Raw genomic sequence first — 57,671 nt, forward strand, 5'->3', positions numbered from 1 at the left:
TTTATGAGATTGATTCAGTTGTGAGATTGGAAATCCATCAGTTAGCTCGACAGGAACAGTTATTTAGAACATAAAAATAGACAGCCGATCACTGGCTGTCAGTACATAGAATATTGTATTGTAATCAACAAGGTTCTTCAATTATAACATATCTTGGAGTGATTTGTAATGATTAAAGAAGCTGACATCAAACAAACCAAAGAAAATGCAAGAGCCATTTTAAGACAGTATCGAAGTTTACAAAGAAAAGCAGATAGAAGCCCAATAGATATTCGTTCTCCGTTTATCGATGACATGCCTAAAGCGCCAAGCAAAGGGAACTTATTAGAAGATGCGATCATCCAGAATATGGAATCAAAAGAAAAAATAAAGTCTATTGAATATGCTTTAAGCAGACTAGGATTAATCAGCAGACAGACGCTGTATTATACGTATTGTGTGAGAGACGCTATGACGAATGATGAAATAGCAGACAATTTAGGTGTAGCCACTCGAACGCTGAATCGAATGAAGTCGGAAGCTTTACTCGAGTTTGCCGATGTATTTGGAGTAGTTGCCTACCGATAATTTTTGGCGTAAATGGCGTTTTTGGCGCAAATTTGGCCTTTTTGGCGTAGATTTGGCGCAAATTATACGATTTAACGTGATATTATGATAGTGTCGAAAGATTAGGAAACAGGATCGACAAAATAAAATGTAAGGGAGGAAATCTCCCTCATCGTTTTAAACTTCTTTTTAGATAGGCAGCAACTAAACAAAAAATAAACGAAAAGGATGTGTAAAAGCTCCTATGAATTGTTCAACGTTTTTCTTTCGATTGGTTGCTGTCTATTATTATGTCGCTGTGGCGGAAGTAGAGAGACGCAAAGGTGAAGGTAGGTTGCGTACGACGCACTACTGGGACCTTGTACAAAACTAGAGAGGAATAGTACATGAGTGGTGCAATCCCACTCCAGCGACTTAAGGAACCTACGGAAACAATCAATCTTATCGGATGCCGATTGGTTGGCTGAATTAACCAGCGTGCCTGGAAATCAGTTAATAGGCATAAAATACTAGCGCAGACGTGCGCCACTCTCAGGTGTAGGTTAGGAGGGAAACATTAAGTTGGATTTGCTAGGAACACGGCAAGTTGCCTGCGTGAGGCTTTGTATCATTGCGTAGGTCTTGGCTAGAGACAGTATTCTAGTCCAGTGTTCACATAGGGTTATAACTGCATCTTATTGCTGAGGTGTAGTTTTTACATAAAAACAAGGCTAGCAAACTCGCTACCCTTGTTTTATAATATTCGTTGTAGAAAAGTGAAAAGATGGTGGCAATCCATTCTAGGAGGTGATGCTTATGTGTGTAAGTATCAAATCTAGAGAAAGGAGAGCCTGAGTTGTCAGTATTTGAGGCGCTACAGCTAATGATTGCTTTTGCGATGTTAGTTCTAGCTATCAAAGACGGCAATAATAAAAAATAAACCATCTTTCGCTTTGGCCAGCAAGATGGTTTAAGTAAAAACTATTAACTGCCACCGTCTTTTTAACGGTTCTACATAGGACGTGTTTACAGCACGTCCTTTTTCTATATCTATTATAGCATGTGAAAATAGAAAATCAATTACGATCACTCGCTGAGTGGTCTTTTTATTACTCACAAAAAGACCCATGAAGTAATAGTGGGTAACTTCATGGGCTGGGTAATGTGAAAATATGATTGTGTATATCCTACTAAACACTATAGATAGTGTTGCTGTAAAAATCGCCTGCTTATCATTTTTTATTCATCATTCTAAAAGGAAGACAACATTACCCAATTGAGAGTGTAACAGAATTATTTTTGTAGATTGTCCAGATTTTTTTATTTTTTAGATAAAAAGTAAAGTTAGTATCTATCGAATATTGAGAGGTATATCAAATGAACGATAACTACGATTACATTAAATTAATTGAGAAGATAAGAGCAGAGAAAGATATGGATGAACTAGCTAACTTGTTCATGAACATCATTAGTTTGGTGGGGTTAAAGATGGATGAAGTAGCAGCACTAAATTATTTCATCGCTGAGCAAACTATTAAAGCTGAACACAATGCTAAGTTCTTGAAAGAGCGGCTAGACCTGGATGTAAAAGAATTAGGTGTTGAAGGGATATTCAAAGTGCAAGAAGCTTTAGTGAATGTTTATGTCGGAAAGATGCAATAGCATTAGCAAGTAATTATTGGTTGTTTTCAGGAGGGAAACTATGAAATTAAAAGATTATATCAGGGAAGGGTATAACATTGTAACTACACCAAATCTAGCTTATAAAATCCAAGAAGATTATCCCGATGCTTTAGTGTTTACTGATAGAGCTTTAGATGCCATTCCTATAGGGAAGTTATTAGTTGATTGTTATTATAGCAATAATCCAGCTGTTCTTAGTGCTAAGCCACTTCAAAACGCTTATGCTATTGAACGCTTTACTTGCGAGTTTACTGGTTATGAGATGGTATTGCCAATGACAGGCGAGACAGGAAAAAAAGTAATGCAACAGATCAAAAAGAAGATTGATGAATTGACGTTAGATGATGGAAGTAACACGAACCTTCTAGAGATCAAACTAAAAGATACTGACTCAGTACCAGAAGTTTATTATAAAGGTCAACGAATGGATGAAATGCCGATAGGTCTTGTCGATATTACTTATCATTGGCATACGGAAGAAGATGAATTCCAAGTACCAAGAGGAGCTAACGACATCACTATTGAATATTATGATTCACCTAATAACAAGTACTTAGATAGAAAAATCATTGGGCACAAGAGAGATATGTAAATGAAAGAAGCTAGACCTAGAGACGAGATAGACAAACTCTATAAGACGAACAAGTGGAGGAAGCTTAGAGAACTAGTTATAGCAAGAGACTTTGGTGTATGCCAAGAGTGTCAACGTCGAGGGATAGTCACAAGAGGGATAGTTGTTCATCACATAATTGAAGCAAGAGAAGATATAACTAAGTTCTGGGACATTAATAACCTAGAGCTTGTTTGTCTTGCATGCCATAACAAAGAACATCCTGAGAGATCAGGAGGAGAAAAGAAAGTTAAGACGAAGAGAAAGGTAGTGAAGTTCTATGCCACAAGAGAGTAATGCAACAAATAAACAGATCGAGTCTTTAGATTGTCTCATTAAAGAAATTAATAAATTAAAATCGGATATTTTGGATGGAACTGTAGTTATAGAATCAACTTATGGATCTCGTGAGACTAATTGTGAAGTGCTAACGTCACCTAGATTAGCATACGAGAGTTTAAGATTGGGAATCGAACTTAGAAGAAGCAAAGATAAGGAGCCCCCCTACTTAGAAAAGTAGCGACAGGAGGTCGCCAAGACCGGTGAGCTCCCTCCTTTACACAAATACCGCTTTTCAAGTTTTTTAGATCTGGCAGGACCACAAAACAGAAAGAAGGTGATAAGATGCCACAACCAGCTAAAAGTGCTAAATTGCAATTGTTGCAAAAGAATCCTAATAAAAAAAATACTAAAGAATTAAAGAAACGTGCGGACGCAGAGGAACGCTTACAAATGAAAAGCGATAACATCAGAGCTCCTGAGTGGTTGAATGAAACTGCAACGAAAGCATTTGATTTCTTGAAAGAAGAATTGCTTGAGATAGATTTAATTACGAACGGTGATGTTTATCCACTGGCTATGTATTGCTATTGGTACTCAGAACATTTAAAACTGCAAAATCAAGCAGCTAGAGTGCAAAGAGATTATCCAGAAGATATTGGCAATCCGCTGATCAAACAATTGGATACTTGTTCAAAAAACATGCGGTCTTTTGGAAGTGATTTGGGGTTATCGCCTTCAGCTAGAGCTAAATTAGCTATAAAAATGGCTCAAAGCGAGGATGATGATGAATGGACTTGATGTCATTATCATATTCAGAACTTGAAAGATGGTGGGCTGATTACAAAGAAGAACAAGCTTCATGGGGAGGAATCTTATTAGAACCATATCCTGAACTGTTGACTACTTGGTACGCTGAACGATTGATGGATGGATCTATACCAGCGAGTAAAGAAAACATCCTGGCTGCTAAACGTCATGTATTAGATTTAGAACGGCAAGGAACAGAAGAATTTCCGTGGATTTTCGATGAAGAAATTGGACATCGTCCCATTCGTTTTATTGAAGATAATTGCCGCCCGACTGAAGGTGACTTTGAGCGATTTATTTTGCAACCATGGCAACATTTTATCATCGGTTCGATGTTCGGATGGATTCATAAAGACACAGGAATTCGACGTTTTCGTGAAGCTTTGACATTCGTTGGTCGTAAAAATGGAAAGACATCTCTTATCAGTGGGCTATCTGCTTACATGCTTGGATATGATCATGAACAAGGTGCCAATGTCTATGTGTTGGCCAATGCAAAAGATCAAGCCTCTATTTTGTTCGATAAAACCAAAGAAATGGTGAAACAATCGCCACGTTTGGATAAAAAATATAAGCCACAAAGATCCTTAATTAAAGATGAGGCTACTTTCTCTAAAATGGAAGCTCGAGCATCTGATAGTAAAAAGTTGGATGGCTTAAACACTCATTTTGCGATTTTTGATGAAATTCATGAATTCATTAATTTCAAATTGATCAATGTCATAAAAAAATCTCGTGGTACACGAAGACAACCGCTGATCGTATATATAACTACAGCTGGATATGTTCTTGATGGACCGCTTATGCAATATTATGACAATGCACTCGATTGTTTAGAACATCTCGAAGATGGACTAGATGAACGAGTTTTTTATTTTGTAGCAAAGCTAGATGATGTTTCTGAAGCGGATGATCCAAGAAATTGGATCAAAGCTAATCCAAATATCGGATTGATGTCATTTGTTGATTTGGTAACCGATTGGAAAACAGAACGTAATAGTCCCCAAGAACGAGCGGACTGGATCACTAAGCAATTCAATCTATTTTCTGACATAGACGAACTATCGTTTCTGGATATGCAGACAATCAATAAGAATAACAAAATGATTGATTGGGAAATCATGGAAGGTGAAGAATGTGTTGGGGGATACGACTTATCAGAGACACAAGACTTTACATCAGCTAATTTGGAATTTCCCATTTATGAAACTGGAGAAATAGCAATTTTAGAACATAGTTGGATTTCACAGGAACGCTATAACAACGATAATAATAAGCAAAGGCTAGATGCTTGGATTAAGTCAGGTGATTTGACTGTAACACCAGGTAATTATGTTGATTATCAATTTGTTTTTGATTGGTTTGTTGAACAATCTAAAAAATTTAAGATATTAAAAATAAGGTATGACCGAAGAAATAGCTTGATTTTAAACCAACAAATGATCAATTTTGGATTTGTAATGGAAGAAGCCATTCAGGGATTCGCTACTCTTGGTGGACCGATGAAAGATTTAAAAGAACGATTTTTAGATGGCAAAGTTATTTATAATCAGCAAAAAATTTTTAGATGGTATTTATCAAATGTAAAACTAGTTCAAGATAGAAATAATAATTGGATGCCTACGAAACAATCAAAAAATAGAAAAATTGATGGTTTTGCATCAGTGTTAAATAGTCATGTAAGTATAGTAGAAATGTTTGCTAAAAAATCAAAACAAACAGGAACTGTTGGATTTATAAGTATAAGAGAAATGATGAAAGGAGGTTAATAAATGAATAAATTCCAAAGGACTATTAATAAAATAACTCCTAAATTCATCAAACAATCAATTATTAAAGGATATGCTGAAAATCAAAATTTTAAATCATGGATTGGAAAGACTTTTTTTGGATTAGAAAATTCAACTCTTGAAACTAACGAAAATATATTTTCAGTTATTTCTCGTTTAAGTAATACATTATCCAGTCTACCATTCAAAAAATATCTGAATTATGATCAGCAATTCGATGAGTCTATGGATCGATTAATATATTTTCCTAATAAAAATCAAACTTTAGACCAAATAATTAATGTACTTGAAGTTAGTAGAAATACAAATGGGAATGGGTATGCTTTAATTATTCGAGATATTAGGGGGCAATTAGAATCTTTGGTACCTTTCAATCCAAATTATGTTGAACCAGTAATTGAACAGGATAGTAAAGAATTATGGTATCAAGTGAATAATGATGGCAAAACATTCTATTTTCATAATACTGATGTTATTCATGTACGACATATTGCGGGAAATGGAAATTGGAAGGGAATAAGTCCAATCCAAGTATTAAAAAATTCAAATGATTTTGATAAAGCGGTTCGTGAATTTTCTTTAAAAGAAATGCAATCCTTACGAGATTCATTCATTTTAACTTATGCCACTAGCGTTGATGAAGAAAAAAGAAAAGCCGTAGTGGAAGATTTTAGACGTTTCTATGAAGAAAACGGTGGCGTGCTCTTTCAAGAGCCAGGTGTGACTATTGAAGAAATGAAACGGAACTTTGTAGCAACTGATATGAAGATCACTGAAGAAATTACTCGAGACCGTATTGCTAATGTCTATAACGTCCCTAGTATTTTCTTGAACTCTGACAGTAGCAGCTTCTCATCAAATGAACAGTTGATGCAACTATTCGTTAATATGACACTCACTCCGATCGTAAAGCAATATGAAAGAGAGTTTAATAAGAAAATACTTCAAAAAAACGAAAGAATAAAAGGATATTACTTCAAATTTAACATGATGGGATTGCTTCGCGGAGACAGTGATGCACGCCAAAAATTTTATCATGGTGGAATACGCGATGGTTGGATGTCTCCTGACGAGGCAAGAATGTTAGAAGAAATGCCTCCACGAGGTGGAAAAGCTGCTGATCTATGGATTTCAGGTGATATGTATCCGCAAGAAATGGATCCAACATTAAGAAAATCGAATAAAACTAGTGAAACAGACGTAACTAAAAATAGTTAGGTCTTTTTTATTTTGCCTTGAAAGGAGGGTTGAAATGAAAAAGTTTTGGGAATGTAAACAGTCTGCTAATCAAAATGAAGCAGATGTTTTTATATTTGGAGAAATTGTCTCCTTCAAATGGGACGACACAGACACTACTGCAGCAAGTTTTCAAAAAGATTTGAAGGAGCTTGGAGAAGTTAGCCAGATTAATCTTCACATAAATTCACCAGGTGGTTCTGTCTTTGAAGGAATTGCAATTGGAAATATGTTGCGACAGCACAAAGCACGTGTTGTAGCTCATGTGGATGCTTTAGCGGCATCAATTGCCAGTGTGATTGTAGCAAGCTGTGATGAAGTCATTATGCCTGAGAACAGCATGTTAATGATCCACAATCCTTGGACAATTTCAATGGGAAATGCCAAAGAGCTACGTAAACAAGCAGATGATTTGGACAAAATAGCTGAATCTTCTGTAGTTACGTATTTAGCAAAAGCTGGTGAAAAGTTAACAGAAGAAAAAATAAAACAAATTATGGACGAAGAAACTTGGATGTCTGCTCAAGAAGCATACAATTACGGTCTTTGCGATGTGGTTGAGTCAGCTAATCAAGTTGCAGCTTCAATCAGTCAAAAACTGTTTGAAACGTATCAAAAAGTTCCAGAAAAACTTTTGGACTCTAGACAAGAAAACTCGAGAGACCAAGAAAAAATAGAAAAAATCGTTGAACATGCAAAACAAAACAAAGCCTTGATAGGCACAATTCTAGGAGGATTATAAATGAAAACACTGTATGAATTAAAACAAGATTTAGCTACATTAGGACAGCAAATTCAAAAACAAAACGATACGATTATGCAAAAAGCAACAGATCCAGGAACGAGCGCCGAAGAGTTAGTTCAAATGCAAAAATCAAAAGATGATTTACAGCAACGTTTCGATATTATCAAAACTCAACACGACCAAATGGAAGCAGAACAAAAGGCTAATTTGTCAAAAGGACAATTTACTACTTCTGAAAATCCTAAACAAAAAGTAATTGATGCAAAAGCAGAATTGATTCGCAAAACCATTGCAAAAGAAGCTGTTCCATCAGATGTTTTACAAGTATTAGGCGATGATGATGCATCAAAAGGTGGGAAATTCTTACCTAAAACAGTAGCTACCGACATTATCTCTGAACCGATTGTAAAAAATCCATTAAGAGATGTTTCAGCTATCACAAATATTCCTAATCTAGAAATTCCAAAAGTTTCTTTCACATTGGATGATGATGATTTTATTGCTGATATGGAGACAGCAAAAGAACTGAAAGCAAAAGGGGATACAGTAGCTTTTGGACGTCATAAGTTTAAAGTTTTTACTGGTATTTCTGAAACTATCTTAGCTGGAACAAATACGAATTTAGTTTCAACTGTAGAGCGTAATTTACAGTCTGGTGTAGCTGCAAAAGAGCGTAAAGTTGCGTTTGCTACAACTCCTAAAACTGGCGAAGAACATATGAGTTTTTATGACGAAACGGAAGTAAATATTAAAAAAGTCGAAGGTGAAGATTTATACAAAGCAATTAAAGCTGCTATTGCTGATCTACACGAAGACTATCGTGAAAATGCAAAAATCATGATGAAATATGCCGATTATTTAAATATCATCGAAACCCTAGCTAACGGAAGTGCAACTCTGTATACAGCACAACCTGAACAAATTTTAGGTAAACCAGTAATCTTTACTGATGCTGCTGTTACCCCTGTTATCGGAGATTTTTCATACTCACACTTTAACTACGATATCGGTGCGACGTACGAACAAGATAAAGACGTGAAAACAGGTGTTAATTTGTTTGTTGTCACAGCATGGTTCGATCATCAAATCAAACTAGCGTCAGCATTCCGTCTAGCTACGATAAAAAAAGTGTAGCCCCGGCAGTCGTCGGGAAAGTGACCCCGACTGCAGATGGGGCAACTATCGAACTTAGTTAGGCGGTGTATTCATGATTCTAGATCCTAAAAAAGAACAAGATTTAGAAGAAATCAAAGAGGCGATTCGTGAAGATTTTTCTGACGATAATACCGGTATTAAACGATCTGCGGCAGCTGCTATTGCATACATCAAAGGAGCTATCGGACAAGATAAGCCTTCTTTTTATGAAACAGACAACGATTACACAGATCTTTTAAACCTTTCTATCTTGATGCTGACGGATCATTACTATCATGCACGCTCAGCTACCATTGAAACAGCGAATGCAACTGGGGGTTTAAGAGAGTATGACCTAGGGTTCAACTCTCTTATTCTTCAACTCAAAGCGAGTTATAAAGTATTCAAAGAAGGTGAGTCCACTGAAAAGGTCTAGTACAAGAAAATTAAATACAAAAGTTTTCTTTTATCAATATAAACCTTCAAATGGGCCTGAACCCGGTAATGATGAGGAAAAAATATTGTATAAAACAAGAGCTGAAATATACGATCCATCAATGAAGGACCTTGAAGTTTTGAATGGATTAGATAGTAAGTTGGCCGTCACTCTGGTGATGCGTGATCCGAGAAAAAAGTATACTCCGGACAATAAAGATTTCGCAGAAATAATTGATTATCGATATTCCGGACTCAGATGGAATATCGTGGAAGTACGACATGATTTAGCCTCAAATGAGTTTGTCACACTTTTATTAGCGGTGATAAACGATGAGTAACGTAAAGTTTGAAGGCGTTCAAGAAACAATCCAAGCTTTAGAGAAAAAGTTTGGAGAAAAGAAAACTAAGACATTAACAAAAAAAGCAATCAATGTTGGCGCTGAAAAAGTAGAAAAACAGTTGCAAACGGACATGACCGTTTTTAAAGACAAAGGTTATACGATCGATGAGGTTGTTCGCAAGAACGCTACGTATAGAGATTACAAGGCAGAAGCTGAAATCGGTTGGAATGGTCCACATCAACGATATAGAATCATTCATTTGAATGAATGGGGATATACACGAAAGGGCAAACAAATTAGACCGAGAGGATTCGGTGTAATAACAAAATCACTTAAGAATTCCGAGCCGTTGTACTTTGATGCTGTAGGGGAGGAGGTTAAAAAGAGTTTATGAAAGATATGCTTAATATCATTTACGAGGCTCTTTGTTTGAATGAGTATATTCATTCAATGACCTACAACGAGAATACCGAACAATATCGTATTAAATTTTATGAGCAGCCTGAAACCGCCGATAAAACAGGTCCAATGATCACAATTCGTCCTGTAGATACACCTAACGAAGCGTACCACGGAAGTAACAAAGAGCTTTCTGTGGAGCATATGATACAGATTGACGTTGAATCGAAATATAGAACAACATGTAAGCAGATTCAATATGAGATAAAAAAAGAGATGAAAAAACTAGGCTTTGGCCAAATTTCCGGGAAAGGATTAGATGAATATTTTTCTGAAACAAAACGCTTTGTAGATGCGCGCCGTTACGAAGGAAATACAAAAATTTATGATACCGAATATTAGAAATTAAGACACGAAAACAACGTGTCTTTTTTTATTACCCAAAATTAGGAGGAAAATTTTATGACTTTAGTAGGATTCAAAAAAATGACAATCGGGGTCTTTGACAGCACAGGGAAGATTCCAGCAGCAAATTTATATGTAATTGAAGGTAAACAAGACGAAGGAGCAACTGTATCTGCTGAAATCAGTGGGCTATCAAAAGAACCATCAAAAGTTTACGGATCGAACATCGCTTACTATGTCTCTCAAAAAGGAACAGGCGATGTTTCAGCTACTTTTGGATTGTTAGATTTACCAACAGAAGTAAATGACAAAATTCTTGGTTACAAAACTGATACAAACAAAATTAGCTTCTTAGGAGAAGATACTGAGCCACCATATTGTGCAATTTTGATGGAATCGGAGGATTTGAACGGCGATACAGCGATGCTTGCGATGTTCAAAGGAAAATTCAGTCGGGAATCTATTAATCTTAACACTACGACAAATGAAGCTTTCGAACCAGAAGCAGAAGAATATGTATTTTCAGCGATTGCCAATGATGTTGAAGGTGATGCTAAAGGCCAAACAGTCGCAAAATATGTTGGAGACGAAGAAGCTTCTATTACTGCTTTGAAAGAGATGGTATTTCCTACAGCGGGGGAGTAACTAGCCCCGTTGTTGGAGCAATCACTCCCACTATTAATGGGGCAACAGTTGAATTAAGTTAGGAGGATAACTATGCCAGATACATTTAAAATCTATAAAAAAAATGGTACTGAATTTACAAAAGTCGCAGAGGGTGAAAGTCCACTTTCTATTACTGGAATTGCAGCAAATACTCAAGTTGCTAAAGGAGATTATCAAGCTACGCGTGTGGTCGGAGGTCAAGAATCAGTAAAAGTAGATATTCCTGCATTCACCACTCTTCCAATTTCAGTTACTGGTGTGACGTTGGATAAAACGACAGCTGAAGTTGAACAAGGCGGAACCTTAAAATTAACTCCTACTGTAACACCAGCAAATGCAACAGACAAAACAGGAAACTGGAGCAGTTCGAATACAGCTGTAGCTACGGTTACTGGAGGCAACGTTACAGTAAAAACAGACGCTAAAGTTGGCGGAACTACAGAAGTTTCATTTACTACTACGGATGGCGGTAAAGTAGCAAAATGTACTATTACAGTTATTGAAAAAGCAGCGGGCTAGTCTTCGGACTAGCTTTTTTATTTGGAAAATAATGGAGGAATCTAAATGGCAAAAGTAAGAATTGAATTGAAAGAAGAATCAGGAAAGAAAGTCTATGAAAACATAGACACAACAGGGAAAGATTATCGAAAAGCTTTAGAAACAATCAAAAAGCTAAATGAAGATGGAGTAATGATTTGGAATCGTTTAGACATTTATTTGGATTTTGCTGTAGGTATCTTCAGGGATAGCAAATTGACAGCTGAACAAATTCTTGATGGCTTACCATCTGAGAAGGTAATGAGCACATTGGACGACATCCTAGGAGAAGTAATGGGGATTGAAAGCAATCCAGACCCAGACGCAAAAAAGTAACACCCGAAGAAGCAGAAGAAATGTACTTAAACCTATGCAGAGAGTTAGTGAAAGCGGGATGGTCACTATCTGACATAGAAGATAATTCCTTTGAAATGATGATGAAAATTGCGTGCACTTCGCCTAAGAAAGAGAAACAAAAAGAAGTTGATCTTAAAGACTTCTTGAAATCCATGTAGAGAGGAGGTAAACATATGGCAAATGGAAAACCTTTAGGCAATATGATTATCAAACTAGACTTAGACAGTTCAGCCTTTTCAAAAGGTCTAGCCGGAGCTAAAAACGCTGTTAACCATCAAATGAAAGCAATGAAATCACAGATGCAAGTAATGAACTCTTCAGGGGATTCTCTCGGTGCTTTACAAGCAAAATACAATGGTTTAGGCGGAGTTCTACAAGCAAATGAAAAGCAAGTAGAATTGCTCACTAAGGCTTATAAGGATAGTTTTGACTCTAACGGAAACGCTACTGCTTCGACTGCTAAATACGCTAATCAATTGAATCAAGCAACAGCTAGATCAGCAAGTTACGAATCTCAGATGAAAACAACTGTTGGACAGATTGCTCGGATGAAAGTGGAAACGGAAGGGTTTACGGGGAAACTAAAGGCTAATTCTGATGTATTGATTAATTCTGGGAAAAAAATTGAAGCCTTTGGTAAAGGAGTTTCTGGGATAGGATCTGCCCTAACTGTTGGAGTAACAGCTCCGATAGTGGCAGGTGCAACTGCTGTTACTAGTGCAGCTATTTCATGGGAAAGTGCTTTTGCAGGTGTAAAAAAGACTAATGATGAAGTTGTAGACTCGAATGGGAACGTAGTTTATTCCTATAGCGACTTAGAGAAAGGTCTGCGTAATCTTGCCACCCAATTACCTGGTAGCCATCAAGAAATAGCAAATGTAGCCGAAGCCGCTGGGCAATTAGGAATAAAGACTGAAAACGTAGTTAGCTTCACTAAAACGATGATAGACATGGGTGAATCGACTAATATGTCGGCTGAAACTGCGGCAACTTCTTTAGCACGATTTGCTAATATAACCCAAATGTCTCAAAAAGACTTTGATAAATTAGGATCAGTCATTGTTGATCTAGGTAACAATTTTGCTACAACCGAATCAGAAATCACTGAAATGGGACTGCGGTTAGCGGGTGCTGGTAAACAGATTGGAATGAGCCAAGGCGAAATTCTAGGATTTGCTACTGCTCTATCCTCTGTTGGTGTTGAAGCTGAAGCAGGTGGGTCTGCCTTTTCGAAGGTCATGATCCAGATGCAACTAGCTGTAGAAAAAGGATTTGGCGCTTTTGATCAGCTGAAACAGATGGCAGAAGAACAAGGTGTTCCGTGGGTTAATTTAGTAAATGCTGTGAGAGACGGTGGAAAATCGTTAAAAGCAGTATCAGAGCAAATGGGATTCACTTCATCTGATTTAAAGAAAATGTATAAAGAAGCGGACAATTCGAAAAGTTCGCTTGAAAATTTTGCGAATGTGGCAGGTGTTACAAGTGAACAATTCCAGAAGTTGTTCAAGAGTGATCCTTCAGAAGCAATCATCAAGTTCATTCAAGGGCTGAAAGATTCAGAAAAACATGGGACTTCAGCAATCAAAGTTCTGGATGACATGGATATAAAAGAAGTTCGACTACGCGACAGTTTATTGAGAGCTGCAAATGCTAGTGACATATTCAAAGGAGCAATTGAAAAAGGAAACGGCGCGTGGAAACAAAATACAGCTTTAACAAATGAAGCTAATAAAAGATACGAAACAACTGAATCAAAGCTAAAGATGTTGAAAAACGAAGTGATTGATACAGCAATCGATCTTGGAGGTCCATTTGTAGACGCGTTGCGTGATGGTCTAAATGTATCGAAACCATTGATAAAAAACTTAGGGAATATGGCGAAAGCTTTCTCGGCTATGAGTGATGATCAACAAAGAAACATTATCAAATGGGTTGGATTAGCAGCAGCAGCTGGTCCAGCGCTGAAGCTTTTAGGAACTGGTACTTCAGTAATAGGTAAAGTTACTTCAACTACTGGAAGATTGACGAAAAGCCTTGTTGATTTAGCAGCGAAAGCAGCAGAAAAGAAGGCTATGGATGCCTTTGCATCGTCGGTAACAACAGCTGGTGCTGCAGCTGCAAAGACAGCAGGAGCTGGAGGTATTGGCGGGTTAGTCCCTATGATGGGAAAAACAGCTAGTGCTGCAAGTACTGCTGCGGGCGCCAGCGGAATAGGCGCAATGACAACATCACTAGGTTTATTAGGTCCTGCTCTGCTTGGTATTGTTGGCGTTGGTGGCGCACTAGCAGTTGGCTATGGAGCATGGAAATTATTTGGTGAAGAAGCATGGAATTCCTCGCAAAGAGTAAAGCAATGGGGAACAGATGTCGGTGAGGAAATAGATAGTACTCTTGACGGAGTACAGAAGAATATTGAAGGTGCAAATGGTCAATTCGGGCTTCTCAAAGAAGGATTTACTGTTGATGATGCGAATAATATGGCGGCTAATTTCGCAACCGCTGGAACATCTTTAGAAACATCTTTAACAGGTAGAATAAAGGCATTAGACGATGCACTAAAAGGGCTACCTCAATCAGTTCAGGATGCCATGAAAGAAGTAGCTGAATCAGAAGAAGAAACCTTAGGGCAATCTCTTTCTAAAATAAAAGACAACAATGAAGAAATAAAAAAAATCAGAGAAAGAGCCGCAAATCAGAACAGAGACTTGACTGTTTCAGAACTACAACAGATACAGGATCTAATGAAAGGAACTTCTCAAGCGTATGTGGATACGCTTGATGTTTCTGCTAAAGACAGAAAAAAGATACTATCAGCCATGAATGGTGATGTTGCACAGGCTACAGAAGAAGAAGCGAAGACGTGGTTACAATCTTTAGCGAAACAAAAAGCTGCAACTACCGAAAATTATAGACAAATGCTTGAAGAAAAAAAGGCGGCTTTAAAGGAAAAGGGAGTAAGCAAAGAATTCATTGATGCATTAGAAGATGAAATGAATGATTACATCAAAACTACAAATCAAGGATTCGATAGCCAAATAGCTGCTATAACAAATAAATATCCACAATTGATTAACGAAGTGAGTTTATCAAATGGTCAATTATTTAGCAAAACGGCAGCTGCTATGGACAATACTGGTCAGTATACAAAAGTTTTTCTCGAAAGTAATGAAAAGATTTTAGCCCAAGCGAACAAAACATCGGATGAAATAGCAGATAATGCCGAAAAAAATGCAGAACAACTTGGTATGGTAGCTGATGAGGCTACGCATGCTGGATCAACTTGGAATGGCTTAGTTTTAGACGAAAAAACAGGAAAAGTAAAAACTAATGTACAAGAAGTAGTGAATGAAGCAACGAAGGATTTCACTAAATGGAATGAACTGAAACCTGTTGTTCATGATGCGAAACTAACAACGAATGCAAAAGATGTCATTTCCATAGCGGCAGTACAAAATGGCTATTGGGATGATATGGAATGGAAAGAAAAAGAAGCATTATTAGAAGATGAGTGTTCTAAAAATGTATACAAGGCTTTAGAAAATGCTGGTAAATGGAATGAGTTAGATATTCCTTCTAAAGAAGCAATCCTAACTTCAAATACTCCTGAAGTTATGGGTGAAACTCTCATGAATTTGGGACTATGGGATACTTACAAACTTCAAGTGAAAGATTTAGATTTGAATGCGTATAAAGTATACGATGCTATCGATGGATCAGAAGAAAAATTAAATAGTTGGGCTCAATTAGATAAACCCACAAAAGAATTGTTATTAGATAACTCAGATTTTTCTACAAAACTTTTTAATTCAGAAGAAATGTTTAAACGTTGGAATCAGTTATCATCTAATGCAAAGTTTCTTTCAGCTAATAATACTAAATTTACAGAGGTTCTTTTATCATCTGACAGAATGTGGAATCAATGGGTAAACCTTCCTGATAATGAGAAAAGATTACTTGCAGATAACGAAGATTTAGCTACCACTGTTTTATCTTCAGAAGAAATATACGGAAGATGGACTCAATTACCAGATAATCAAAAATATATGTTAGCTGACAATACTGACTTAGCAAACAAAATATTCGCTTCAGAAGAATCATGGAATGCATGGAAAGCAATTCCAGACACAGTTAAAAACTTGCTTGGTAATAATATTGATTTACTGGCTAAAGTGAAAGACGGGACTGTAAGTGTAGAAGAATATAACAAAGTTATGCCACTTCTTAAAACTCTATATGGAGATAACGTTAATTTAAAAGAGGCAATCAGTGGGGCTAAAAGCTCTATAGAGAATTACAACAAAAATATTTTTCCTAATGATAAAACTGCAGTAGGACACGATGAGGCTTCACAAGCTGCTAAAGATGCATTTGAAGCGTTCAACATCTTCCAAACAAAAATACCAGATAAAATTACTAAAACTGTATCAGCTGACTTTATAGGTCCTATGCCTAATGCTAAAGGAACGAACTTCCATCCTGGCGGAGCAGCTATGGTAAACGATCAAAAAGGACCTACTTATGAAGAGCTTATAACCTTGCCAAGCGGAGAAGCTTTTATACCTAAAGGACGTAATGTCGTTTTAGACTTACCAAGAGGTTCGAAAGTACTGAACGCCACTAAAACTAAACGTCTAGTACCTAAATATGCTGATGGTATAGGAAACATAACGACGGTTTCATCTACGCTAAACTTAGATGCTTTAATTTTAGCTATTAACGAGCTAACGACGGTATTGAGAACTCAACTGATGGCAGGAATGCCTAATGCTAAAGATACTAAACTATCAGATGAAACAAAAGTTGCCGATCCGATTATTCCGGACAGTCTTTCAGGAAAATCAGATCAGTATCTAGGAATTGGAGCTCAATGGTTAACTAATCTAATGAATGGTTGGAACTCAGCGGTTCCTCAATATATGAATAGTGAAATGGCTTTTATTACAAACTATCTCAATGCGCTAAAACTTCAAAACAATCCTAATTATACGCAAGGAGCAACATGGAATAAGAACTTACTGAATGGATGGAATAGTTTAACTGGGACATTTATTGCTACAATCAATTCATTTTGTAATCAAGCAATGGTTACGCTTAGAAACTACAACACTCCTATGTACAACAATGGCCGAATGTGGCAGCAAAATAATCTTAATGGTTGGAATTCATTGTATGGATCATTCATAGTCCGTGTAAATCAGCTTGGTAACGATTCGATTAACAACCTTCGTTCTAAAAGTGGTGGTTTTTACAATGCAGGGACATTCTTGTTGCAATCTTTAATAAACGGAATGAATTCGTTAGGTAATTCTCTTTCTACAACAATGAACAATGTCGCTAATACAATGGTTGGTGGTATGGGCAAAGGGGTTAATGGCGTCATATCGGGAGTTAACTATGTGCTTAAGGAAGTTGAGTCAAGTAAGAATATCGGAAACTGGCCAATTCCACAATACGCTAAGGGAACTGATGGGCATCCTGGTGGACTTGCTATGATTAATGATCAAAAAGGCCTAGTTCACGAAGAATATGTTCAGATGCCAGATGGACGTGGTTTTATTGCCAAAGGTAGAGATCTTCTTGTTAATTTGCCTAAAGGAGCTCAGGTCTTAAATGCTTCTTTAACAAAGAAATTAAAGGAACGCTTAAATATTCCACACTACGAAAAAGGTATTGGCAATTTAAACATCGTTGATTTACTTGATGATGAAAAAAGAATGTTAGAATTCTTAACTAGCAAAGTTGACTTTTCAGGCATTAATGAACCATGGCTTGATATGACTAAATCAGGAACGTCATTAATGTCCAAAGCTGCAAATACAATGCTTCAATCAAAATTAAGTGAATTCTTCACTCATGGCAATTTTGATGGCGCAGTAAATGCCAATGGTGTTTATCAATATTTAGTTGATGTTGCACAGAAAGTAATGGGCAAGTTCCCCGGACTTACAGTAACTTCTGGATATCGAGCAGGAGATGCTTACTATCACGGAAAACGGCAAGCTATCGACTTGGCTTATCCAGGTATATCTGGAGATCCGAGATATACAGCAGCAGCTAATTACGCTTTTGAAAAATTCCCTTCAAAAATTGCGTATGTCATTACGAATGGACGTGTACGTGACCGCATGGGCTTATCTGGAACAGGGTCAAGCGGACAATGGACGAATTGGCCAGATGGCGATCACTTCGATCATATTCATTTAAACGGTTCGATGGGGTCTGGCGATATATTCAATGGAGGAGTTGGAGGAAGCGGTGTTGCACGCTGGCGTTCTTATGTGTCTAAAGCATTGAAAATGAATGGATTACCAGCTACAGCAGCTTATATAAATGCCTGGATGTCCCAAATCCAAACGGAATCTGGTGGTAATGAGAAAGCAATCGGCGGCAATGATGGGCTCGCTGAAGGCAATGCAACAGGATTACTTCAAACGAAACCCGGAACTTTTGCAGCTAACGCTTTTCCTGGTCACGGAAATATTATGAACGGATTTGATAACATGTTAGCAGCAATCAATTATGCTAAGAAACGTTACGGAGTTGCAGGTATGTTGCAAGTTATCGGGAAAGGACATGGATATGCCAATGGCGGATTGATTACCAAAGACGGACTATATCGAGCAGGAGAAGGAAATAAACCAGAAATGGTTATTCCATTGACAAGAAAAACAAGAGCTATTGAATTGATGGGTCAAGCATTAGCTTTTCTTTCTGGCGATGACAAGAAACACTCCAACACTACAAATACAGCTGATAATTCAGCAGAGCTTGTAACTTTGATTAAACAGCAACAAAAACAGCATAATGAGTTAATGATGATTCTTAGAGCGATTCTTGGAAAAGATTTAAGTCTCAAGTCTTCTGACATTGGGCAAGCTGCTAATCATTATATGGGCTCTGATTTGAATAAACTTCGATATACGAATGGAGGTGTTTGATAATTGTTTTACAAATTACAGTTCAATCAAAATGGGAAGTTGTTTGATCCGCAAAGAAAAGAAAAAATTGTATGTAAAGAAATCAAACGTCAAGCACCAGTGTACGAAGTGAATTACGAAGATTTTGAAGGGACGAACGGTAGCAGAGAAGCTAATGCTAGTTTTCGTCCTTTTGAATTAGTGCTGACTTTTGATATCTTTTACAAAAATAAGCATGATAAAGAACTGCTATTAACAGAGTTCTATGAGCTAATTTTTGTTGGTTATCAATATTACATTTCCTATGATTTAAGTCCAGGGAAAAGATTTAAAGTAAATCCAACAAATTTTGAAATTACTGAGGAAGAGAACGATTATTCTACGATAGAAATAACCTTTAATATTCCATCAGGGAGTGCTGAATCCATCGCAACTACTTTAACGGATTTCAATCTAGAGGAAGAATGGCAGTTCTCGCAAGGGCTAGTGGCGGAAGATTACAAGTACACGCATCAGACTAGTCACTTTATTATTTATAATGCTGGTAGCTTTGAAATTGATCCACGTGAACATTATCTGCGGATCACATTAGAAGGAGAATCAGAAGGAAATGTGACGATTTTCAATAAAACAACTGGCGATTGTTTTATTTACTATCCATCACTTTCTACGAATCTCGGACAGACATTAGTCTTGGATGGCGTGATTCCAAAATTGAACGGTGTAAGTTGTGGAATCAATACGAATCACGGTCTGATTAATTTGGTTAAGGGTGTCAATGAAATCGAGATCCAAAATATTACTCGTGTGAAATCTTCATGGGATTTCCGTTTCTTATATAAGTAGGTGATTGAGTGACTGATTTAATTATTCGAAATTATGAACAAACCAAAGAAGAAATCCTTGTCGGTTATGACAAGGGTTCTTTTTATGAAAACTGGCAACAAAATGAAACGTGGGAGATTGGCTTTACCGTTACCAGCGATTCGTTGAATCAAGAAGTATTTGATTTAGTCGAATACGAGTCTTCTGTTTTCTACAACGGACAGGAATTTGTGATCAAAGAAATGACTCGCAAAGCACTTGGACAGTTATTGACGAAACAAGTAGTTGCGACACACATTTTTTATACTGTTCAAGATGGCTATCAGTACAATACAGTGACTGGAGCGAGATCTATTAGCCAGTTACTCACGCATGTATTTAGTGCAGGTAGTCGCGGCTTTACATGGGAAGTCATTGATCCAAACAAGAAATTCCTTACAGTCGAACAAGAAAACTTCGGTAATGCGAATTACTTGAAGCTGATCGATGAGATTCTGACTGACTATAATGCAGTCGTGATTCCGAATAATAAACATCTAACTTTCTATCCTGCCAGTGAGTACGGCCAGCGAACGGAAGAACAGATTCGCTATAAATACAATACAGATGAAGTTTCATTTGATATTGATACGTACAGTCTAAAAACACAAATCAAGGGTTATGGAAAGTTAAAAGATGGAGCGAATACTGAGGATCCTAAAGACAGTGATTATGTGTTTACTCCTATCACTTACACAAGTCCTGAATCACAGAAGTGGGGAATCAGGATACAAGATCCTGTTAAAGACGAACGGTATACCGTATCAGGGAACATGCTCGAGCGGTTAAAGACAGACTTGCAAGACTATCCAAGTATTTCGGGATCCGTAACCTTGAAATGGAAAATCAGTCCCAACAAAGGTGATCACGTTCCATTCATTTATGAACCTTTGAATATCAATACGTACATTCAAGTGGTAGGAATCAAGACGTATCCAGCAATACCAAATAAGCCACCAGAAATCACATTGAGCAACACAAAGAAAACAATGACGTCGATACTCGCTGAAATGGCGAAGAAAGGAGTGATTTGATGGGGTTATTAAAATTAATCAGTAACCGTATCTCTACGGAATGGAAAGAGAAGTTTAATAAAAACATTGACTACCTTAATGATCTTGAAAAAAAACTATCTGATCAAGGCAAAGCAACGAACAGTCGTATTGATAATCTCGTGCTTCATTCAGGCGGTGATTCACCAAATGAAGTAGTGGATGCAAGAGTAAATAGCAAAGGAAAGACCTTTGATACACTAAATGGTCGATTAATCGAATATGAAGATTTATCAAATCAAGAAATTCAGGAATTGAATTTAAAATTGAATCAATTAATTGCTCAAGTTAGTCAGTTAAATGGAAGTGTTCAAACTATTATTGGAGGATATAACGAATCTATCAATATCTATGTTTCAAAGGATGGAAACGACCAGACTGGTGATGGTTCTCAAGAAAATCCTTTTTTGACAATTCAAACTGCTGTTAATTCTGTTCCGCTTGTGACAACTTCTACCGTTATTATTTGGATTAGTGATGGCGTGTATTTGGAAGATGTACTTGTTAATGGTTTAACGTTTAGAACATTTATTATACGTCCTTTAAATGACACTAGCACGTTAGACCCTCAAGTGTCTGATTGTCCAGTAAAAATTAGAAGTATTATGTTCGCAACATGTACTGGCTATTGTCAAATTGTCGGAATGCAGATTGTTGACACTGCAAATTCTCCACTTTTTCAAGGAAGACAGTACGGAATTGTTAATGAACAGAGTGGCTACATGGCTATTAGTCAATGTAAATTTGCGGAAAATACTAAATCATTGGCATATAATGCTGTGTATGTAGGTGGGACTTCTAAAATGAATATGTATGGGTCCACAACATTTATTAATCAAGACATTGCTATACAAGTTCGTTTGTTATCAGAATTTAATGTTGGTAGCTTGAAAGGCTCAGGAAATAATATTGGAGTATATGTAGATTCTGCAACAGCTAGATATATCAAACCGGACTCAGAGTTTGCGACAACTGAGAATAAAATTATCGGTCGTGGATTAATTATTAATACAGGGAAGGTGTTGTAGATTGGTAGAAGAAAATAAAACATATAAAACAGCGGAAAGAACTATTCATATTGAAGCCAGCATGAATGGTTATGCAAATACAGGAATAACTTTTTATTCGCATGATAAAGGAACAGCAAAATTACTAATTCAATTATTCAAAGGGAATGTTCCGCAAGTTTTATCTAAAGGGACTGTCGTCCCCATTCTATTGCGTTTTAAAAATGATGAAGCAGAAAGCGGAGAAGGGCGCCACTATTATAATGCGGTAATTGAAGATCCTATAAATGGGTTAGTTTCAATTATTTTAAATGATGAAACGTTATTAATTCAAGGAAATATTTATGCTAGTGTATATATTGAATTTCCTAATAATCAATCGATTGATACGGCTGGGAGATTTATTTTTTCTGTTAATAGAAGTGAAATTGATCATACTAGTGAACAAACTTCCATTTTCTTTTATTCTGGATTTAATGAAATCAATCAAAAATACTTAGAAATGTTTGAGTTGATCAATAAAGATGCAGATACGTTACAACGTCAAATGGACGAATTAGGTGAGAGCTTTCAAGAATTAGATATTTATAATAAGCCTGAAATTGATGAGAAGCTATCTGAAAAAGCATCAGTAAATCAATTTGATGATTTAGATGGTATGGTACAAAGTTTACAAAAAAATAAAGCGGATCAAACGTTTGTAGATGAACGCATTGCGAGTATTGTGTCTGGATCTCCTAAAGGAACATTTAATACACTTGAAGAATTGTGTCAAGCGTATCCTTATGGGGCATCAGGTGTCTATGTAGTTTTAAGTACAGGTCATTGGTATTCATGGAATAAAGAATGGATAGATGGTGGAGTTTATCAAAGTGAAAAGATTGGCGAACGAAAAATTGTTCCGGCTAATTTTAAAATAGATTTTGAGAATAATTTAATGGAGTTAGTAGACTATTCAACTGAATATTTTAGAGGGTTTTATTCTACTCTAGATTATGGATTTTATTCGAATGATTTATTTTGGACATTAAAGCAAAGTGTTCAAGAAGGAGATATATTGTATATTACTACAGAAATCAAGGAATCATTGTATATTTCAAAAGCGATGTTTTTTAAAGACGAAGATTGTACAATATACTTGTCTCATATTGGAGAAGTTCCTAGTACAGGTGGAGTATACGAGGATTATCAGATTTATGTTCCAGAAGGAGCTAAAGGTGTTGCAGTTAGTTCGGTATCTACTAGAATACCTAAAATAAAAAAAGCAATGTATGTGGATGCAAGAATGACAAAAGCAGAATTAGATAAAAGAACTGTTAGTTACGAGGACGTTCAAGGAGAATTAGAAGAAGGATTCTATTCTACTATAAATAAACAACTAAATATTAGCGATAAATATAAATCGTTGAAGTGTCCTGTTAATGTTGGGGAGTTATTAAAATTTACAGCAAAATGTGACACATATACGGTAGCTACTTGTGTTTTTTGGGATAAAAATGGAGAAAAGGTCAAAACTATATTTGGCGGAATAATTGATACTTATATAAATTATCCCATTGAAGTACCAGAGAATGTTACTATGGTCACAATTTCTTCTAGTAATGACGTAGCTCCCAAATTATTGAAACAAAAAATTATAAGTACGGACAATATTAATAATAATTTAAATCAATTAAATTATACGAAATCTGAAAAGAAAATGTTTATTAAGCGAAGTGAAAATTTAATAGAAATCATCAGTAAATATGATCAGGAGAATGATTTATTATTTACGTTTGGAATTGTTTCTAAAAATAAAACATGGCAAATTTCTAATTCTTATTTATTGCCCAATAAAGAAATTTATCCATCAAGTGATTTTTCAAGGAGTAAAACACTGTTGAATAAAGTATTTACTGATTATGTAGCTCCGTATCATCAATTAAGAGCTATACAAAATATTGATGGAGACAAACCGAATTCTGCAGACTATACAGGCGGTTGGCATGCTTACAATAACGATAGTGCCGGTGGTGATGAAAATACTCCTACTTCTAACGTGGAGAGCTTAAAAATATTTGTTGATAATGTTGAAGTAGATATTTCAGAGCAAATTATTGGTGGAGATGAAATAAAAATTGTTACAACTAATTTAGTTCAAGGTACCAATACTAAAAAAGCGGACGGTTCCGGACGAGCTATTTTACGTGAAAAAGTTACTTATTTAGTTGTAGGTGGGAAAATTCACGTTGAAGTTGAATTGACTGCGTTAGAACCTTTGACAATAAAAGATTATTATTTTTTACAAGCAGCTAATAGTGACAGTTATTCTAAAACATTGTTACCAGTAGATGATAACCTTTATTTGAAAGACATCACAGATTTTACTGAAGATATTTATGGAGGGATAAAAGGAGAATCTTATTGTTCAAAAATGATTATTGCAGATGATATGAATCAATTGGTTATTGGTATTGATCGAAATTTTGGATTAGGGCGTTATCAATATAATCAAGGTAAAAGCGTATGGTTTTATCGAAACTATGGAAAAGTTTATTTCAATCTCATTGCGTCAGATTCTTCTACAACAATCAAATTAGAAGAAGGCGAAAAACTATTTGCAAAAGGTTATTATATTTTTGAATCGAAAAAATAAATTTTTAAGCGTACTCTTTCGAGTGCGCTTTTTTGAATGGAGGAAATCTAATGAATACTTTAAATGTCATTTTCGATTTGTTTTATAAACAGTTACAAAAGATGGCGGAAGATCATAGTTGGACAGTAGGGCTTGTTGCAGGAGTTGGAGTGAGTATCCCTGCTTGGGTATTTTCGGATTGTTGGACGATTTCGCATACGTTGTTAGTTGTTATTCTATTGCTTGTTTTGATTATGGATTGGTTGGCAGGTTCAAGACTGTCCAAAAAATCAAAAGTAATGCGAAATCAAACTAATGTAGCGATTGATTCTGTCATAAGGGACGGGATGATATTAGTTTTTTGTTTTTTAGGTTTTTTACTGGATCGGGAGTTGAATAGTCATTCAATCATATTTGCTAGCTTAACATTTGCGTTCATTTATCATAATTTACGTTCTGTTGTAGCGAATTTTATTGCTTTAGGATGGGATCGTTGGATACCTTTGTGGTTGTTTAATCCTGTTTTGAAATGGATTCACGATGAGCTACATGCAAAAGTAGATAAATATTTTCCAGAAGTAAATTCAAAAGGAGATGATGAAAAATGACGTTGAACGGTATTGATATATCAAGCTTCCAATCGGGTATTGACTTATCTTCTGTTCCTGCAGATTTTGTTTTTATCAAAGCAACTGGTGGAACGGGATATGTTAATCCTGATTGTGATAGGGCTTTTCAGCAAGCACTGAAAGCAGGGAAAAAATTAGGTGTTTACCATTTTGCCCATGAACAAGGTTATCAAGGAACCGCTGAACAGGAAGCAGAATTTTTCTTAAAGAATATTCAAGGATATATCGGGAAAGCTATTTTGATGCTGGACTGGGAAAGCGATAATAGCGGGGATATAGCCTGGGCGAAACGATGGTTAGATTATGTACAAGCAAAAACAGGGATTAAGCCATTAATTTATATGAGTACGAGTGTTTTAGCAACATATGATTTTAGTTGTATTCGTAACGCAGATTATGGGTTATGGTTAGCTTCATATCCTAATATGAATCCGACTGGTTATCGAAAGCCTAGCCCACCAAATGGTGGAGAATGGGGAACAAATGTAGCAATGTACCAATATACTTCTAATGGTAGATTAGATAATTGGAATGGTTCATTGGATTTAGATATATTTTATGGAGATAAGGCTGCATGGGATGCCTATGCAAAAGCAAAAACATCTAAAGCCCCAAAAAAACAAAGGATGCCGTCTGACCATAATAAAGCAGTTGCAGAGAGCAAGGCAGTTCATCAAGGAAATGCATGGGGAAAACTTGAATTCTTCAATTTTGTCTCAAAAAATAAACTTCGCGTGGCTGGTTGGTTAGTGCCAGATAAACCAGAAGGACCAATAGGTAAGTATGCGGAAGTCTTAATCATGAAACATGGTACAACTAAAGAAATCACTCGTATAGCTTCGCAAGGCATCAAACGTCCTGATGTGAAGAAAAACTATGGATACAAAGGTGGCGACGCGTTAGGAATGGATGTCACAGTGGATTTAAGCTGGGTGAAAAAAGGTACGAAAATCGATGTCATTTTCCGTCGTTGTAATCAATTAAATGGTGAAGGTATGGTGAACGATGTGCGTATATCCAATATTTATTTAACTTTATAACAAAAAAATGGACAATTTAAGGAATAAGGCATGTTAGTATTTTCTCGTTGTCGTGTGAGTCCATTCAAATCATTACCACAATCTAGTAAACTACTCATGCGACAACTTCAGATTTTGGGACTTTTTTCTATCTTTGGTTGTTGTCACGAAGATGTAAGAATCCTCTTTTAGCATTTCGTGGCAACAATTTGTACCCTTAGCTCAGTTGGTCAGAGCAGACGGCTCATAACCGTCCGGTCGTAGGTTCGATTCCTACAGGGTACATATAGTAATTAAGTTAGTTCTATGCTAGAATTTTTTTGAAGGATATCATACAAATCGATGGTTATTTTTCATTGCTACTCTTTTGAGTAGCTTTTTCTCTGTCATATATGTATAAGACAGAGGGGGCAAAAAAGGGGCAAAAAACTCTTACTAGTCCGTTCTAGCCTAATATTTTTAAGTATTATCAACGTTGTTTTTCCTTGATATAATGGGATTTTTGTCCAGTGCGTACAAGCTAAAAACATTTGTCTTGATGGGCGGTATGATGTAAGAAAAGCACCTTGCTTATCTAGCGTAGCCCATTATTTGAGAAAGATAGATAAAAAGTAGAAAAGGAAGCGAAATACTTCCTTTTCTACTTTTTTTGTATACTCATTCATAATAAGTGTTATTTAAATGGTATCATTTGCTTTTGCGAGTAGTTGGAAACTATACTATTTATAAAGGATTATGCATATTTTTTGCATTCGCATAGTTATTTATTTTATCTGATAAAAACAGATAGCCAGATAGGAATAACTATGCTATATTTATAATATCATTATAATGTATGCGTATTCAAAAAAGGAGCTTCGGTAACAATAAAAACAGGAGGAGAAAAAATGAATGGATTAATGAGTTGGATGGAGAAGTATATTTTGCCAGTTGCAACGAAAATCGGGTCGGAGAAACACTTGGTTGCATTGAGAGATGCTTTTATTGGTACGATGCCAGCTACGATGGCAGGAGCAATTGCTGTTTTACTGAACGCATTTATGCGGGATTTTCCGAATACGTATCTAGGTGAAGGGAATGCAATCACGACATTTTTTACCCCAGTCATTGGCGTAAATGGATTGATCTGGAATGGTACTTTAGCTATTATGGCAGTGGTCTTTGCCTTATCACTAGGAGCGAATCTAGCGAAAGCCTATGAGGTCGATCCTGTCTCAGGAAGTATTGTTTCTCTGGTTGCTTTTATTATCGGCTTACCCGATGCAGCAACAGCGGTGTTGACATTGCCCGAGAAGCTTTCGCAAGACGCAGCAGATTTGATTACTTCTGCAGGTGGTGTGATTGCTGGAACGCCAGACGGAGGACAAACGTTATCAGTAGGCGCATGGGGCTATTTTAATTTTGGTAAATATATGGGTGGGTCTGGTTTGTTCACTGCTATGATCTTTGGATTTATTTCTGTCATTATTTTTGCGATTCTGATCAAGAAAAAGATCATCATACGGATGCCGGATTCTGTGCCACCTGCTGTAGCAAGAGCTTTTGCGGCAATTATTCCTGCATTAGTTTCTTTATACGTCGTTGGAGTGATTAATTATATCTTTAGACAAACAGCTGGCGAGCCGCTGATTGACTGGATTTCTGAAGCCATCCAATCTCCTTTGATGAACTTGTCACAAGGTTACGGAGCGGTCTTTATCATTGTTCTTCTTGTGCATGTTCTTTGGTTTTTTGGTCTTCACGGCACAAATATCATGTCACCTGTTTTGCAGACCTTATATGGTACCGCGATGGTCGAAAACACGAATGCCTTTCAAAATAATGAACCCATTCCTTTCAAATGGGTGGCAGGTTCTTTTGAAGCTTTTGTCTGGCCGGGGGGAGCTGGAGTCACGCTGGTGTTGATCGTTATGATTTTATTTTTATCTAAACGGGCAGATTATAAAACGGTAGGAAAGTTGGGGCTTGCACCAGGAATCTTCAATATCAATGAACCAGTGATGTTTGGTCTTCCTGTTGTGTTGAATCCGCTGTTGATGATTCCGTTCATCTTGGCACCTCTTGCGACTGCAACGATCGCCTATTTTGCCACGATGGCTGGGCTTGTTCGTCCGGTTGTAGTAAATGTGATCTGGGTCATGCCAACGATCATCAGTGGATTTTTAGCTACTGCGGGAGATTGGCGAGCCATCGTTTTAACGATCATTAATTTAATAGTAGCTGCTTTGATCTGGGCGCCATTTATTTTAGCAGCAAACCGCTTAGATCCAAATTTAGGTGAACTAGAGGAATAGAACTTTTCTATTGCAAAACAAACTCCTTGATATGAGACGCGTTTCATACACTATACTCAAAGTATCAAAAGGAGGGCTTGCAATGAATACCTATGTAGAGATAACAGATGGCACAACGAACAATTATTTTTATGCGTTTGTCGAGTTTAAGGGTTCCATATTAACGTTGTACAGTTTTCAAGGGCTGAATAAGAATATAGTAAAAGAAATACCGATGAATGAAATCGAAACGTTGACAAAAGATATATATTGGGGTGGCCAGCGGATCAGCTTTTCTCATGATGGAAAAATGTATCAGTTTTTTGAATGCGGTCCAGCTGTGGTAGACTATTTACAAGAAAATCTTTTTGTATAGGTGGCGAAGCAGCAGTGGCAAATATTCGAGATATCGCAAAGCTCACAGGTTATTCAGTTTCTACTATTTCACGTGTGATCAATGGACATCCATATGTAGATGAGGAAAAAAGGAAAGAAATACTTGCGGTCATGAAAGAAGTCGATTATATCCCTAATGCAAAAGCCAGACAGTTGAGTTATGGAAAAACGAAAAGTATCGGAGTAATCTTGCCTTATACCAACCATCCGTACTTTGATCAGCTGATCAGTGGGATCATTGAAGAGGCGTTTGATTATGATTACAAAGTGACGCTTTTACCGACGGGTTATCAGAAAGAAAAAGAGCGAAGCTATCTTGAAGAATTTGCAGCTAAAGCGTTCGATGGTTTGATCATCACATCTCGTGCCAATACACTAGAAGATTTGCTAGATTATCAAAAATATGGTCCTCTAGTTTTTTGTGAAGAAATCAAGGAAAAACAGGCAAGTTGCGTCTTTATTGATCGAGAACAATCGATTACAGAAGGTCTTTCTTATTTGAAGCAGCAAGGGGTAAAACGATTGGGCATCACATTGGGGCGAAGTGGCAGGCTGAGTTATAATTCAAAGATCACTTTGCAACTATGTCGTCGACTTTTTCCATTTTTTGATGAGTCACTTGTTTTTTGGGATTGCATAGATGCAGAGAAAGGAAAACAAGCAGGTATCTTTTTTAAAGATCATAGAGTTGATGGGGTCTTTACAAATTCGGATATGGTCGCAGCAGGCATCTTGCAAAGCTATCTGCAAGATAAGACACCAGTGGTGATTGGACGCGATAATTTGCTGATCAGCGAGCTTCTTGGCTTTCCAACGATCGATCACCATCTGGAAGCTTGCGGAGAAATGGCTTTTCAATTGTTTCTTACAGAAAAAAAGGATAAAGTGAAAATACCTTATACGTTTATTCAGCGCTGAATTTTGGCAAAACACTTGTAAAAAATGAATCAGACACCAAATGTTAGTATAAAAAATCTAACTTTGGTGTCTGATGTTTTGTTGTTCGGTCGTTTTTGTCGGATCATGTAAACTGCTATGCCTTTTTTTGGATGATTTCATTTAATGCTTTCGCTGCACCTTGACCACTTCGTTCGTCATAATATGCAGTGAATCGTTCATCGGCTTCGTACATCATCCCTAATCCTTTATGCGCTTCTGGCTGATATTCAGACCAGCTGTAAGATAGCCACTTCTTATGAGCTTGAAAGATGCGATCTGCTAAGTTTTCATCTGCAGAGGCTTGTAAATAAAGAGTGAGATCAGCTAACATCTGCTTTTCAACAGTTTGCATTTCTTCATACATTTCTTTATCCATATTCATCCATTTTTCGTTGGATGCTGTAACCTTTTCTTCCCCGTATTTTTGTCGAATCTCTTGTCCATAAGTTTCTTCATTTTCTTTCAATTTTTGTTGTTTGAACCCTTCAAATTTTTCTTTATCACTCATTTTTCTTCCTCCTTCGTACCTATCAAGTGTTTGTTGGACAGTTGCCAAGAGGATGTCGATTTGTGCCCGTTTTTCTAGAAGCATCTGCTGATGTTCGATTAAAGCTTTCTGGTGGTCAAAATGCGGATTATCTAAGATTTCTTGAATATCCTCCAACTTGAATGCCAACGTTCGATAAAATAAGATATGTTGCAGACGATCGACTTCTTTTTTGCCATAAATCCGATAGCCTGAGGAATTGATCCTAGCTGGCTTTAGCAGTCCAATCTCATCATAAAAGCGCAAGGTTCTCGGACTGACTCCCGATATCTCTGACATTTTCTTTATCGTGTATTCCATTATTTTTCCTCCTGACAAATGTAAGCATAATCCTTTACGTAACGAGAAGGTCAAGAAAAAAGTGTATTTTTTTCTCATGAAATTATGTTATACTATTAAGTGATAAAAGGTAAATCCTTTTGTTTTTTAAGGTTCAATTGTAACCGATTCCTTCATGTTGGGGACGACGGGGAATATATATGGGATTGAATCTAAATCGACTATATAGAAAAGAGGAATGAGATGAAGCTAATCGAAACACCTGTGAATAGTAATTTAAATATTAAGACATTTTATCCTAAAGTAGTAGAATTCTTTTTTGGGAATACGGCCATTAATTATTACAAATTATTTTCGTTAGATCGGACACAGTTGCTGCTAGTGGACACATATGACAAAAAGCAAGTTGTGATGATCAATACGAAGAAAAAAATCACAAGGCAAGAAATCGACTATGCGATTCATCACGTTTTAAAAATGACACGGGAAGATGTCAAAGTCCATATAGGAGTGAAACAGGAGCTGGAACGTGCCGGAATACAATTCAAACGTCCAAATAAAGATATTGTAGTTGTCGAACAAAAAAATACGATGGCTTGATGTCCTAATTTATGCTAAACCGCTCCATACTTATGATGTATACAGCAAAAAGAGGTTGTGAAAAAGCTGTTCTGCATCAAGTAATAAGAACAGCCAAACAAAAATAGTTCGTCATATTTTTTGTTTGGTTGGGCTTATTACCGCAGATGCAAGCTTTTGAGCACCGTTTAAGGAAGAGGTTGTGAAATCAGCGTTTTGACCTGAGTATTAGAGAAACAAACGGTAAAATAGTTCCTCATATTTTGCCGTTTGTTGAGCTAATACCGAAGGTCAGCTGATGGAACACCGTTTAAGGAAGAGGTTGTGAAAAAGTCGCTTAGTTTCGAGTATTAAGAAAAATTTTGTGAAAATGGCTTTCTACATTTTTGCATAAATTTGGCTTAATACCGAGAAACTGGCTTTTGAACACCGTTTACCAAGAGGTCGTGAGCCTGCCGTTCAGCTCCGAGTCACAAGAAACAATTTCAAAAAACAGCTTCTTATGTTTTATGGATATTGTGACTTGTGACCGAGGAGTTGGCAGGAGAACACCGTTTATTCGGAAAAAAGGGAATGTGACAGACTTTTGTCGCAGCCCTTTTTTGCGATTCAATTATACGAACAGTTGTGGTTTAATTGACGGCAGCTTTTTTCTTTCAGGTCTTTTTAAAAGCAAGTGAAACTTCTTATTTTCATGAGCTTTTTTCAATTCAAGGTACAACTTGACATAATCTGTCTTTCCTTCCAAAAAATTCACTACATAATAACTTGTATCCGTTTCTTTGGGCATAAGATGTACAGAAGAGACGATCAGAAAATCAATGGGTTGTATTTCTTCATAGGATAATTCCTTCAGTTCGATAAAGGACAAGTCTTTTAAAAAATTCTTGATATCTTGGGTAAAAAAATAATTTGTTTCCATCACTAAAGAAACTTGTAACTTAGTTGAATTTTCATTGTCCTCGCAACATTGCAAAGTCAGCCATGCAAATATTTCAGCTAAATCGTTACAGCAAATAGAAAGCCATTGATAATTATGTCGCCGCCCCATCTTATTCAAGAAAAAGGTAAAATGCTCTTTTAAATAGTAATAACTTGAAGACTTCTTTTTATGAAAGTAATTCATTAGAAAGAAGAGTGTCGGTACACGCTTTGGAAAAAGATAATAACAAAAAAGAATATTAAATAAATGGAGGTGAACAATTTGATTGTGTTGAAAAACACGGTCATCAGGAAAAATCTCAGTTTGCCAATAATTGTCAAGTTCTTTCAATAAGGAAGAAAGCAGCTGTCCTTTTTTGTCGAATATGTCTAAAGCTTCATTAAGAGTAGGCTTCTCATATTGAAAGGTCGGTGCATAAAACACCATAAATTGTGCAAAACGAAATTCACTATCTTGATGAGAGGCGGGAATAGAAAAATGTTCACCAAAAAGGCATTTTATTCGATGATCATTACTAAAAACTGCTTCGCTATAGCGAGGGTCATCCTCTACATAGTGACCTTGTGCAATCCGCTGAGTGGTAATCCCAGCAAAAAGACAAACTTCTTTTTTTCCTACGAAACTCCAATTTAAAGATGTATGCTTAGTAAGTTCAGCCAATTTTTTTAATAACTCAGATTTTGAGACGTAAAAAGCATAATCTTCATTTCCGCGAGAAGCTGCCCAAAGAATATTGAATAATATCAAGCGAATCAAGCGTTCGTCTCCTTTGAAAGATAATTGGCTGCGATTAAAAATGACATCGAATTCCTGTACATAATCGGCTAATGACTGCAGATGCCGCATAGCAGAAGCACGACTAATGAAATTTTCTTGGCAGAATTCCATCAGATTTTTCTCTGGATAGAAAAGAGAAGATTTGATCGCGCGATAAGGGAGGCTCTGCTGGATAAGATAGGAATAATAATAATCATAGTTTAAATCAATTGGCAGATTCTGATTGATCTTGTTTTTTGACAATAATTTGAATCCAGAAAAGCAAAAGTCATCAAATTCATTCTCCATTTCATTCAATATATTTTTTACGACACTAGAAGATAAATCAAGTTTTTTACTGATTTCTTTGATAGTTAATTCATGTTGCTCCTCCAATAGATGAAAAATTGCTAACTTGCGGCGTTCTTTCTGGGTAAACACAATATTGAAAAACATAGGACCTCCTTTTTGATTGCTTATTTCTTTAAATAATTAAAAATACAAATATTTTATAAACTATTATTCAATTCCAGATCATTTCTAGATACCTCTTCATTTTTCTTTATATCCACTTAAATTATATTTTCCTCATTTTTTTTGGTTTTATTCCCATTTTATTGTCTCAAATTTGATCGATAAATACAATTTATTTGAGAAAACACTCCCATTATTTATGGGTTAATGTTTTTTATTAAGTTTATTTCTACCTTTTATTATGGATTTAATGGCTGTTTACGGTATTTTTTTTGTTATTATATTTTTTAACAACCTCTTTCTAATCTATTTGCAATCTTATTTTAATTAAGTTAAATTTTAGTTGTCGGATAAAAGATGAGAACGACTATATCGGAGCTTTTTGAAAAAATCTCACTAATATTCAAGAAGGGGAAGAGAGGAAATGAAAAAAACGAAAACTGTCTCACATTATGGCAGTGTAGTTTTTATGGTTGCTGTCCTATTTTTATCGCAACTTGCGGGACTGTCGCAAATCGCTTTTGCCAAGACTGAGTCTGAAAAAGTAGTAGCTGATGAACATGCGAACATTGTGATCGATTACGAAATGGATGAGGAACTGAAGCAGATACAATGGAGTATGACATATGAGAAGCATGCAAAAGATGAAGCTGAATATCAAATGCAATTTAAGCTGGAAATAGTTGAACACGAAGGATTATTACTGAGAGAAAGCATTCAGGAAATCGAACGAACCTTTGGAAAAGTAGGACCAGTTGATGAGGAATGGTACTACGCAGGTGATTTTTCTTCAGAGAATGAGAGAATTGAAATCGTTTTTAAAACCCTCATAGTAGAAGAATACAATCAATACCATCTAAAAATTACGCCAAGACTAATGAAACAAACAGGAGATGAATTAGAAGAGATATTCATCGGTGACCAGACAGAGTACGTAGTCGCAGTCGATTTATCGGAAAATACTGCCGTACCTGAAATAAATGGGGAGCCTACTGAGATTTCTGATAAGCCAGAAGCATCAAGAGAAGAACCAGTGGAAGAAGCTCAAACAGAAGCGGAAGAAGTTGAAAACTATGCCGCTCCCAGTATATTAGATCCCAATTTGAATGGTGCTTTTGCAGATGCTATTCCTTTAAATCACTTGTTTGCAAGACCAAGTCATATTTTCACACTTGCACCTAATGTCGCAACATTAGATCAAGACTACCGATTAAGTTATATGACGCCTTCAAATTTGAGTTCATTGCTATATAACAGAGGGCATATGGTTTCAACAAGTTCTAATAGGATTGATTTTACGAACATGTCTACGGATATCGGATTTACAAGTTATCTCTATTTTGATGAAGATACAGAGGGAATCACGTTCTTTCTTCATGATGGGAATCCTACTAATTTGTTTTTCAGCAGACGGGGTATCTACAATATGTATGATCCTACAGCAGGGCATTCACCTAAGTCATTAGGAGCGTATTATCACCCAGACCTTTTGACAGGTATAGCTCCTATTGATAAGTATATAGCGAATGGAATGATTCTTGAATTCGATAATAAAATTTCTACTGGCCCTCTTCTAAATATCAATGCATTAGGAGATCGAGAATTCTCTGGTGCCCATATTGCAGCAGCGCCTTCAGGTAGTCCGACTACTAAATCTTTTAAAAAAGACTTTGGCATAAACAGTGAATTTTCGACTAACAGCTGGTGGAAATTGGATATCAACATTACCCCAGCAGGGATGCTTACCTTTACAATGGAGGATCTGCGCCCAACAGGAGGATATGGCATAACAGAAGGCACCATCAATATCAATGACTATTTTACCAATCTTCCATCGAAGAAACTATACTGGGGATTCACTGCGACTGCTGAATTTTCTCTTCTTAGTCCTCGTGCAGATGCAGCAATCTTTTTAACCAATCCACGATTTGAGGTCCAAGGGGAATTGGTGCATGAAATTACAACGCAAGAGCAAGGCGTGACGGTGAATGTGAATGGCAAAAAAATCCCTATCAATACAGAATTGGAACACGCAGTTACATTTTACAACGAAGAAGGCGATGGTAGTATCTTCCTTAATCCTAGCGAAGATAATGGCATCACTATCTTGACTTCTGATGAAGAAGAAAGCAAATCCAATCCTTTTGAGTTTACTGAATTAATCTTATCAGAAGATGGCTATCAACCATATTTTACGTATCAAGAACTAGATAGTAACGGTGAAAATGCTACAAGAATAGATGTAAATGCTTTTTATGATTCATCCACCCAGCGCTTTTATCCAGAGGAAGCTATCGAGATTCCTATAGGAACAGAAGTGACGTTGCATTACAAAACAAAAGTAAAATCAGAGTTTCAAGGGCTTGAATATCATAACGTCTATGAGCGGGTAGAATTTATTGGAAGAACAGGCACTACAACCGGTGAGTATTATCATGCTCAAGTCGAACATGCAGTTGAATACGAGATCCAGCGTGAACCTAACCACCCACCAGAAATTGACAACTTACGAACGACAAATGAAGTGTTTGGCGAAAAAAATACATTTATTGATTTTCAAGATCCGTTCCATTTTACATTTGATTATCTTGATCCAGACTTAGATCGTTTGTATTACAGCGTATGGATCAATGATGAGTTATTGATTGAAAATCAGATAATCACAGATGCAGAAGAAGAATTCAAAATGCATCAATCACGAGGGTTCAAAATCGATCTAAAAGATTCAGAAGGTGTTTTCAAACTAGGAGAAAATACAATCAAGCTCACCCTTACTGATAATCGACCTATCAATGATGAGATCACTTATCTAGAGCTAAATGGAACCTTCACTGTTGAAGGATTTATCGGATTTGAATTCGTGACAGAAGAATACAGCTGGAAGTATGCTCGATCACAATTGCCAATGAAGAGACAAGCACAAGCTCGTGAGGAAGGGATGCGTGTTGTTACTAGAAACACGTTGAATACATCGGATTCATATAGAGTGACCGTATCCGCTGAAGAACTAAATCATGTGGATATGCAACATGCGATTAGTGAAGAGTATCTTGTGTTCAAAAATGAATGGGGAGAAATCGCACTTTCTGCTTTAACGCTTGAGATTGACAAAAAGTATGAATTTTCGGAGGAAGAAGGGCTATTGCTGCGGCTAAACAATCAAGAGGCGTTAGGCGTATATTCTGGAACGATCACGTGGAAAATTGAAGATGTGTTATAGCAAGAAGCTAGCTTTGAAAGGGGGGATCGTATGGCTGGCTAGATACTAGAAAAAAAGTGGAAAGGAGAAAACAATGAAATCAAAAACCCGATACTGGATGATTTCTGTTCTTCTTCTACTCCTGTTCTCGTTATCGATGCCAGTGGTGAATGCTGCTACCCAAGCTGGTGAAACGCATGCAGTCATAGAAATCAATGAACGGGAGATAGGAAAGCAGACTGAAAAGGGAGAAGAAAAACAGAAAAGCAGTTTTCCAGAGGCAAATGAAGCAAAGGCAGGATTGATTTCATTTGTTGGGACGCTGTTGATTATCGGCGTTATTTTAGTCTATCGTCATCAAATACGTGGAGGCGAAAAACATGAAAAATAGATTTTCGCTAGCGTTATGGAGTGCATTATTCATAGGAATGTTTAGCTGTTCTTCTGCTGTTCACGGACAGACCGAGGGCACGACTTCTCTGAAAATCGTTCCTTTGAATGAACAATTTCCACGGATGCTATACATTGATGATTTACTGTTCGTATCTCGCTATACAGATGAACACAATCAAATCCATCGAGAGAGCAACGATTTATCGATTACCTTTCTTGATTCTCGAAAAGAGAGCACAAAATGGCAACTACAACTGAAAACAGAAGACTTCCGTTGTAAAAAAGATGGCCATCTTTTGACTGCCGATTATCAATTAGGCAGAGGAATGTTCAGCGGAAAGAACGAAGAAGCAGTCGAAGGATTGGAAGCTTTCGAATATGATCACCAAGATGCAGGAAAAGAGTATCGTACGATCATCCAGTCAACAGGAAATAAAGAACGTGGAATCGTTACATATACGATTCCTGGCGAGCAGTCAACACTCTCTTTTCCTGAGGGGACATCTAGTGGTCATTACTACTCGAAACATTATTGGCGATTTGTGAATGCAGAATTTTGATGAGAAAAAAAGGAGGACAAAAAATGAAAAAATTAGCAGGGGTTTTAAGTACAAGTGCGATGTTATTTACATGTTTTGCACCAGCAGTCATGGCAGCAGAATTTGATGAACCAATGGATGGAACGACCAGAGTGGAGATTACTGACTTTTTAGTAGAGGATGGACTTCCAACTTATCCAGGGATTTTTACACTAGATTCTGTTCCTGATATCGATTTTGGTGAACATACGGTTGCGCAAATCAGCGCAAACACAACTGTCAATGGTACTTTTGATGGCGCATTGCAAGCTTCCGATTTTCGTCCGCTAGAAGCCAGCAAAACAGAAGCTTTAGAATTGATCAGCGAATACACTGGTGTTGAAGATACAACAGAGCTGGCAGCAGCTTGGGAGAATGCTGCAGTTGCGGGAGACTGGGTATTGACAGTCAGTGCAACAAACTTAACAGATGATATTGCTTCTGCTCTTACGATCAATGGAGAAAATGTATTAGAATCTGCAACAACTCTTCCGATATCTTATGTTTCCGGTACATTTGATCATATAAATGAGCTCACATCAGAAGCGCCAACACTAACAGTCAAAGCGAATACACCGGTTGGAGAGTATACTGGGACAGTTACTTACACAGCAGTGGATTCTATCTAACAGCAGTATTTCAAGTAAAATAATTTGTTTTACTTGAAAACAACCGCAAAAGGATGGAGCGGATAAGCTAACTCCATCCTTTTTACATAAAATGGAGGGATGAAAAGTGAGACGACATTTAGTATTGGTTTTGATAACTTTGTTAATACCGCTAGTTTTTCCTGGAATCGTCGTTTTTGCTGATGAAAATCATGGAGCAGACTATAGCGTCCATCCTATTTTACCGGACAATCAGCGAGAAGGACGTTCATTCTTTGATTTACGAGTAGAACCTGGAACAAAACAGACACTACAGATCCAGATCAATAATTTTTCTGATCAGGAGCAAACGTATTTTATCAATGTCAATACAGCTCAGACAAACGGAAACATAGTGATTGACTACGGACAAAATGAATTACCAGAGGAGTCAATCGTTCAGCAACCCATCTGCGCATTGGTCGATTATCCAAAAGAAGCAGTGATCCCAGGGAATAAAGCAGGAGTCGTTACTTTAGAAGTGCAAGCACCTGATACTTCCTTTGATGGAATCTTATTAGGCGGGATCCAAGTGAAAAAAGATTTTTCAGCTGAAAAAGAAGAAAGTAATCAGCCTTTTTTTAGCGAATACGCTTATGTGGTTGGGTTGATGATGAGCGCAAATGACAAGGAAGTTGTGCCGGATCTGAAGTTGAATGAGGTACGTTCCGAAGTGATCACCAACAATGCTGGTGTGGTTGCTGTGCTAGAAAATCCTCAACCAATCAATATCAAGGGAGTGACCGTTGAAGCAACTGTTCATTCAAAAGGACGGGAAGAACCGATAATGACACGAAAAATCGAAAATGGTGGTATTGCTCCTGAATCAGTTTTTGCTATGCCTATTTATCATGGGGAAGCTGGAAATACGAAACCTTTAGAATCGGGGGATTATCAACTTTTAGTCGAAGCACAAGATGAGACAGGGCAAAAGTGGTTGCTGACAAAAGACTTTACGATTACGAAAGAACAAGCAAACTCAGTCAATCATGAGGTTTTTACTGTAGAAAATAATACAAATTCTTTGTTGTATATCATTATCGGGGCCCTAGCAGCAGTTCTTTTAGTCGGTGGTTTCTATGTATATCGCAGAGGAAAGAAATTCCGCAGAAGGTGATTCATATCGAACATTAAGTGAAATCTGGTTTATAAGAAGTAGTAAAGATAAGAGTAGGGGCTGTGACAAAAGTCTTGTTGCAGCCCTTTTTTCAGAAAATAATGAAGATTTCTTTTCCTATCAATTTTTTTTGTTATAATAGGTAGGAAATGAAAACTTGCCAAGAGGAGTAATACAAGATGAATAATACTTACCCAGACGACAGTTTGACGCTGCATACGGATCTATATCAAATTAATATGATGCAGACATACTGGGAATTAGGTCGAGCTGATTTACATGCTGTTTTTGAATGTTATTTTCGAGAAATGCCTTTTAACCACGGGTACGCGGTTTTTGCAGGATTGGAACGGTTAGTCAATTATTTAGAGAATCTGACGTTTAGTGATTCTGATATTGCTTACTTACGTGGCTTAGAAGTCTATCCTGAAGGGTTTTTGGAGTATTTACAAAATTTTGAATTTAAAGCAACGGTTCGTTCTGCTCGTGAAGGTGAATTAGTTTTTGCAAATGAACCATTGATCCAAGTGGAAGGTCCTTTGGCACATTGTCAATTAGTAGAAACAGCACTGTTGAATATGGTCAATTTCCAAACGTTGATCGCGACAAAAGCAGCTCGCATCAAATCTGTGATCGGAGAAGATCCGCTCTTGGAATTTGGGACTAGACGAGCACAAGAATTGGATGCGGCAGTCTGGGGAACTAGAGCGGCATATATCGGCGGAGCAGATGCTACAAGCAATGTACGTGCTGGAAAGATATTTGGGATACCAGCTAGCGGGACTCATGCGCATTCGTTAGTCCAATCTTATGGAAATGATTATGAAGCATTTATGGCGTACGCTAAAACCCATAAAGACTGTGTGTTCTTAGTCGATACTTATGATACGTTGAAATCAGGTGTGCCAAGTGCAATCCGCGTAGCAAAAGAATTAGGTGATAAAATCAACTTCCAAGGCGTACGTATCGACAGTGGAGATATGGCCTATATATCTAAGCGTGTTCGGGAACAATTAGATGCAGCTGGATTTACGGAAGCAAAAATCTATGCTTCAAATGACTTAGATGAAGCAACGATTTTGAATTTAAAGATGCAAAAAGCTAAAATTGATGTATGGGGTGTCGGAACAAAACTGATCACCGCTTATGATCAGCCAGCCCTTGGTGCAGTATTCAAACTAGTATCAATTGAAGATAGCGAAGGAAATATGGTGGATACGATCAAGTTATCAAGCAATGCGGAAAAAGTGACAACTCCAGGAAAAAAACAAGTATGGCGTATTACTCGAAACTCTGATGGGAAATCTGAAGGAGACTATGTCACATTATGGGATGAAGATCCTCGAGAAGAAGAAGCTATCTTTATGTTTCATCCAGTGCATACGTTTATCAATAAAACTGTTCGGGATTTTACCGCTCGCCCCGTTTTACAAGATATCTTTATCGAAGGAAAAAGAGTATACGAACTACCCGTGCTAAACGAAATCAAAGAATATACAAAAGAAAATCTAGATTCACTGTGGGAAGAGTACAAACGAGACTTGAATCCGCAAAAATATCCGGTCGATCTATCTACTGAATGCTGGAACCATAAAATGGCTACGATGGAACGAATGAAAAAAAGCGTAGCAGAACTTCATACAGAAGCATAGGAGGAGAATAAATGAGCCTGCAAACAGAAATCATCCATGAATTAGGTGTCAAACCAACAATTGATCCAACAGAAGAAATTCGTAAAAGTATTGATTTTATGAAAGCTTATTTGAAAAAATATCCGTTTCTTAAAACCTTCGTATTAGGTATTAGCGGTGGTCAAGATTCTACTTTAGCCGGTCGTTTGGCGCAACTAACGATGGAAGAAATGCGTGAAGAAACGAAAGATGAAAGCTATCAATTTATCGCTGTTCGTCTTCCTTATGGTGAACAAGCAGATGAAGAAGATGCAAAAGCTGCCCTTGACTTTATCCAGCCTGATGTCAGTCTGCGAGTAAATATCAAACCTGCTGTTGATGCACAAGTACAAGTATTAAGTGAAGCAGGTGTGGAAATCAGCGATTTTAACAAAGGAAATATCAAAGCACGACAACGAATGATTACACAATATGCCGTAGCCGGAGAAAGAGCAGGAGCTGTATTAGGGACAGATCATGCTGCAGAAAACATCACTGGTTTTTTCACGAAATTTGGTGATGGAGGAGCCGATATCTTACCATTGTTCCGTTTGAACAAACGGCAAGGGAAACAATTGCTTCAAGCATTGAATGCACCGGAAAAGCTATACACAAAAATTCCGACTGCAGATCTTGAAGATGGAAAACCAATGATTGCGGATGAAGTCGCACTAGGTGTTACGTATAACGAAATCGATGATTATCTAGAAGGAAAAGAAGTTCCCGCTCAAGCACAAGAAAAAATCGAAGCGTGGTGGAACAAGACACAGCATAAACGTCATTTGCCAATTTCTGTTTTGGATGATTTTTGGAAATAACAATAAAATAAAAAAACAGCCAATCCCTTCATAGGGATTGGCTGTTTTTTCTTTATAAAATAGAAAAGAAAACTATCAGCTGTAGTAAACTTTTAATTTGATATCCTGGTCGTAATTACCGAATCCTTTACCAAATAAAGTACAGCCACCTACATGTTCGGCATCTTCTTTTACTTCGATTCGCAAATGCCAAGTGTCTTGATCTTTAGGAATGTCGTTGATCGTGATGTCTGACAAAGGTTCCCCATTCATATTTGTCAAATGTTTGGTGATTCGGATCGTCTTCAGCAAGCCGTATTGATTAAGATTATCTGGATACCAATCAGGCGTATATTTCCCACGGATATCAGCAAAATCTCCAGGACTCGTCCATGTTCCTAGCTCTACGCCATTTAGGCTGAAAGTGATATCGGAAGGCCAATTGTCATTTGAAAAAGGAAATTCAGAAGAAATTTCCACAGAAACTTCCAACATTTCTAATGTATCCTCTGCATTCAAAAAATTAGGTGACTGATACTCGACAAACCCGCTGGTAAACCAGAGGATACGAGCATCCATCCTTCTAGGATCCACAAAATAGCGTGGTTCATCCACTTTTCCGATAAAGTCATGGATCGTCGCTAAACCACATGTCGGTTCAATTGCATAATTCGTATAGTGACCAATAGGTATCGATGTTTCTTTCGTGTCAAAAGCATTGAATATTTTTTCTGGGAAACTGATATCTATTTTATCGACACGGAGGCTCGAAATTTTTTGTTGTCCTATTTTCTCTGTTTTGATGATGTTCGCTTCTTCTAACTTTTTCACGTGCATCGTCGTGATCGCGCTGCTTACTCCAAGTTCTTTTGCCAAATCTTTGACATTCATCTTCTTTTTGGAAAGCAACTGAATGATCCTGATTCTTGTCTTGCTAGCTAATGCTTCATATACCGGTAAGGATTCCTCGTTTATTTGTAGTTGCATAATTTTCCTCGCTTATTTTTCTGTTAACTATATATTAACACTAACATTAATATAGTCAATCGTTTTATAAATTACAGCTTTTATTATTAACTTTTATATTAATTATATCTAATTTTTATTTTTTAATTAACAAAAATATTATTGACAACGCTTTCTCAAAGAGTTAACATTCATTTATAAATTAATTAAGGAGGAGACACAATGACAGTTGAAGTACAAGAAGAAGTAAAAATCAAAGAGATGAATGAGAATTATCAAAAGCCGTTGATTATTCAAAGGGCAGATCCATTTATCTATAAACATGAGGACGGATATTATTATTTCATTGCTTCTGTACCTTCATACGATCGTATTGAATTACGCCGTTCAAGAACGATTGCTGGTCTAGCTTATGCAACACCCCGTACAATCTGGCGAAAACATGAGACGGGCGAGATGAGCAAACTAATCTGGGCTCCAGAGATCCATTATATTGCTGGAAAATGGTATATCTATTTTGCTGCAACGCATACAGAAGAGATTATTGATGGATTGTTCACTCATCGAATGTATTGTTTAGAGTGTGAAGCGCAAGATCCGATGGTAGACGAAAATTGGCACGAAAAGGGTCAAGTGGTGTCGCACTTAGATACTTTTTGTTTAGATGCCACAGTGTTTGAACATAATACTCATTTATATTATGTTTGGGCACAAAAAGACAATGCTATTGAAGGAAATTCTAATTTATATATAGCAGAAATGACTAATCCGTGGACATTGAAAACAGAACCAGTTATGCTGACAAAACCAGAATTTGCGTGGGAATGTAAGGGCTTTAAAGTGAATGAGGGGCCTGCAGTATTGATGCGGAATGGAAAAATTTTCATCACTTATTCTGCAAGCGCTACCGACGAAAATTATTGTATGGGAATGATTTATGCTGATTTGGAATCTGACTTATTGAAAAGAGAAAATTGGACAAAGGTGACAGAACCTGTTTTCCAGAGCGACCTTTCTACACAACAATACGGACCTGGACATAATTCTTTTACTATTGCAGAAGATGGAGAAACAGATATCCTGGTTTATCACTGTCGGGACTATACGGAAATCAAAGGTGATCCGCTATACGACCCGAACAGACACACAAAAGTACAAGCTTTTGGTTGGGGTAACGATGGTTTCCCAATTTTTGGCAAGCCGCTTCCATATTTGAATGACTAAGAGAAAGAGGGAGAATCATGAAAAACGAATCGAATCATTTTTGGAGCTTTGCGGGAACCCATTTTACGTATTTCTTTATCTGGGCAACAGTTTTCGGATTTTTGTCGTTATGGCTGCAGCAAGTAGCAGATCTTGACGGAACGCAAGCAGGTATCATCTTTTCGTTCATGGCATTCGTTTCTTTGTTTTACCAGCCGATATTTGGGATATTGTCGGATAAATTAGCATTCAAAAAGAATCTATTGATAACTATCACGATAGCTGGAATGTTCATTGGCCCATTTTTCCAATGGCTCTTTATTCCTCTTTTATCAATCAATACTTTTTTTGGAGCGATCATCGGCAGTATTTATCTAGCTTTTGTTTTAAATGGTGGCGTAGGAGTAGTTGAGACTTACGTTGAACGGGCAAGTTTAGTGAATAAATTCGAATACGGACATTCGCGTTTAGGCGGTTCGATTGCTGGCGCTGTTGCGGCATTCGTAGGCGGAATTATCTTTACGCAAAATCCTAATTCTATTTTTTGGCTTTGCTCATTTATGGCGACAATCTTAACTGGATTAGTGATTTTTGGAGATAAAGTAAATCTTAAAAGCAGTGAAGTACCAGTAGAGGAAAAAAATGAAGTGACCAGAAAAGAGATTTTCACTTTGTTTAAAAATAAAAACTTTTGGCTCTTGTGTCTATTCTTTGTTGGGACAGCCGCTATCTATGATGTAGTAGATCAGCAATTTGCTATCTACTATCGGACTTTTTTCCATGAGGTATCTCAGGGAACAATCATCTACAGTCGATTGCTTTCAATCCAAGTAGCATTGGAGGCGATGATCATGATCCCAATGCCGAGCCTTATCAATAAAATCGGTGCGAAAAAAGGGATGATCCTGTTTGGCTGTTTGATTTTTATAAGAGTGATGCTTAGTGCATTGGCTCCCAACTGGATCGTATTGTCAGGTGCTCGATTGATTGCAGCCGTAGAAATGCCACTGCTTCTTGTTTCCGTTATGAAATATATTTCTGGTGCATTCGATTGGCGATTGTCAGCAACTGTTTATCTTCTAGGGTTTAATTTCTCCAAGCAAATCTCAGTTTTTGCATTCTCTACTATTGCTGGAAAAATGTATGACAGCATAGGATTTAAAGAAACATATATTTTTCTAGCAGTATTGGTGCTCGTAGTGACGGTTGTTGGTGCGATTGGACTAAAGAATCCAGATAAAAGAATAACACCAGTTGGTTTAGAAAAAGGAATATAGTTTCCTAAAAACAGGAGAAAGAAATAATTAGAAAGAGACAACTGGATATTTCCAAGTTGTCTCTTTCTTGTGTATAATGGATACATATGTACGTACAAATAAAAAGGGGCAAGGTAAATGGCAAAATATCAAGATATTGCAGAAGAGATAAAACAAAAGATTCTTCATGAGGAATACGAAGTAAATACAACCATTCCCTCAGAATTCAAGCTGCAAGAAATATATGACGTCAGCAGACATACGATTCGGCAAGCAATCGCTGTGTTGGTAAATGAGGGCTATCTGCGTAAAGAAAAAGGATCGGGCACATATGTAGATGACAGCTATAAGACAGAAAAAGCACCATTGAACAGAACAAAAACGATCGGTGTCATCACCACATATCTCTCTGATTATATTTTTCCGTCGATTATCCGAGGAATCGAAAATGAATTACGAGAATCTGGGTATTCATTGCTTTTAGCCAGTACGAATAACGATCACGAATTGGAGAAAGAGTGTTTGAAGAAAATGATTGCTTATGGGGTAGATGGTTTGATCGTTGAGCCTACGAAAAGTAATCAGTATAATCCAAACTTAGCACTTTATGTTGCTTTGAGAGAACAAGGCATTCCGATGGTGATGATCAATGCTGCTTATGAAGAGTTAAATGCCTCTTATATTTGTTTAGATGATGTGAAAGTCGGTTTTATGGCAGCAGAATATTTGATAAAAAAAGGACATCAACGTCTGTTGTTCATTACAAAAATCGACGATCTTCAAGGAAAATACAGGATGAAAGGTTTTATCAGCGCGTGTGAACAGTATAATGTGCGATTTTTGACAGAAGATATCATTACTTTCACCACGGAAACACGAGAAACGATCGCTGAAAAAACAGTACAACGGTTGAAAGAAGAACAAGCTTTAGATGGCATCATTTGCTATAACGATCAAATAGCTAGTTTATTGCTAGATAAGCTGACAGAAAATGGTTATCAAATTCCAGATGACCTATCGATCGTAGGAACAGACGATTCTTCTTTAAGCCATTTAGGAAATAAAAAATTGACAACATTGACGCATCCAAAAGAAAAGTTGGGACAAGATGCCGCACGGTGGATCGTCACAACGATTGAAAAAGGACAGGCACAGCCGAATATTCTTTATGAGCCTGTACTAGTTGAACGGGAAACAGTAAAAGAAAACGAAAAATAAGAGACGGGTTTTTACCGCCTCTTATTTTTTATATCAATTTGAGACTGTGGCAAAAATCATCAAACATGAGAAACTGTGTTTTGAACTTGTTCCTTGTGACTCGGAACTAAGCGGCTCCTCTTGTTTCTTGAAGTTGCCTACTTCTGTCACAACCTCTTTAAGAATGATGGATAGAAATACGTTTAGGATAAGTTTTTTTAGATGCACTTTGTTCGATTTCCTCTAAAGATTTCCCACGAGTCTCTGGTACGATCTCTTGAATAAATAAAACCCCTAAAAAGCAGATGATCCCAAAAATACCGAAAACGATTTCTTGAGACATAGAAGCAGTCATCACAGGAAAAAGCAAGCCGACTAGGAAAGAACCAATCCAATTGAAAGAAGAGGCCAGGCCAGATGCTCGCCCGCGGACAGCTAGTGGGAATATTTCGCCTACGATTACCCATGTCAGTGGAGCCCATGTGCAAGAATAAAATGCGACATAAATACATAAAAACAAGAGAATCAACAACGAATTTGTATGAGCATCCAGTACAGTTCCTAAAACAGCTGGTAGGATGAAAGAAAGTCCCATCACGCTACCGCCTATTTTCAATAAAGTTCGCCGATTGAACTTGTCTGCAATAACCAAAAAGAGCAAAGAACCAGCAACTAAAATGATTCCTTGGATGATCGGCCACATCAATGCATCGCTCGCTGCATGCCCAGTCGCTTTTTCTACGATCAGTGGAATATAGTAAAAAATAGCATTAGCTCCTTGAAATTGCTGGAATACTGCTACACCAATACTGGCAATAACTAACGAACGATACTTTTCTAAAAATAAAGTATGCCAAGAAGTTACGGTTGTCTTTTCTTGTTTGACATTCAGCTGGATTTGTTCGAATTCCTGTTCAGCTTCGTTTGGTGTCCGAATATAGTTCAATACTCTTTTTGCCTCTTCCAAGCGACCAGATTGCACAAGAAAACGCGGTGACTCTGGTAGAGCTAAAACGCCGAAAAATAAAATCAGTGCAGGGACAGCAGCGAGTCCTAACATCACGCGCCAAGCCATCGTTTCAGGTAACCCTTTTAGCAAATAATCTGCAACATAGGAAAGGAGCATGCCAGAAGCAATCATCACTTGATTGATCCCTGACAATCTTCCCCTTAGTCTAGCAGGAGCCATTTCAGACATATAAGCAGGAACTAGGGCAGATGCAGCGCCAACAGCTAAACCTAGAAGAATCCTTGCTGCAATCAGAAAATAAGAACCATTGTGAGGGGCAGATGCAGAAAGGACAGAACCAGCCATAAAAATAAGTGCAGAAAGAAGAATCATTTTTCGTCGTCCAAGCTTATCAGAAAGAAGACCAGATAAAGAGCCACCAAGGATCGCACCTAACATGACCGAAGACGTGATCCATCCTATCAAAGAAGCCTTACCCGCCAAACCCCAATCATGTTGTAAAAAAGGTAAAGCGCCGGTCATAACACCAATATCATATCCAAATAGAATGCCGCCAAATGCGCCAAAAAAATAAATAAACGATGAGGAAACTTTTTTTTCTTTTTTCATAAGTATTCTCTCCTTCTAGAATTTCGAGAAGGCGGTTGATCAGATTTTGTAAGCAATTTCATTCTATAACTTATGTACGTACAAAACAAGCGTTTTTTATTATATTCTTGAAAATAACCACTTGACATGTACGTACAAAAGTATACAATAATCATTGTAAGCGCTACTAAAAAAGACGGTTTGATCAGGTTTGACGAGAAGGAGGGAGTTAAATCATTATGAAGGAAGTAAATGCGCAAAGTATGTTAGATGTCATAGATGGTCGTACATCTTTAGGAATTGAGTTTGGATCAACTAGGATCAAAGCTGTATTGATTGATTCATCTTTTACTCCTATTGCCGCTGGTAGTTATGAGTGGGAAAACAAACTAGAAAATAGTATCTGGACCTATTCATTAGAAGATATTTGGAAAGGACTGCGCGTCAGTTACCGAAAAATGGCAGCAGAAGTATTCGAAATCTATGGCGAGAATCTTACAACAATCGGGTCGATTGGGTTCAGTGCAATGATGCACGGTTATCTAGCATTTGATAGCAAGGAACAGTTACTAGTACCATTTCGTACTTGGCGAAATACAATCACTGAAGAAGCAGAACGAATATTAACGGAAAAATTTCAATACAATATTCCGCAGAGATGGAGTATCGCTCATTTGTATCAAGCTATCTTGAATAAAGAAGAACATGTGAGAGAAATTGATTTTTTGACAACGCTTGCAGGGTATGTTCATTGGCAGCTTACTGGTGAGAAAGTACTAGGCGTAGGAGATGCATCAGGCATGTTTCCTATCGATCCTTCAACGAAAACCTACCATCAAGAAATGAAAAATATTTTTGGTCAATTAATCGAAAAAGAGCGTATAGCGATTGATTTGGATCACATTTTGCCTAAAGTTCTAGTAGCAGGAGAAGAAGCTGGCAAGTTGAGCGAATCAGGGGCTTATCTGATCGACCCTACGGGAAACCTGAAGCCAGGAATCCCGATTTGTCCGCCAGAAGGAGATGCAGGAACCGGTATGGTCGCTACGAACAGTGTAGCCAAACGGACAGGGAACATTTCGGCTGGTACTTCCGCCTTCGCTATGATCGTATTAGAAAAAGAACTAGAAAATGTCCATCCGGAAATCGACATGGTCACTACACCTTCAGGAGAACTAGTAGGTATGGTTCATACGAATAACTGCTCTTCGGATATCAATGCTTGGGTCAATATTTTTGAAGAATTTACCAATTCTTTGGGTATGGAGATAAGCAGAGATAAATTATTCACGGTATTATTCAACAAAGCGCTAGAAGGCGATATGGATTGCGGGGGATTACTTTCTTATGGTTATTTTTCCGGTGAAAACATTACAGGAGTAAATGAAGGAAGGCCATTATTTGTACGTACACCAGGTAGCCGTTTTGATTTAGCGAATTTCATGCGGATCCATTTAGCCAGTGCTTTTGGTGCAATGAGAATCGGAATGGATATATTGAAATCTGAGGATGTCCAAATTGATCGTTTAGTGGGGCATGGGGGGATTTTTAAAACACCAGAAGTTGGACAGCGGATTCTAGCATCTGCTATGGAGGCGCCAGTTACAGTGATGGACACAGCCGGAGAAGGTGGAGCGTGGGGGATCGCGTTATTAGCAGCCTATATGATGGATCGACACGGGAAATCTTTAGAAAACTTCTTGGCAGAAGACGTGTTTGGACAAGACCAAGGAATCACCATCACACCTTCAGCAGAAGAAATAGCAGGCTATCAGATATTTATGAGTCGTTACCGTGAGGGGATCGACATTGAAAAAACAGCGATTCATCAATTGCAAGAAAAAGGAGTGATAGAAAATGCTGGAACAACTGAAAGAAGAAGTGTATCAAGCAAATCTTGACTTGCCTAAACACGGACTTGTCAAATATACATGGGGAAATGTGAGCGCTTTTGATCCTGATACACGATATTTCGTTATCAAACCTAGCGGGGTCAGCTATGAAGAGATGACAGCAGACGACATGGTCGTTGTGGACTTGGACAATCATATCATTGAAGGTAAACTCAATCCCTCTTCGGATACGCCTACTCATGCTGTTTTATATCGTTCATTTCCTCAAATCGGAGGAATCGTCCATACTCACTCGACATGGGCGACGATCTGGGCACAAGCAGGATTGGATGTTCCTGCGATGGGGACGACGCATGCAGATACTTTTTATGGATCGGTACCTTGTGCTCGATTTTTGACACAACAGGAAATCGACAGCGGATACGAATATGAAACAGGAAAAGTTATCATAGAAACATTCAAAGAACGCAAAATTGATCCCTTAGCAATTCCAGGGGTACTTTTACACGGACACGGTCCATTTACTTGGGGGAAAGATGCGCAAAGTGCGGTAATGAACGCAGTCGTACTAGATGAAGTATGCAAGATGAATTTATTTACCAGACAGCTCAATTCATTTTCAGAAGAGCTGCCTCAACGGATTTTAGATAAACATTATTTACGAAAACACGGAAAAAATGCGTATTACGGACAAAACAAATAAAAGGAGTGGCTAATTATGTTGAATATTGGAGAAAAAGAATTTTGGTTTGTTGTAGGATCACAGCATTTATATGGGGAAGAAGCACTGCGAGAAGTAAAGAAACATGCACAAGAAATGGTCGATGAACTGAATGAAAATGGCCAATTGCCTTATCCTATCCGCCTTCAAGAATTAGCAGTTACTGCTGATACGATCACAAAAATCATGAAAGAGGTCAATTATCGAGAAGAAGTAGCAGGTGTGATCACTTGGATGCATACTTTCTCACCAGCAAAAATGTGGATCCGTGGGACAAAGCTTCTACAAAAACCATTGCTTCATTTAGCTACGCAATATAACGAAAGCATTCCTTGGAAAACGATCGATATGGATTTCATGAATTTAAATCAATCCGCTCATGGCGACCGCGAATATGGGTTCATCAATGCTCGATTAAATAAACAAAATAAAATCGTCGTTGGCTACTGGAAACGACCTGAGATCCAAAAAGAGATTGCTGATTGGATGGATGTTGCAGTAGCCTATAATGAAAGTTTTGGAATAAAAGTGGCTCGTTTTGGTGACAACATGAGAAACGTGGGTGTCACAGAAGGAGACAAAGTGGAAGCACAGATTCAATTTGGTTGGACTGTTGATTATTTTGGTATCGGAGATCTTGTACAAGTAATCGATCGCGTGTCAGACGAAGAAGTCGAACAATTATTTGAAGAGTACAAGGAATTGTATACCTTCGACTATGGTGATTATGAAGAAAAGACATGGGAAGAACATGTAAAAGTACAAGCTCAGCAGGAAATCGGTATTCGCCGTTTCTTAGAAGAAGGAGGCTATAACGCTTTTACGACTAATTTTGAAGACCTGTATGGGATGAAACAACTGCCTGGACTAGCTGTACAACGTTTGATGGCAGAAGGATACGGTTTTGCTGGGGAAGGCGACTGGAAAACTGCAGCGATTGATCGGTTGCTGAAAATCATGGCTCGAGGAAAAGATACAGGATTCATGGAAGATTATACTTACGAGCTAGCTAGTGGCCAAGAAGCAATCTTGGAATCCCATATGATGGAAGTAGATCCGACGCTTGCTGCGACGAAACCAAGAATCGTTGTTTCTCCTTTATCAATGGGAGATAGAGAAGATCCGGCGCGTCTTGTATTTGATGGGAAAGCAGGAGAAGGGGTAGTCGTATCGATGGCAGATTTCGGTACGCATTATAAACTGCTGATCAATGAAGTAGAAGCCTTTGAACCAACGACTGAAGCACCTAATTTGCCTGTTGCACGTGTGTTATGGAAAACTAAACCGAATTTCCATGAAGGTGTCCATTCATGGATTCAGGCAGGTGGCGGTCATCATACCGTTGTCTCGCTAAATCTAACAACAGATCAAATTGAAACATGGGCAAAATTAGTTGAGTTGGAAACAGTTGTTATTAGATAAAAAGAGGTTGTGAAAAAGCCACTTAGTTTTAAGAAATAAGAAGAGATTGACGAAATTTGCTTTTCAACTATTTTTGAAATTTTGGCTTATCATCAATGTCAGCTAACTGAACACCATTTATCAAGAAATCTCACCCACAATATTTTGCTCTCAAAAATAAGGCTTATGGCAGTAACTTGTCATGGCCTTATTTTTATCACTAAGCCTACTCTGCTCTAACTGCTATTTTTGCTTCTAGGAAGTCAAATGGTAAACAGTTGTCTAATTACAAAAATTTCGAGATACTTGTTAGTAAGGAGGGGGTTTTATGTATCACGTTCATTTGATTGATGCTATTCCAGAACAAGAGATAGAAAAGTTACAAGGGGAATATTTCAAAATAATAGATGATTTGCCAGCCGAAGGAATAGTCATTCGTAGTACGAAAGTGAAAGACGAATGGCTTACACCAGATTTGCTAGCAATTTCAAGAGCTGGTGTTGGGGTGAACACGATCAACGTTGAAAAAGCTTCTGAAAACGGGACGATCGTCATGAATACACCAGGTGTAAATGCTAATGCAGTAAAAGAGCTTGTTTTGTGCTGTTTGCTCTTATCTTCCCGTCCGATAATCGAAGCAAGTCGTATGGTACAAACACTAACAGGTCCTAATATTTTAGAACAGGCAGAAAACAAAAGAAGTGCTTGTGTGGGACGAGAGTTGCAAGGCAAAACCATTGGCCTTCTTGGTCTTGGCGCGATAGGTACAAAAGTAGCGCTAAGTTGCTATGGCTTAGGGATGGATGTCTTGGGTTATTCTATCCGCGATGCCCAGTTGGATTATGTTCGGCAAGCAGATTTAGAAACAGTTCTTTCTGCCTCGGATTACATCGTAGTCATGCTGCCATTGACAGAAGATACAAAAGGATTGATCGATCAGGTGAATATAGAAAAAATGAAAAAAGATGCTGTACTTATCAATGTAGGAAGAAGTGAAATCGTTGATAAATATGCTGTTATGCAAGCATTGGAAAAACAACATCTGGCCAAATACGTGACTGATTTCCCAGAAGAAGAGTTCTTAGAAAATGACCGTATACTTATGTTGCCTCATCTAGGGGGATCGACTCAGGAAGCTTTGGCAGACAGCGGACGTTTGGCAGTTGAAGCCTTAAAAGATTATCTTTTGTTCGGTACGGTTAGAGAAGCGGTCAATTATCCATCCGCACGAATGTTTTTCCAAGCGCCGTTTCGATTCACTATATTTTATCAAAAGAAAACCAATATATTAGCAGAGATATTTTCTCTGCTGAATGAGAACGAGCTAGCGATCGCAGATATATCGCGTAACCATAAGAATGAGCATGTCTACATATTGATTGACATAGACAGTACTGATTTTGAACAGCTCAATCAAGTGAAACAACAGCTAGAAAAAATTTCTGGAGTACGAAAAGTCCGCTTATTAAAGAAACCAGAAAGGTCATAAAGCAAGAGAATATTTGGATTTCATTAATTCTTCTTTCCGTTCTTTACTTTCGAATTTCGTACAACTAAAATAAGAGAAACAACATTCTTTTGTTGATAGAAATGAAGGAGCAAGCATTTGAAAAGATATATAAGCAGACTTTCAACCAAACAGAAAAAGATTTTAAAAGGAACAGCAACGATCATCAGTATCTTTTTTCTTGTTGTTTTTAGTAATTTGTTTTTGCAATGGTGTCAAAATGATCTATCCGTAGACCTTGCGTTGAAATTTGCTTTTTCTTGGCATACGGAAAAATTCTTCTTAGCCTGTCTCGTCTTGCTGATCATTCTTATTTTTCTGATTGCACTAGCAGGATCTGTCCCTTTAGGTTCCCTTACGTATGTCGTAACCATCGGTGTGTTAGGTTTTGCAAATTATATGAAAATGAGTTATCGGCAAGAACCGATTTATCCAGACGATTTGAAGATGATCACTGAAATCGGATTGCTGAAAGATATGACCGGCACTATGCTGTTTACAGTGATCTTAGTTGCCACAGGAACCGTGCTAGGATTGTTTTGCTGGTACATGTTTCGAAGCCTGAAAAAAGGAAGGCGATTCCAATTGATCCGATTAACGACACTGCTTGTGGCAATTGGACTATTAGGGTATATCAGTAATTTCAACAATCCCGATAATTTGTTGCGAAAAGCATATAATAAAACGGCACTATGGATACCTTACAGTCAGAAAATGAACTACTATAACACTGGTTTTATCGGTGGGTTTTTGTACAATCTGAAGGTAGAACCAATGGATGAACCTGAAGGATATTCGAAAGCAAAGATCAAAGAAATCACTGAAAAATACCAGAAGCTAGCAGATGAAAAAAATAAAGCTGTAGAGGAAGAGTCGCCGAACATCGTGTTCGTGATGAGTGAAAGTTTCTCAGATCCTAGTCGATTAAACGGCGTAGAAGTATCTGGTGAGCCATTGGCAGATTATTATGAAGTAGCTGATCAAACATATAGTGGCAATATGCTTTCTCAAAACTATGGCGGTGGAACAGCAAATATCGAATTCGAAGCATTGACTGGTTTTTCTATGGCGTTATTTAATGCGCAACTCACCACCCCTTACACGATGCTTGTACCAAAAATGGATCAGCTTCCTTCTATCGTTTCAGCGTTAAACGCACAATCATACCAGACGACAGCGATCCATCCATACAATACTTCGATGTATAAAAGAGAGGATGTTTATCAGACATTAGGATTTGACCAGTTCATCAGCGAGCGTACGATGACCTATACGGATACGATAGAGAATAATCCATATATTTCTGATGAGTCAGCTTACAAAGAAGTAATGACACTTCTCAAGGAAGAAAAAACACCTCAGTTCATTCATTTAGTCACGATGCAGACACATATGCCTTACAATGGAAAGTATGATAGACTGGGCTATTCTGCAGAAATTTCAGATGGAAGTGGGACGCTTGACTTAGAGAATTATCTGCAAGATATTTCCTATAGCAGCACGGCACTGAAGCAATTCACGGAAGAATTGAAGAATCTTTCTAGAAGGACACTAGTTGTTTTTTGGGGGGATCATCTGCCAGGAATCTATTCAGATACCATCCAAGCCAAAAATGATAAACAAACATTACATGAAACACAATTCTTGATGTTCGACAGTAAAGGGAAATTAGAAAAGCAAACGACTCAAGATGCAATCACCAGTCCTTTTTATTTTGCAGCGAATCTAATGGAACAGACGAATCAGACAACGAATGGTTTTTATCAGCTGCTTTTATCATTAGAACAAGAACTTCCGGCGTTTGAACGAGAACTGTACTATCAAAACGGACAGTGGTATAAAGAAGCGCAATTCAATCGCTCGCAACAAGAGATTTACGACGAATATCAATTGATTCAATATGACATTGTCGCAGGGAAACAATATAGTTTAGCAGATGGTTTCTTTGAGCATGAATAAGAATGGCGAGCTGTATAGAAACCATTAAATTTTTTCAAGTACTTGTCATTTGAGGATAAAAACAAGTAGAATAAATAATAACAATAATGGAGAAAGTAGGAAAACAAACATGTTACCGAATATTGGCTATTATGTGCAGTCCATCGATCAAATCGTCAAGGAAACCGAAGCAATCGGAGAAGGAATGCATCCGAAATATGAAGTGATCAGAAACGCAATCGATGAAGGAAAAACAAGTGAACTGGACAGATCGACCCTTGAAGAGACCGTCCAGTTATTTGAAGAAGGAACAAAAAAATATCGGGCAATGCTTAAGAAAGTCAGTACATTGCGCCCACCAGCAAAAGCAATGGGCATTCATAAAAATTTTGAAAAAGCTTATCTTTCATATGTAGCAGGCTGTGAAGAAATGATTCAAAGTATTGATCTTGAGTCAGGAGTAGATAAAGATTTATTCAATACATCTGAAGCAAAACAAGACCAAGCGACTGACCAATTGACAGCTGCCATCCAAAAAATGACTAATTTGTTATTGAAAAAATAAAAGAAAACTTTGATGACAATAAAAACTAGAGTTATCTAATATAAATGTAATATTGTCTTTATGATAGAGTGAACAAAATCCTTTATGATAAGAACATACCTATAACCAACAACCTTGTACTTACTCAAAATTGAGTAAATACTCCTTTTCCGCAGAGTCTAACCAACTCGGCGGTTTTTTTATTTATAGAAAAGGACATCAGAACAGATGAAAAAGTCTTGCGCTGATGTCCTTTTCAGATAGTATGGAAGGTTGATTAGTTTTCTACATTCCGTACATATTGTTCAAAGTAGTTCTGTAAATCGGCTTTGAATTTCTGATATTCCTCTTCGCTATACTCTTTATCTTCGATTTTTCCATCAAAGAAAGGAATATTCAGTTCTTCCCGCAGCCTGTCTAATACGTCTTGCTGATTCATTTTATTCTCCTTTTCTTGCTAACGATCAAAATAAACACAGACACATTCTGGTGCATAGACATCTTTTTGCAATAATTCCAGTAATCCTGTTTCAGGATGACGGCGGTATAATGTCAGATTATCGGTATTCTGATTAGCACATACGACAAAATCATTGCTTGGATCTAGTGCGAAATCGCGAGGAAAATCGCCTTCTGTTGAGATGATTTGTTTATTTTGGATGTGAGAACCATCTTCGGAAACTGCGAATACGGCAATCGAGTTGTGTCCCCGATTAGAAGCGTAAAGGAACTTGCCATCATTGGAAATGCGAATAGCAGCCCCTCCATTTTCACCGTCGAATTCTTCTGGCAAGGTCGATATTTTCTGTAATTCTTCAAAATCACCTGTTTCTTTATCATAAGAAAGCACTCGGACTGTGCTGTCTAATTCACCAAATAAATAGGCGAATTGTCCATTCGGATGAAAGACGAGATGGCGAGGGCCTGTTCCTGGCTCTGCAGTGAAGGTAGTTACAAGATTCAATTTGCCGTTTTCGGACACATCATAAGTATACACACGATCTGTACCAAGATCACATACGACTAATCGTTGGTCAGGAGTCAGATCCGTATAATGGACATGCGCATGATCTTGGTTTTTATGAGGGCCTGTCGCTTCTTGATGGAATACTGAATCCGCTGCTTTCAGCTCGCCATCTCCTAATATGTGATAGACATTTACTTCGCCTTTATGGTAGTTGGCCCCATAGAGCAATTGCCGTGTTTCATCAACCGCTACATAACATAAAGGAGCCCCAGACTCTGTTACCGCATTCAAAAAATGAAAATCCTTATCGTACGCACCGGCACCACCTAATCCGTCTACACTGGTAACCGTGTAAAGATTGCCAGCTTTGCTTTTTGCTAGGTAGGTAGGGCTGTTCTCTTCAACAGCCAATGAAAGACTGGATAATTCTTCTTTTTCTGTATCAAGATCGATCGTATAGATTCCTTTGCTTTCGCGACGCGTATAGGTTCCTAAAATTATCTTTTCGATCATATGAGCTGATTCCTCCTAATGATAATGAAATAGTTTTCGTTTTTATTCTATCACATAATTATTCCCCACGGCTAAAGAATGAGAATGTGTTATACTGTTTTTGAAAGCAAGTAAAGGAGAGAGTGCGATGATTCAGGCAACGATTACAGAAATTGGAACAGAAGCAATAAACAAGGAAGAACCGATGCTGATTTTGTTCGATAAAACAGCAACAGCTGCCTTGCGAAAATATTCGGTGATTCAAGAGGTGTCGAAAGATGAACCTTTTTCTTTGAAAGCAGGCGGAACGATTACTTTTGATGATCAGTCGTATACGATCGATTATGTCGGTCCGATGGCCAATGGAAATTTAGAGACGGTAGCTCACGTATCATTGATTTTTGATACCTGTCCAGAAGAAGGA

52 protein-coding genes and 1 tRNA gene (1 of these 53 running past the window's edge) are annotated in these 57,671 nt (G+C 37.5%); 46 read left to right on the top strand and 7 right to left on the bottom strand.

Features of this window, described 5'->3' with window-relative positions:
• Positions 1-168 precede the first annotated feature (168 nt).
• The 28 genes from AB3I00_RS09805 to AB3I00_RS09940 all read left to right on the top strand — a co-directional run bounded on the left by AB3I00_RS09805 (position 169) and on the right by AB3I00_RS09940 (position 29,644).
• Positions 169-567 carry an ArpU family phage packaging/lysis transcriptional regulator gene (locus tag AB3I00_RS09805; RefSeq protein WP_126344224.1) on the top strand — a complete coding sequence of 133 codons (399 nt, stop codon included), beginning with the start codon at positions 169-171 and terminating at the stop codon, positions 565-567.
• 841 nt (positions 568-1,408) lie between these two features.
• Positions 1,409-1,465: a hypothetical protein gene (locus tag AB3I00_RS09810; RefSeq protein WP_368025184.1), complete on the top strand. Its 57-nt coding sequence runs from the start codon at positions 1,409-1,411 to the stop codon at positions 1,463-1,465.
• A gap of 437 nt (positions 1,466-1,902) precedes the next feature.
• Entirely contained in the window at positions 1,903-2,187 is a 285-nt protein-coding gene (locus AB3I00_RS09815; protein ID WP_104878827.1) for a hypothetical protein, read from the top strand.
• 40 nt (positions 2,188-2,227) lie between these two features.
• Positions 2,228-2,800, top strand: a complete 573-nt coding sequence (locus AB3I00_RS09820) for a hypothetical protein (RefSeq protein WP_368025137.1) — start codon at positions 2,228-2,230, stop codon at positions 2,798-2,800.
• Positions 2,801-3,115, top strand: a complete 315-nt coding sequence (locus AB3I00_RS09825) for an HNH endonuclease (RefSeq protein ID WP_002315367.1) — start codon at positions 2,801-2,803, stop codon at positions 3,113-3,115.
• Between the two features lie 327 nt (positions 3,116-3,442).
• Positions 3,443-3,898: a phage terminase small subunit P27 family gene (locus tag AB3I00_RS09830; RefSeq protein WP_123858048.1), complete on the top strand. Its 456-nt coding sequence runs from the start codon at positions 3,443-3,445 to the stop codon at positions 3,896-3,898.
• On the top strand, positions 3,889-5,676 hold the full coding sequence (locus AB3I00_RS09835; RefSeq protein ID WP_368025138.1) for a terminase large subunit: 1,788 nt from the start codon (positions 3,889-3,891) through the stop codon (positions 5,674-5,676). The genes AB3I00_RS09830 and AB3I00_RS09835 overlap by 10 nt, the downstream gene beginning before the upstream one ends.
• Before the next feature lie 3 nt (positions 5,677-5,679).
• Positions 5,680-6,915 carry a phage portal protein gene (locus AB3I00_RS09840; RefSeq protein WP_368025139.1) on the top strand — a complete coding sequence of 412 codons (1,236 nt, stop codon included), beginning with the start codon at positions 5,680-5,682 and terminating at the stop codon, positions 6,913-6,915.
• A gap of 34 nt (positions 6,916-6,949) precedes the next feature.
• Positions 6,950-7,675: a head maturation protease, ClpP-related gene (locus tag AB3I00_RS09845; protein WP_002315361.1), complete on the top strand. Its 726-nt coding sequence runs from the start codon at positions 6,950-6,952 to the stop codon at positions 7,673-7,675.
• Positions 7,676-8,812 (top strand): phage major capsid protein, encoded by a 1,137-nt coding sequence (locus tag AB3I00_RS09850; RefSeq protein ID WP_065763659.1) that lies wholly within the window; start codon positions 7,676-7,678, stop codon positions 8,810-8,812.
• Positions 8,813-8,885: 73 nt separating this feature from the next.
• The gene (locus tag AB3I00_RS09855) at positions 8,886-9,248 is read left to right on the top strand and encodes a head-tail connector protein (RefSeq protein ID WP_149558007.1); all 363 of its coding nucleotides are present in this window, start codon (positions 8,886-8,888) and stop codon (positions 9,246-9,248) included.
• Positions 9,249-9,333: 85 nt separating this feature from the next.
• On the top strand, positions 9,334-9,588 hold the full coding sequence (locus AB3I00_RS09860) for a phage head-tail adapter protein (RefSeq protein ID WP_225610375.1): 255 nt from the start codon (positions 9,334-9,336) through the stop codon (positions 9,586-9,588).
• The gene (locus AB3I00_RS09865; protein ID WP_016631243.1) at positions 9,581-9,985 is read left to right on the top strand and encodes a hypothetical protein; all 405 of its coding nucleotides are present in this window, start codon (positions 9,581-9,583) and stop codon (positions 9,983-9,985) included. The genes AB3I00_RS09860 and AB3I00_RS09865 overlap by 8 nt, the downstream gene beginning before the upstream one ends.
• A complete protein-coding gene (locus AB3I00_RS09870; protein WP_016631244.1) occupies positions 9,982-10,392 on the top strand; it encodes a hypothetical protein in 411 nt (136 codons plus the stop codon). The genes AB3I00_RS09865 and AB3I00_RS09870 overlap by 4 nt, the downstream gene beginning before the upstream one ends.
• Before the next feature lie 60 nt (positions 10,393-10,452).
• Entirely contained in the window at positions 10,453-11,040 is a 588-nt protein-coding gene (locus tag AB3I00_RS09875) for a major tail protein (RefSeq protein WP_016631245.1), read from the top strand.
• 72 nt (positions 11,041-11,112) lie between these two features.
• Positions 11,113-11,580 (top strand): Ig domain-containing protein, encoded by a 468-nt coding sequence (locus tag AB3I00_RS09880; protein WP_368025140.1) that lies wholly within the window; start codon positions 11,113-11,115, stop codon positions 11,578-11,580.
• A gap of 45 nt (positions 11,581-11,625) precedes the next feature.
• Complete coding sequence (locus AB3I00_RS09885) at positions 11,626-11,934, top strand: hypothetical protein (RefSeq protein WP_002337251.1); 309 nt, start codon at positions 11,626-11,628, stop codon at positions 11,932-11,934.
• Between the two features lie 194 nt (positions 11,935-12,128).
• Positions 12,129-18,893, top strand: a complete 6,765-nt coding sequence (locus AB3I00_RS09890; RefSeq protein ID WP_368025141.1) for a phage tail tape measure protein — start codon at positions 12,129-12,131, stop codon at positions 18,891-18,893.
• 3 nt (positions 18,894-18,896) lie between these two features.
• Complete coding sequence (locus AB3I00_RS09895; RefSeq protein WP_368025142.1) at positions 18,897-19,718, top strand: phage tail domain-containing protein; 822 nt, start codon at positions 18,897-18,899, stop codon at positions 19,716-19,718.
• A gap of 8 nt (positions 19,719-19,726) precedes the next feature.
• Positions 19,727-20,770: a phage tail protein gene (locus tag AB3I00_RS09900; RefSeq protein WP_368025143.1), complete on the top strand. Its 1,044-nt coding sequence runs from the start codon at positions 19,727-19,729 to the stop codon at positions 20,768-20,770.
• Entirely contained in the window at positions 20,770-21,816 is a 1,047-nt protein-coding gene (locus tag AB3I00_RS09905) for a hypothetical protein (RefSeq protein WP_368025144.1), read from the top strand. The genes AB3I00_RS09900 and AB3I00_RS09905 overlap by 1 nt, the downstream gene beginning before the upstream one ends.
• Before the next feature lies 1 nt (position 21,817).
• Positions 21,818-24,430: a BppU family phage baseplate upper protein gene (locus tag AB3I00_RS09910; protein ID WP_368025145.1), complete on the top strand. Its 2,613-nt coding sequence runs from the start codon at positions 21,818-21,820 to the stop codon at positions 24,428-24,430.
• A 50-nt stretch (positions 24,431-24,480) separates the two neighbouring features.
• On the top strand, positions 24,481-25,017 hold the full coding sequence (locus AB3I00_RS09915) for a phage holin family protein (protein WP_368025146.1): 537 nt from the start codon (positions 24,481-24,483) through the stop codon (positions 25,015-25,017).
• Complete coding sequence (locus AB3I00_RS09920) at positions 25,014-26,078, top strand: GH25 family lysozyme (protein ID WP_368025147.1); 1,065 nt, start codon at positions 25,014-25,016, stop codon at positions 26,076-26,078. The genes AB3I00_RS09915 and AB3I00_RS09920 overlap by 4 nt, the downstream gene beginning before the upstream one ends.
• 190 nt (positions 26,079-26,268) lie before the next feature.
• Positions 26,269-26,342: transfer RNA gene (locus tag AB3I00_RS09925), tRNA-Ile, on the top strand.
• 602 nt (positions 26,343-26,944) lie between these two features.
• Positions 26,945-28,351: a PTS sugar transporter subunit IIC gene (locus AB3I00_RS09930; protein WP_368025148.1), complete on the top strand. Its 1,407-nt coding sequence runs from the start codon at positions 26,945-26,947 to the stop codon at positions 28,349-28,351.
• 82 nt (positions 28,352-28,433) lie between these two features.
• The gene (locus AB3I00_RS09935; RefSeq protein WP_002293626.1) at positions 28,434-28,706 is read left to right on the top strand and encodes a hypothetical protein; all 273 of its coding nucleotides are present in this window, start codon (positions 28,434-28,436) and stop codon (positions 28,704-28,706) included.
• Between the two features lie 14 nt (positions 28,707-28,720).
• A complete protein-coding gene (locus AB3I00_RS09940; RefSeq protein WP_002293627.1) occupies positions 28,721-29,644 on the top strand; it encodes a LacI family DNA-binding transcriptional regulator in 924 nt (307 codons plus the stop codon).
• Between the two features lie 115 nt (positions 29,645-29,759).
• On the opposite strand, the gene AB3I00_RS09945 is transcribed toward AB3I00_RS09940, so the two are convergent.
• On the bottom strand, positions 29,760-30,512 hold the full coding sequence (locus tag AB3I00_RS09945) for a MerR family transcriptional regulator (protein ID WP_368025149.1): 753 nt from the start codon (positions 30,510-30,512) through the stop codon (positions 29,760-29,762).
• Positions 30,513-30,734: 222 nt separating this feature from the next.
• On the opposite strand from AB3I00_RS09945, the gene AB3I00_RS09950 reads away from it, so the two are divergent.
• Positions 30,735-31,091, top strand: a complete 357-nt coding sequence (locus tag AB3I00_RS09950; RefSeq protein WP_070770128.1) for a DUF1827 family protein — start codon at positions 30,735-30,737, stop codon at positions 31,089-31,091.
• Between the two features lie 592 nt (positions 31,092-31,683).
• On the opposite strand, the gene AB3I00_RS09955 is transcribed toward AB3I00_RS09950, so the two are convergent.
• On the bottom strand, positions 31,684-33,225 hold the full coding sequence (locus tag AB3I00_RS09955) for a helix-turn-helix domain-containing protein (protein WP_070703947.1): 1,542 nt from the start codon (positions 33,223-33,225) through the stop codon (positions 31,684-31,686).
• Positions 33,226-33,667: 442 nt separating this feature from the next.
• Here AB3I00_RS09955 and AB3I00_RS09960 point away from each other — a divergent pair, with 442 nt between their 5' ends.
• From AB3I00_RS09960 to nadE, 7 genes are all read left to right on the top strand, one after another.
• The gene (locus AB3I00_RS09960) at positions 33,668-36,463 is read left to right on the top strand and encodes a hypothetical protein (RefSeq protein ID WP_368025150.1); all 2,796 of its coding nucleotides are present in this window, start codon (positions 33,668-33,670) and stop codon (positions 36,461-36,463) included.
• A 73-nt stretch (positions 36,464-36,536) separates the two neighbouring features.
• The gene (locus AB3I00_RS09965) at positions 36,537-36,833 is read left to right on the top strand and encodes a hypothetical protein (protein ID WP_002293634.1); all 297 of its coding nucleotides are present in this window, start codon (positions 36,537-36,539) and stop codon (positions 36,831-36,833) included.
• Complete coding sequence (locus tag AB3I00_RS09970; RefSeq protein ID WP_002293635.1) at positions 36,823-37,395, top strand: hypothetical protein; 573 nt, start codon at positions 36,823-36,825, stop codon at positions 37,393-37,395. The genes AB3I00_RS09965 and AB3I00_RS09970 overlap by 11 nt, the downstream gene beginning before the upstream one ends.
• A gap of 23 nt (positions 37,396-37,418) precedes the next feature.
• Positions 37,419-38,042 (top strand): hypothetical protein, encoded by a 624-nt coding sequence (locus AB3I00_RS09975; RefSeq protein ID WP_368025151.1) that lies wholly within the window; start codon positions 37,419-37,421, stop codon positions 38,040-38,042.
• Positions 38,043-38,148: 106 nt separating this feature from the next.
• Positions 38,149-39,177, top strand: a complete 1,029-nt coding sequence (locus tag AB3I00_RS09980; protein ID WP_002293637.1) for a DUF916 and DUF3324 domain-containing protein — start codon at positions 38,149-38,151, stop codon at positions 39,175-39,177.
• Positions 39,178-39,356: 179 nt separating this feature from the next.
• The gene (locus tag AB3I00_RS09985) at positions 39,357-40,829 is read left to right on the top strand and encodes a nicotinate phosphoribosyltransferase (RefSeq protein ID WP_002291453.1); all 1,473 of its coding nucleotides are present in this window, start codon (positions 39,357-39,359) and stop codon (positions 40,827-40,829) included.
• Positions 40,830-40,840: 11 nt separating this feature from the next.
• A complete protein-coding gene (gene nadE, locus AB3I00_RS09990; protein ID WP_002310056.1) occupies positions 40,841-41,665 on the top strand; it encodes an ammonia-dependent NAD(+) synthetase in 825 nt (274 codons plus the stop codon).
• A 75-nt stretch (positions 41,666-41,740) separates the two neighbouring features.
• On the opposite strand, the gene AB3I00_RS09995 is transcribed toward nadE, so the two are convergent.
• Complete coding sequence (locus AB3I00_RS09995; RefSeq protein WP_002310057.1) at positions 41,741-42,631, bottom strand: transcriptional regulator; 891 nt, start codon at positions 42,629-42,631, stop codon at positions 41,741-41,743.
• A 201-nt stretch (positions 42,632-42,832) separates the two neighbouring features.
• Here AB3I00_RS09995 and AB3I00_RS10000 point away from each other — a divergent pair, with 201 nt between their 5' ends.
• From AB3I00_RS10000 to AB3I00_RS10010, 3 genes are all read left to right on the top strand, one after another.
• On the top strand, positions 42,833-43,834 hold the full coding sequence (locus tag AB3I00_RS10000) for a family 43 glycosylhydrolase (protein ID WP_368025152.1): 1,002 nt from the start codon (positions 42,833-42,835) through the stop codon (positions 43,832-43,834).
• A 17-nt stretch (positions 43,835-43,851) separates the two neighbouring features.
• Positions 43,852-45,090: an oligosaccharide MFS transporter gene (locus AB3I00_RS10005; protein ID WP_002328937.1), complete on the top strand. Its 1,239-nt coding sequence runs from the start codon at positions 43,852-43,854 to the stop codon at positions 45,088-45,090.
• A gap of 117 nt (positions 45,091-45,207) precedes the next feature.
• The gene (locus tag AB3I00_RS10010) at positions 45,208-46,287 is read left to right on the top strand and encodes a GntR family transcriptional regulator (protein WP_002315719.1); all 1,080 of its coding nucleotides are present in this window, start codon (positions 45,208-45,210) and stop codon (positions 46,285-46,287) included.
• A 157-nt stretch (positions 46,288-46,444) separates the two neighbouring features.
• Here AB3I00_RS10010 and AB3I00_RS10015 read toward each other — a convergent pair whose 3' ends face one another.
• Positions 46,445-47,845: a sugar porter family MFS transporter gene (locus AB3I00_RS10015; protein ID WP_368025153.1), complete on the bottom strand. Its 1,401-nt coding sequence runs from the start codon at positions 47,843-47,845 to the stop codon at positions 46,445-46,447.
• A gap of 218 nt (positions 47,846-48,063) precedes the next feature.
• Between AB3I00_RS10015 and AB3I00_RS10020 the strand changes: the two genes are divergently transcribed.
• From AB3I00_RS10020 to AB3I00_RS10035, 4 genes are all read left to right on the top strand, one after another.
• Positions 48,064-49,725, top strand: a complete 1,662-nt coding sequence (locus AB3I00_RS10020) for a xylulokinase (protein WP_368025154.1) — start codon at positions 48,064-48,066, stop codon at positions 49,723-49,725.
• Positions 49,682-50,380, top strand: coding sequence for an L-ribulose-5-phosphate 4-epimerase (locus AB3I00_RS10025; protein ID WP_086286490.1), 699 nt, complete (start codon positions 49,682-49,684; stop codon positions 50,378-50,380). Before AB3I00_RS10020 ends, AB3I00_RS10025 begins: the two co-directional genes overlap by 44 nt.
• A gap of 15 nt (positions 50,381-50,395) precedes the next feature.
• Positions 50,396-51,820, top strand: a complete 1,425-nt coding sequence (gene araA, locus AB3I00_RS10030; protein WP_002291462.1) for an L-arabinose isomerase — start codon at positions 50,396-50,398, stop codon at positions 51,818-51,820.
• 307 nt (positions 51,821-52,127) lie between these two features.
• Complete coding sequence (locus tag AB3I00_RS10035) at positions 52,128-53,288, top strand: NAD(P)-dependent oxidoreductase (protein ID WP_368025155.1); 1,161 nt, start codon at positions 52,128-52,130, stop codon at positions 53,286-53,288.
• Here the strand turns inward: AB3I00_RS10035 and AB3I00_RS10040 are convergent.
• Positions 53,283-53,405 carry a hypothetical protein gene (locus AB3I00_RS10040; protein ID WP_002291464.1) on the bottom strand — a complete coding sequence of 41 codons (123 nt, stop codon included), beginning with the start codon at positions 53,403-53,405 and terminating at the stop codon, positions 53,283-53,285. The two genes, AB3I00_RS10035 and AB3I00_RS10040, sit on opposite strands and share 6 nt — an antisense overlap.
• Between AB3I00_RS10040 and AB3I00_RS10045 the strand changes: the two genes are divergently transcribed.
• Together AB3I00_RS10045 and AB3I00_RS10050 are read left to right on the top strand one after the other, a co-directional pair.
• Positions 53,406-55,265 carry an LTA synthase family protein gene (locus AB3I00_RS10045; protein ID WP_368025156.1) on the top strand — a complete coding sequence of 620 codons (1,860 nt, stop codon included), beginning with the start codon at positions 53,406-53,408 and terminating at the stop codon, positions 55,263-55,265.
• Positions 55,266-55,374: 109 nt separating this feature from the next.
• Positions 55,375-55,809 (top strand): hypothetical protein, encoded by a 435-nt coding sequence (locus AB3I00_RS10050; RefSeq protein ID WP_002310078.1) that lies wholly within the window; start codon positions 55,375-55,377, stop codon positions 55,807-55,809.
• A gap of 256 nt (positions 55,810-56,065) precedes the next feature.
• Here AB3I00_RS10050 and AB3I00_RS10055 read toward each other — a convergent pair whose 3' ends face one another.
• Both AB3I00_RS10055 and AB3I00_RS10060 read right to left on the bottom strand, forming a co-directional pair.
• Positions 56,066-56,227, bottom strand: coding sequence for a hypothetical protein (locus tag AB3I00_RS10055; protein WP_368025157.1), 162 nt, complete (start codon positions 56,225-56,227; stop codon positions 56,066-56,068).
• An 18-nt stretch (positions 56,228-56,245) separates the two neighbouring features.
• Complete coding sequence (locus tag AB3I00_RS10060; protein WP_002335468.1) at positions 56,246-57,268, bottom strand: lactonase family protein; 1,023 nt, start codon at positions 57,266-57,268, stop codon at positions 56,246-56,248.
• A 127-nt stretch (positions 57,269-57,395) separates the two neighbouring features.
• Between AB3I00_RS10060 and AB3I00_RS10065 the strand changes: the two genes are divergently transcribed.
• Positions 57,396-57,671, top strand: the 5' portion of a protein-coding gene (locus tag AB3I00_RS10065) for a PTS glucitol/sorbitol transporter subunit IIA (RefSeq protein ID WP_002291472.1). It continues 78 nt past the right edge of the window; the window shows 276 of its 354 coding nt (coding positions 1-276); the start codon lies at positions 57,396-57,398; the stop codon falls past the right edge of the window.

Origin of the sequence: Enterococcus sp. C76 (genome assembly GCF_040886985.1) — a bacterium.
Taxonomy (GTDB): Bacteria; Bacillota; Bacilli; order Lactobacillales; family Enterococcaceae; genus Enterococcus_B; species Enterococcus_B lactis.

What these genes read in the sequence shown, in the direction of transcription:
- AB3I00_RS10020 (WP_368025154.1), top strand. Translation starts at nt 48,064, where the DNA reads ATGAAGGAAGTAAATGCGCAAAGTATGTTAGATGTCATAGATGGTCGT.
- AB3I00_RS09915 (WP_368025146.1), top strand. Translation starts at nt 24,481, where the DNA reads ATGAATACTTTAAATGTCATTTTCGATTTGTTTTATAAACAGTTACAA.
- AB3I00_RS09815 (WP_104878827.1), top strand. Translation starts at nt 1,903, where the DNA reads ATGAACGATAACTACGATTACATTAAATTAATTGAGAAGATAAGAGCA.
- AB3I00_RS09905 (WP_368025144.1), top strand. Translation starts at nt 20,770, where the DNA reads ATGGGGTTATTAAAATTAATCAGTAACCGTATCTCTACGGAATGGAAA.
- nadE (WP_002310056.1), top strand. Translation starts at nt 40,841, where the DNA reads ATGAGCCTGCAAACAGAAATCATCCATGAATTAGGTGTCAAACCAACA.
- AB3I00_RS09870 (WP_016631244.1), top strand. Translation starts at nt 9,982, where the DNA reads ATGAAAGATATGCTTAATATCATTTACGAGGCTCTTTGTTTGAATGAG.
- AB3I00_RS09875 (WP_016631245.1), top strand. Translation starts at nt 10,453, where the DNA reads ATGACTTTAGTAGGATTCAAAAAAATGACAATCGGGGTCTTTGACAGC.
- AB3I00_RS09855 (WP_149558007.1), top strand. Translation starts at nt 8,886, where the DNA reads ATGATTCTAGATCCTAAAAAAGAACAAGATTTAGAAGAAATCAAAGAG.
- AB3I00_RS09825 (WP_002315367.1), top strand. Translation starts at nt 2,801, where the DNA reads ATGAAAGAAGCTAGACCTAGAGACGAGATAGACAAACTCTATAAGACG.
- AB3I00_RS10035 (WP_368025155.1), top strand. Translation starts at nt 52,128, where the DNA reads ATGTATCACGTTCATTTGATTGATGCTATTCCAGAACAAGAGATAGAA.
- AB3I00_RS09965 (WP_002293634.1), top strand. Translation starts at nt 36,537, where the DNA reads ATGAAATCAAAAACCCGATACTGGATGATTTCTGTTCTTCTTCTACTC.
- AB3I00_RS09955 (WP_070703947.1), bottom strand. Translation starts at nt 33,225, where the DNA reads ATGTTTTTCAATATTGTGTTTACCCAGAAAGAACGCCGCAAGTTAGCA.
- AB3I00_RS09830 (WP_123858048.1), top strand. Translation starts at nt 3,443, where the DNA reads ATGCCACAACCAGCTAAAAGTGCTAAATTGCAATTGTTGCAAAAGAAT.
- AB3I00_RS10005 (WP_002328937.1), top strand. Translation starts at nt 43,852, where the DNA reads ATGAAAAACGAATCGAATCATTTTTGGAGCTTTGCGGGAACCCATTTT.
- AB3I00_RS09995 (WP_002310057.1), bottom strand. Translation starts at nt 42,631, where the DNA reads ATGCAACTACAAATAAACGAGGAATCCTTACCGGTATATGAAGCATTA.
- AB3I00_RS09950 (WP_070770128.1), top strand. Translation starts at nt 30,735, where the DNA reads ATGAAGCTAATCGAAACACCTGTGAATAGTAATTTAAATATTAAGACA.
- AB3I00_RS09820 (WP_368025137.1), top strand. Translation starts at nt 2,228, where the DNA reads ATGAAATTAAAAGATTATATCAGGGAAGGGTATAACATTGTAACTACA.
- AB3I00_RS09920 (WP_368025147.1), top strand. Translation starts at nt 25,014, where the DNA reads ATGACGTTGAACGGTATTGATATATCAAGCTTCCAATCGGGTATTGAC.
- AB3I00_RS10060 (WP_002335468.1), bottom strand. Translation starts at nt 57,268, where the DNA reads ATGATCGAAAAGATAATTTTAGGAACCTATACGCGTCGCGAAAGCAAA.
- AB3I00_RS09970 (WP_002293635.1), top strand. Translation starts at nt 36,823, where the DNA reads ATGAAAAATAGATTTTCGCTAGCGTTATGGAGTGCATTATTCATAGGA.
- AB3I00_RS09985 (WP_002291453.1), top strand. Translation starts at nt 39,357, where the DNA reads ATGAATAATACTTACCCAGACGACAGTTTGACGCTGCATACGGATCTA.
- AB3I00_RS09840 (WP_368025139.1), top strand. Translation starts at nt 5,680, where the DNA reads ATGAATAAATTCCAAAGGACTATTAATAAAATAACTCCTAAATTCATC.
- araA (WP_002291462.1), top strand. Translation starts at nt 50,396, where the DNA reads ATGTTGAATATTGGAGAAAAAGAATTTTGGTTTGTTGTAGGATCACAG.
- AB3I00_RS10055 (WP_368025157.1), bottom strand. Translation starts at nt 56,227, where the DNA reads ATGAATCAGCAAGACGTATTAGACAGGCTGCGGGAAGAACTGAATATT.
- AB3I00_RS10000 (WP_368025152.1), top strand. Translation starts at nt 42,833, where the DNA reads ATGACAGTTGAAGTACAAGAAGAAGTAAAAATCAAAGAGATGAATGAG.
- AB3I00_RS10040 (WP_002291464.1), bottom strand. Translation starts at nt 53,405, where the DNA reads ATGCTTGCTCCTTCATTTCTATCAACAAAAGAATGTTGTTTCTCTTAT.
- AB3I00_RS09890 (WP_368025141.1), top strand. Translation starts at nt 12,129, where the DNA reads ATGGCAAATGGAAAACCTTTAGGCAATATGATTATCAAACTAGACTTA.
- AB3I00_RS09885 (WP_002337251.1), top strand. Translation starts at nt 11,626, where the DNA reads ATGGCAAAAGTAAGAATTGAATTGAAAGAAGAATCAGGAAAGAAAGTC.
- AB3I00_RS09930 (WP_368025148.1), top strand. Translation starts at nt 26,945, where the DNA reads ATGAATGGATTAATGAGTTGGATGGAGAAGTATATTTTGCCAGTTGCA.
- AB3I00_RS09805 (WP_126344224.1), top strand. Translation starts at nt 169, where the DNA reads ATGATTAAAGAAGCTGACATCAAACAAACCAAAGAAAATGCAAGAGCC.
- AB3I00_RS10010 (WP_002315719.1), top strand. Translation starts at nt 45,208, where the DNA reads ATGGCAAAATATCAAGATATTGCAGAAGAGATAAAACAAAAGATTCTT.
- AB3I00_RS09975 (WP_368025151.1), top strand. Translation starts at nt 37,419, where the DNA reads ATGAAAAAATTAGCAGGGGTTTTAAGTACAAGTGCGATGTTATTTACA.
- AB3I00_RS09835 (WP_368025138.1), top strand. Translation starts at nt 3,889, where the DNA reads ATGGACTTGATGTCATTATCATATTCAGAACTTGAAAGATGGTGGGCT.
- AB3I00_RS09945 (WP_368025149.1), bottom strand. Translation starts at nt 30,512, where the DNA reads ATGGAATACACGATAAAGAAAATGTCAGAGATATCGGGAGTCAGTCCG.
- AB3I00_RS10015 (WP_368025153.1), bottom strand. Translation starts at nt 47,845, where the DNA reads ATGAAAAAAGAAAAAAAAGTTTCCTCATCGTTTATTTATTTTTTTGGC.
- AB3I00_RS09845 (WP_002315361.1), top strand. Translation starts at nt 6,950, where the DNA reads ATGAAAAAGTTTTGGGAATGTAAACAGTCTGCTAATCAAAATGAAGCA.
- AB3I00_RS09865 (WP_016631243.1), top strand. Translation starts at nt 9,581, where the DNA reads ATGAGTAACGTAAAGTTTGAAGGCGTTCAAGAAACAATCCAAGCTTTA.
- AB3I00_RS09850 (WP_065763659.1), top strand. Translation starts at nt 7,676, where the DNA reads ATGAAAACACTGTATGAATTAAAACAAGATTTAGCTACATTAGGACAG.
- AB3I00_RS09935 (WP_002293626.1), top strand. Translation starts at nt 28,434, where the DNA reads ATGAATACCTATGTAGAGATAACAGATGGCACAACGAACAATTATTTT.
- AB3I00_RS09880 (WP_368025140.1), top strand. Translation starts at nt 11,113, where the DNA reads ATGCCAGATACATTTAAAATCTATAAAAAAAATGGTACTGAATTTACA.
- AB3I00_RS10050 (WP_002310078.1), top strand. Translation starts at nt 55,375, where the DNA reads ATGTTACCGAATATTGGCTATTATGTGCAGTCCATCGATCAAATCGTC.
- AB3I00_RS10025 (WP_086286490.1), top strand. Translation starts at nt 49,682, where the DNA reads ATGCTGGAACAACTGAAAGAAGAAGTGTATCAAGCAAATCTTGACTTG.
- AB3I00_RS09960 (WP_368025150.1), top strand. Translation starts at nt 33,668, where the DNA reads ATGAAAAAAACGAAAACTGTCTCACATTATGGCAGTGTAGTTTTTATG.